The following is a 55,789-nucleotide window of genomic DNA, read 5'->3' on the forward strand; positions in this document are numbered from 1 at the left end:
GCACGTCCCCCGGGGCTGGCTCTGCATGAGCAGGTGTCTTGCACTTCAGCGCACGTGCACTGTGCGAAATCGGCACATGTCAAGCAAACAGGGTCGAACGCATTTGGCCACCCTTCGGCCTCGTGAAGGGTCAAGCACCTAATTCAGTCCATCAGAACCGGCCGCTTGGCACGCTCCGAAGACTCGGCAACCGGCGCAACCTTGCCGGAACGGTGGTGGAGCCAGTTCGCCACCGCCAGAAGCGCCACGAGTGCGAAAGTGCTCAGGAGCTGGGGACGGGAATCCTCGCCGATGAAGCCCACCGTGAAGATCGCCGCGAGGATGAGCAGGCCAAAGCACGTGAGCCACGGGAAGCCGGGCATCCGCAGGGGAAGCGCCGTTCCCTCGCGGTCGGCGCGGAGGCGCAGCGCGAGCTGGGCGAGGAGCGCGGACGTCCATACCAGCAGGCAGGTCGAGCCCACAATGTTGAGCAGCACGGGAAGGACCTTCTCGGGGAAAGCCAGCTCCAGCACAACCGTGACAACGCCGAAGGCGACGCTGGCGAGGACCGCGATCACCGGGACCCGTGCCTTGGACACCGAGGCGAGCACGCGTGGTGCTTCGCCCCGCTCCGCGAGAGAGTACGCCATCCTCGACGCACCGTAGAGGTTGGCGTTAAGGGCGGAAAGCAGTGCTGCGACGGCCACCAGGGTGATGGCGGTGGCTGCACCGGGCATGCCGGCGGCCTCCAACACCGCGGCAAACGGGCTCTTCAACCCGGCCGAACCCACGGGAACCACCGCCGCGATAACGAAGATCGCACCGATGTAGAAGACCAGGATGCGCCACAGCACCGTCCGGACTGCTTTCTTCACGCTGCGGGCGGGCTCCGCGGTCTCGGCTGCCGCCACGGACACGATCTCGGTGCCGCCGAATGCAAAAGCCACCACGAAGAGTGCCGTGGCGATCCCGGCGAAGCCATCGGGCGCGAATCCGTCGCCGGTGAAGTTGGCCAGACCCGGCGACTGCACGCCCGGCAGCCAGCCGAAGAGCAGCGCCGCGCCCACCAGCAGGAACCCGACGATTGCTGCCACCTTGAGCAGGGCAAACCAGAACTCGAACTCACCGAAATTCTTCACACTCGTAAGGTTCACGGCGGTGAGCACCACGATGAACACGAAGGCCATCAGCCACACCGGCAGGGCCGGGAAGATGGTGGCCAGCAGGCCTGCCGCGCCGAGCGCTTCGGCCGCGATGACCACCACAAGCTGCAGCCACCAGAGCCAGCCCACCGTGGCACCGGCCACCGGCCCGTAGGCCTTGGCGGTATAGACGGAGAAAGCACCGCTGTCCGGATTGGCGGCGGCCATCTCGCCGAGGGCCCACATCACCAGGATGATGAGCGTGCCGGCCACGAGGTAGGAGATCAGCACGGCCGGGCCGGCAGCCTGGATGCCGGCGCCGGAGCCGATGAAGAGGCCCGCGCCGATGGCGCTTCCGAGCCCCATCATCGTGAGCTGGCGGGGTTTGAGTGCCGCGCCCAGTGCGCGGCCAGACGTCTTTGTCTGTTGTTCCATGGCTAGTCCTCTGGTTGTAGGTGGAACGGATGGGGGTTTCAGGTCAGTCGATTGTCGAGGCTGCGTGCGCCTCAAGGAGCCGGAGCACACGATCGTTGGACGCAGGGCTGGCAACGGTGATCCGCACGCCGTCCCCCTGGTACGCCCGGACCAGGATGCCTGCGCGGTCAAAGGCGTCCACCAGCCTCGCGCAGAGATCGTCATCCGCACGGATCCATAGGAAATTGCCCTGGCTGGCCTGCAGTTTCCAGCCCTGGGCTTCCAGCTGCGCGGCCATCCGTTCGCGCTCCTGCCTGACCGCGGTGACCCGGGCTTCCATCTCCTCTCCGGCGTCCAGGGACGCGATGGCCGCCTTCTGGGCCAGCGCGCTCACGGAGAAGGGAAGGGCGGTCCGGCGCAGTCCCTCAGCGATGCCTGGAGCCGCCACGGCGTAGCCCACGCGCAGCCCGGCAAGTCCGTACGCCTTCGAGAAGGTGCGCAGGATGCAGACGTTCGGGTACTGGCGGTAGAGCGCCAGGGAATCGGGGCCGCTGCCCGCTTCGGCGTATTCCACATACGCCTCGTCGATCACCACGAGGATGTCGGAGCGGACGGATTGCAGGAAGGCCTCGATCCGTTCGTGGCTGATCGGCACACCGGTGGGATTGTTGGGGGTGCAGAGCAGGATGACCTTGGTGCGCGCCGTGACGGCCGCGGCCATGGCACGGAGGTCGTGGCCCTCCGCGCCGTCCAGCGGGATGCGGACCGGCAGGGCTCCTGCCAGCTCAACCAGGATGGGATAGGCCTCGAAGGAGCGCCACGCGAAGATCACCTCATCGCCGGCGTCGCACAGGCCGGTGATGACCTGCTGGAGGACGCCGACGCTGCCGGGTCCCACCGCGACCTCCGCGGCAGTGACGCCGAGGTGGCGGGCAAGCCGTTCGCGGAGTTCGACGGCGGCGCTGTCAGGGTAGCGGTTCATCGTACCGGCCGCTGCGGCCACCGCAGCGGCGGCAGCGGGAAGTGGCTCGAAGTGGCTTTCGTTGCTGGCGAGGGCCGCGATGTCCGTGCGGGCGCTGCGCCGGCCCGGGACGTAGGGCGGGAGGCCGGACACAGCGCCGCGAAGCGTGGGAAGCGCGGTATCCGGTGCGGTCAGGAGTTGATCACGGGTCATGAGGAACGATCATGTTGTGACCCGGCCCACAATGCAAGATACGCTCAACCCATTGGGACTTCTGCTCAACTTCTACTGTCTGTGGTGAAAATATGACCATCCCGAACCCCCGCACCGTGGATTCGCTCGACGGCAGGATCATCCTGGCCCTCGATAAGGATCCGGAAGCCAGCGCCCTGGCACTCTCGCGGACGCTCGGCGTCGCACGGAACACGGTCCACGCCCGGCTGGCACGGCTCGAGCGCAGCGGCGCCCTCCGCTCCTTCAGCCGGAGACTGGATCCCGCCGCGCTTGGCTATGACCTGATGGCCTTCCTCTCACTGTCCATCAGCCAGACACGGACAGGTGCGGTGGAAGACGGGCTCGCCGCGATTCCGGAGGTCATCGAGGTGCACGCCACCACCGGGGACGCGGACCTCATGGCCAAGGTGGTGGCCCGCAGCACGGCCGATCTCTACCGCATCACCAACCAGATCCTGGAAATCGAGGGGATCCAGCGGACCAGCACGGCCATTTCCGTGCTGGAACTCATGCCGCCCCGCTACGACGGCCTCCTGAGCCGGCTGTCGGAGCAGGAATCCCGCCCTTCCAGCTAAGGACGGGTGATGCGCGCCACACGTGGGCATATTTTCACTTATACCCACATACTCCTGCCAAATATCCCAATCAAACTTGTCGCTATTGCCTATCTGCTGACCAGCCCACAAGCTTCCTGCATGACTTCACTTACCGTCTCCGGCCGCGTGGCGCAGGTTCTCAGCAGCTATCTCAGCGATGTCTTCGGCGTTATGGGCAACGGAAACGTCTACTTCCTGGACGCCGCGGAAAAGCTGGGCCTCCGTTTCTCCCCCGTCCGCCATGAAGGCGCCGCCATCGCAGCGGCCGACGCCTACTACCGGACGTCAGGACGTCTCGCAGCAGGCACTACCACCTACGGCCCCGGCTACACCAATGCACTCACCGCCCTCGCGGAGGCGGTCCAGGCGCAGATCCCCGTGGTGCTGGTCACCGGGGACGCTCCGAGCACTGGCGCCCGGCCGCAGGACGTGGACCAGGCGGCAATCGCCGCAGCCCTCGGCGCGGCCACCTTCACCGTCACCCGCGACGCCGCGGGCGCCATCACCCGGCAGGCGGTGGAATACGCACTCACCAAGCGGACCGCCGTCGTTATTGCCATTCCCTACGACCTCGCGGCACTCGAGGCTGCGGACGAGGAACTTCCGGCGCCGTCGGCACCAAAGGTGACGGACGACGTCGACGGCGGCCTTGGGCAGGTGGCCCGCCTGCTCGCCGGGGCGAAGCGGCCGCTGATCCTCGCCGGCCGCGGTGCGCATCTCGCCGGCGCCGACCCGGAGCTCCGGGAGCTCGCCGACCGCCTGGGCTCGCTGACCGCCGGAACCGCCCTGGCGCTCAATCTCCTTCAGGGCGAGGGATACCTCGGCGTGGCGGGCGGCTTCGGCACGGACACCGCGGCCGGGCTCATGGGTGAGGCCGATGTGGTCCTCGTGGCCGGGGCCAGCCTGAGCCCCTTCACCATGCGGTTCGGGCACCTGCTCGGCCCGGACAGCACCGTCATCCAGATCGACACCGCCCTGCAGCCGACGCACCCCCGGGTGGATACGTTCGTCAGCGCGGACGTGAAGTCTGCTGCGGGACACATCCTGAGGATGCTGGACGGCCCGGCCTCGCCGGACGCCAGCCGCGCAGAAGCCTGGCGCGCGGAAGCCCGCCGGCGCCTGGCCGAGGGGCCGGCGCACCATCCAGGCTCCGCGGAGACGCCGGACGGCAGGCTGGACCCGCGCACCCTTGCCACGGCACTGGATGCGGTGCTGCCGGAGCGCCGCACGGTGGTCCAGGACGGAGGGCACTTCGTCGGCTGGGCACCCATGTACTGGCGCATCCCGAGGCCGCAGGACCTGGTCATGGTGGGGACCGCCTACCAGGCCATCGGGCTGGGTCTTGCCAGCGCCGTCGGGGCGGCCCGCGCTGTGGAGGATAGCCGCACCCTGGTGCTGGCCTCCGGCGACGGCGGTTTCCTGATGGGCCTGTCCGACCTCGAATCGCTCATTGGTGCGGCGGCCAGCGCCGTCGTGGTGATCTACAACGATGCCGCCTACGGAGCCGAAATCCACCAGTACGGCTCCCAGGGCCTGACCGAAAAGCCCATGCTGATCCCCGAGGTGGACTTCAGCGGCATCGCCCGCGCGCTCGGCGCCGAGTCGGCGATCATCCGCTCACTGGCGGACCTTTCCGTGCTCAAGGACTGGATCGATGCCGGCGCCAGGGGAACCTTCGTGGCCGACTGCCGGATCACGTCGAGCGTCCGGGCCCCGTGGCTGAGCGAATGGATGGAGGCCTCGCAGGCCGCGAAGGCGGCGGTGGCGGTGTAGCTGCCCGGCTGGCACGAAAAAAGGAGGCCGACGACGACACCCAGTGTCGCCGTCGGCCTCCTTCTAAGCCCGCGGTGGTGCTATCCCACGCAGGGCGCTGGGGGCTCTATGCCGCCGTTGGAAGCGATACGTAGCTGCCCTCGATGACGCTGGCGGCAACAACGGGAGTGCCGTCCACTGTGACATAGCTGCCCCGGGTGACGGGGCGCAGGTTTCGGCCGCCAGCGACGGTGACATAGCTTCCCTCGACGCCGACGGGGACGCTGCCGGCGGGGAGAGTCACGTAGCTGCCGCCGCGCACTGCGGTGTCAGGGACAGTGCTAGCGGTAGCGGCCTGAAGGGTGGTTTCGGTGGTGGATGAGGAGGTTTCGGGGCGTTCGGTCAGCAAAGTCATGGGTTCTCCGTGGGGTTTCGGGATGAGTGCCATACAGGTTCTTGTGCCGCTCAAGCAGGAGGGCGGTTGCGCGTGATGTCGCTTGCCCCGCTGGCCCGGGTATGTTCACCGGTGCGGTACTCAAGGGCTACGGTGGCCTGTATCTAACTTTACGACTTATTGTGAGCTACTCAAAATAAGGTGGGAAGGCTCACGTTTTTACGCGAGGCACCTACGACTACGTCATCCCTACCTCGGCGCGGCATCACATAGCCGCCCAAGTAGGCATTTCTCCCCTGTTCGCCGTCCGATGCCGGGACTATGCTGATCCGCACATCAACGTCCACCGCCGTCAAGGAGCCGTCATGGCCGGGTTTGTGCAGATCATCGAATTCAAGACCTCCCGTATCAAGGAGATTGAAGAACTGGGCCGTCCCTCAAGAACCGTAGGGAGCGCTCCGGCCACGTTCCGCCGGATTGTTGCCACGGCGGACAGGGACCACCCGGGCACCTACTTCACCATCGTCGACTTCGAATCCTTTGAGTCGGCGATGGAGAACTCCGGCCGGCCGGAAACGTCGGAGTTCGCTGCCAAAATGGCGGAACTGTGCGACGGACCCGTGATCTTCCACAATCTGGATGTCATGTGGGAGGACACCGGAGACGGCGCGGGCAACGGCTAGCCAGCTTCAGCAGGCCGCCTGACGGGGCGCGGGCGCAACCTTCCCGGAACGGTGGCGAACCCAGTTCGCCACGGGTGTAAGGGTCCTGCTGAAACAACCTAGCCTTGGAACATCGGATACAAAGCCTCATCTGCTGTTCCCAGGCTCCTGTGTCCGGTTAATCCTTGAAAACCACCCCGGAAAGGCATGCACCCATGCGGATACTCGTCCTCGGAGCCGGAGCCACAGGCGGGGCGTTCGGTACGCTCCTGCAGGAAGCGGGACGGGATGTCACCTATTTGGTGCGTCCGCGCAAGCAGGAGGTCCTTCGCCGCGACGGGTTACGCTTCATCTCCCCCACCGCTGACCGGACGCACCCGGTAAAAACCATCACCGCCCCGGACGGGTCAGAGGCCTTCGATCTGATCCTCGTCACGGTCAAAGCCACCGCGTTCGAGGGCGTACTCGGCGAGATTGGCGCTTTCGTCGGGCCTGGAACGAGCATCATTCCCATCCTCAACGGCATGGCCCATGTGGACCGGCTTGAGCAGTTGTACCCGGGCCAGGTGCTCGGCGGCCTGGCCCGGATCGTCGCCACTCTTGAGGGCGATGTGGTCCGCCAGCAGATGCCCCTCACTTCCCTCACGGTGGGCGGGCTCAACGGAAATCCTGTCCCTACGGATGTTTCCGAAGCTCTGGACGTGCCCGGCGTCGACTTCTCGGTAGTGGACGACGTGGCCGGCGCCCTGTGGGAGAAATGGGTATTCATCGCGGCCGCAGGAATCGTCAACTGCCTGTTCCGGGCGCCGGTTGGACGGATCATCGACGCCGGCGGGCGGTCCAGGATCCTGGAGGCCATCAGTGAAACCGAAGCGGCGGCGGCGGCGGCAGGACATCCCGTTTCCGACGCCGGTCATGCACAGGCGGTCGGTATCCTGACTGAACCGGGATCGGCGTTCACTTCCTCCCTGTACCGGGACCTCAGCGCAGGGCTCCCATCGGAAGCCGAGCACATCCTCGGCGACCTTGCCGCCAGAGCCCGCAGCTTCAACGTCCCTACGCCTCTGTTGGAGCTCACCCTCATCCAGGTCAGGGCCGGCCTTCCAACCTGAACCACTCCGGCGCGGCCAGCACGCGGCGGAGTCAGCGACCGGAGCGGGCGAGCTGATCAACCGGCGACGCCGTGCTCGTCTCGCTGCACCGGAGGACCGGACAAGACTGCCGCATCACATCGAGCGTCCAGGCCCCGTGGCTGAGCGAGTGGATGGAGGCCTCGCAGGCGGCGAAGGCGGCGGTGGCGGGCTAGTTGCGCACCTGCAAGTCCACCCACACGAGACGGTGGTCGCTACTCGGGAACGGATAGACGCCGGTCAGCCGTGAGAGAGCGTCTGCCTGGGTCGGCCAGAAAACACCGGATCCGAGCACCGTGGTCCTGCGTGAGGGCAACACGTAGTCAGCCCGCAGGTTTCCCGGCGCGGTGTCGGCGAAGTCAGCGGTGTCATAGCGAGGGTCACCTTCATGGGTGGCGTTGGCTCCGCCCTGCAGGGCCGCCGCCTCCACGGCACCATCAGACGCTGGCTGAGGGTCGATGATCTGCTTGGAATCGAGGAGTTGGTTGATCGCGGCATCCACGGAGTCGCCGTCGAACGGGTCCGCGTTCTGGTCACCGACGATGACGAACGGTTCGCTCGGCAGGAGCCCGCGCTTTTTACCCTCGTCGTCCACGATGTACGATGAATTGCCCGGGGTGACGTAGTCAGCCCAGAACCGGATCTCATCGTGGTTGCGGCGACCGTTCCGGTCCTCAGCACCGTCAAAGGTTGGCGGTGTCGGGTGCGAGGCGAGCACGTGCACCGTTTCGCGGCCGACCTTCACCGGGACATCCCAGTGCGACTTGCTCGACAGGCGCACCACCTCGAGCTCCTCCGGGGAAAACCAGTCGGCCGGTTCGGGCGTCGCCGCGTTGTCCGGCAAAAGCGCCCCTGGCATGTCTTTCCACAAGAAGTTCTGGAACGTCCTCACGTTCTCCGTGTCGATGGGGTACTTCGACAGGATGGCCATGCCGTATTGACCCTCGAATGCACCGAATCCGAAGGCGTCGTCGCCGCCGGCGACTTGGCCGTTGTTATTGAGGTCGAATCCGCTGGGGATCCCGGTGTTCGACGGCGCTACGTAGGCGTACGGGTAGTCGACCGGATTAGCCCCGCCCTGCCCGATCGCCAGGTAGTTGTCGCGGAACAGATCAGCGGCACGCATCCCGGGCACGTAGTCGAACTCATTCAGCAGGATGACGTCGGGGTTCGCACGCTGGATGACCTCGGCAACAGTGCGCGCCTGCTGGTCGTCCGGAGTGCTCAGATCGGCCTCGAGTTCGCCGGCGCTGGCCCGGTTGAGCGACAGGTTGTACGTGGCAACCCGCAGGTCCACCGTGTGGTCCCTTTTGGGCTCGGCTTTGGGATCGGCGGCGGCCGGAACCCCGCCGAAACCAACGGCGAGTCCGCCAAGAACAGCAGCGGTGACGGCAGCGGTGAATGGGCGTCTCGTGGACATGGGACTCCTTGGCAACGGAAATGTGGCGGTAGGAACGACGGCGCGTTCAACCTATGCCTCGAAGGTGACCACGAGAAGTACCTCAGGCGAACGGAAATGGCATGGAGCTGATTCAACCGCGCTCATGGAGTAGATTGGCGCCGGCGCCATAGTAAACGCACAGGTCCACCACCTAACATGTCCCACATGAAGGCTGCCCGGGACGCCCGCTCTGCCGCCGTGGTGATCAACGCCGGATCACGCCGCGGGGCGGCACACGAACTTGCCGTAGACACGATGCGCAAGGCAGGCGTGCCGATATCCTCTGTCCACCCTGTGCTGTCGGGGGCAGACCTGGCCGGGACGCTCGACCGGGTGCTGGCGGACGGGCACGACCTGGTGGTTGTCGGCGGCGGCGACGGGACTGTGTCCTACGCCGCCGGTCGCGTTGCCGGCACCGACGTTATGCTCGGCGTTCTTCCACTGGGCACCGCCAACGACTTCGCCCGCACGCTGGAGATACCCAACAAGCTTGCCGAGGCCTGCGCCACCATCGCAGACGGGAAAGTAGTGGACATCGACCTCGGCCGGGCCAACGGTGAGCCCTTCCTCAATGTCGCGTCCGTGGGCCTGTCGGTGGCTGTCACCGAAGCACTCAGCCCCCGCCTGAAGCGGTACATCGGGCCATTGGCGTACAGCATCGCCACGCTAACGGCTTATGCCCGGCACAAGGCGTTCCGGGCCCGTCTCGAGTTCCCCGACGGGGACCACGAGCCGATGGAACTCGACAGCCTGCTTCAGGTGGCCGTCGGCAACGGCCGGCATTACGGCGGCGGCAACACGGTCTCCCCCACGGCAGGGATCGACGACCACACCCTCGACATCTACGCGATCCTGGCGGGGCCACTCCGGGAGCATGTGAGTATCGCGCGGTTGCTCAAGGACGGAAGCTTCATCAAACACGACCGGGTGTACCACCTGACCACCAGACGTGTCCGGCTGGTCACCGACCAGCCGCTGCCGGTGAACCTCGACGGCGAGATTGCGACCGCCACGCCCACCGACTTCACCGTCCAGCGCAACGCCGTCCACGTCGTGGTGCCCCAGAGCAGCAACAGCGCGCTGTTCGACGGACCGGGCGCCGCGAACTGGCCGTCCGTTTGAAAGCTCACTAGCTTCAAGAAAGTCGTCTACAACGCTGAGCAACAGCAAGACCGTGCTGTTGCTCAGCAACTGGACGGTTACAGGGATAGACAACGCCGGGGCACAGCAGGCAGTCGAAAAGACAGTAGTAGTTCACGTAACGAAGTAGTGGCCGCTCGTCCCCAAGGTCCCACCGTGCAGTGCCTTGGGGCTTGGTACTCTCGGCGATGCACCAGGACGCCGGCTCGACGTCGAGCGCAATTATTGGGGGACGAATGATGTCAGCTATCAGGGGTTTTTGGGCGCCGGGTCGGCGGTGATGGCCGTGTTTTTTCCCCAGGGGTTGTCGAGGTCGCAGGTGACTAGGACGACCCTGCCCGGTACGCGGTTCCAGATTGGGGCGGTGTTCAATGTCGCCTTGTCGTAGGTCTCGACGGCGGTGACGATGTAGTCGAGCGTGCCGGTTTGCGTGCTGAGGGTGAGGCCATCCCCGGGGTTTGCGTTCGTGCCGATCCGGTTGAAGGGTGCGTCTTCGCCGATCCAGCGGTGGCCGACGATGTATGTGGTGTCAGTGGATCCGGTCCCGGGTTTGCCGTAGTTGGTGAGCCAATACCCGTCTTTGGTTTCCGGCGGTTCCACTTTCCCGCTGGCGAGGTCTTGGGGACTGGGGGTCAGGGCCAGGACGGCGACATCCGCGTCCGCGCCGGGGTAGATCAGCCGCAGCGGTGCGGCCGCTGGAGGCCACGTTTGGGTGGGGGTGGACGGTGGAATGGCCAGTGATGAAGGCGTACTTGCCGCGTTGAGTGGGCTCTGCATTGTGGTCTGCGTGAGCGGATGGGGCGCGACCGTGGGTTGCTGGGAGGCCATGCCGGCAGCTGTAAGGCCCAGGATGGGCAGCGCCGTTGCCGCGGCCATAAATAGGAGCGTGGAGCGCCAGGGGTTGCGGCGGCCGGGCGGCAGTGTCGACGGGGCTGTGTTCATGAACGTCGTGTGCTGCGTTTTCGGAGCGGTAAGAAGCCGAAGAGCACCGCTCCGATGAGACCTGCGGTCAGGCTGAAGGCCACCATCCAAGCGCATGCGGGCTCACGTTGGGCGGCGGTCTGGATGTTCAAGCCGCGGGCAGCAGTGCCGCCAGAGACGGGCAGCGACGCGGCAGATGCCGTGCTGCTATCCGTCGTGCTGCCGTTAACAGACGGCGGAGACGGAGTGGCAGGCGTGGCCGTGCTGGTTGCCTCCACCACCGTGAAAGGCAGTTGAAGAGGTCTCGCGCGTACGTCATGTGAAAGCACGAGGAGATAATTCATCGCACCGATGGGGGCCACAACGGGCACAGCGGTGGCGAGATTGAAAGTTCCGTCCTCCGCGACGGTTGCCGGAGCGAACGCGATGTAATTGTCGAAGTATCCGCTTACGGTCATACCCGGGGGGTAGCCGGTCCCGTTCACGGTATAGGCGTCGCCGGGGGCCGCGATGTAAGTGGAGAGCGTGACGGCGACATGCCAGAACTCAAGTTGATTCGGCGGGGTCCGCGTTCCTGTCACCGTCACAACGTGCATGCCCAATGCGGCACCGGGGGGAACTGGGGCGTTCAAAACGAACCTCCCGTCTTTTTCCACCGTGACTTGTTTCAGCATCACGGCGTCGCGACCGAAGGTCGCGGTCACGGTTTCACCCGCGATGTACCCGGTGCCATACACGCCCACGGCCAACTCATCAACTGTTGAAAAAGAGGGAGCCACCGTGGCTGGCGTGACAGTGAACGGTAGCGTCTGGACGGTGGTGACGTCCCCTGTCAACGTGACGGCCTGCGTGGCCACCGGGGCGTTGAAAGGCACAGTGGTGGGGATGGTGAAGGTGCCGTCTCCGGCAACCCGGACCGATCCGATCTCGATGCTGCCCAGCAGTGCCGTAACGTTTTCACCCGCGGAGTAGCCGCGCCCGAAAATCATGAGCCAGGACCCACGGACTCCCGAGCTTGCCGAGAGCGAAGCGCTCGGAGGGGTGGCGAGGACAGTGAACGAGACCGTAGTGGGCCCCGGGGACAATGGGGCCATGACGGTGATGGAATGCGAGCCCGGTGCGGTACCGGCGGGCACGGTAACGGGCGCGGAAAGCGTGCCGTCCGAAGCGACCGAACCATAACCCAAAAGCGCACTTGGCCCGGAGCTGCCGAAGTCCAGGTACACGTTGAACGAGTCGCCCGGGACGTAGCCGGACCCGGAAACCGTGACCGAGGATTCAGCGTATACCGAGCTGGCGCTGAGGGTGATGGTCGGGGCTGCAGACACCAACGCCGGGTGGGACATGAGCCGTGCGGGAGTACCCGGCGTCGAAGCGTCGGCCGCCGCGGCGCCGGCACTGGAGCCCGCTACCAGCAGGGCAGTACCGGCTGCCGCTGCAAGCCAGGCCCTGGTACCTGTCCTCTTTTTCATGCTTCCCCCATGCGCCAGGGATTTCGCTCTTCCATAATTCCCCCTGAAAAGCAACGAACGGCGACGTGGCCAGCATTGGCCTGCCTGATGCTAGCACTAAGTCTTCGTAGAAATCGGGTAAATTTAACCGAGGAATTGTTCGGCCCGCAGAGCCCGGTTCCAGCCCCCTCCTCCTTGAATGGAACAACTCCCCCATGTCCTCCGCGACTTCCGCGCCGGCGTCCCAGCGTTTCCCGCTGGCCGCCATGATGGTCCTGGCCACCATCGCCTTCACCGCCATCACCACCGAACTGCTTCCTTCCGGCCTGCTCCCCCAGATCAGCACCGGCCTGAACGTCTCCGAACCGGTGGCGGGCTACCTCGCCGCCGCCTACGCCGCCGTCATCGTGGTCACTGTGGTGCCCGCCGCACGTCTGCTCGGCAAAGTCCCAAAGCGTCCCCTGCTCGTGGCGCTCGTGCTGACGTTCGCGCTCAGCAACGCCATGGTGGGCCTCGCGCCCGACTTCACCTCCGCCATGATCGCCCGGCTGGTGGGCGGCCTGGCCCACGGACTGCTCTGGACCACCATGGCCCCCTACGTCGCGCGTGTGGTCCCGGCTGCCAAGGTGGGCAAGGCCCTGGCCATCGTCTTCAGCGGCAACAGCCTGGGCCTGGCCATCGGCGCCCCGATCGGCACCGCACTTGGCGGCTTCCTCGGCTGGCGCGCGTCGTTTCTGGCCCTCGCCGGCTTCAGCCTGGTCCTCGCCGTCCTCGGGTTCTTTCTGCTGCCGTCCGTCCGGCACGTCGCCGGCGAGGCCCGCCCCTCCCTCCGCGCGGCCATCGCCCAGCCCGGCGTGAAGCCCGTGGCCATCGCCTGGCCGCTGCTGGTCCTGGCCCACTTCGCGCTCTTCACCTACATCGCCCCGTACATCCGCGACGCCGGCCTGCCCGACTACGCCATCACCCTCTCCCTCACCGTCCTGGGCGTCTCGGGCCTGCTGGGCATCTGGATCGCCGGACTCACCGTCGACTCGCACCCGCGCCGTTCGCTCCTGATTACGACGGCGGCGATCGCCGTCTCGATGCTGCTGTTGCCGTTTGTGGGCGGCAGCCTCGCCTTCGCCCTGGTGCTGATGTCGGTGTGGGGCGCCGGTCTGGGTGCCATCGGCATCTACAACCAGTCGGCCATCCTCCGTGCCGGCCGCGAGAACAAGGACGCCGCCAACGGGCTCACGGTCCTGACCATCCAGCTGGGCATCACCATCGGCGCCCTCTACGGCTCCGCCGCCCTGGTGGTGGCCGGACCGCTGCTGGTCCCGGCCGCCGCGGCCCTCCCTGTCATCGCCGCACTGGTGATCGCCTCGGCCGGAAAGACGGCGGCGTACCCGCCCGGCCCGCGCGAGTCGGTGTGGAAGAACCCGCGGCCCATCGAGGAGCGGGCAGGCGCGCGCTAACTCGATCTGACGACGCCGCTTGCTATACCTAGAACTGCTATGCTCCAATGCCTTACAGTTCTAGGTATAGGAGGTGCCATGCGCATCGATAAGGACCTGGTCGCCGCGTCGGCAACCCCGCTCGTGCTGGGGATACTGACGGAGGGCGATCTGTACGGCTACGCGATCCTCAAGCGCGTGAGTGAGCTGTCGGGCGGGGGCATGCAGTGGACCGACGGCATGCTCTATCCGCTGCTTCACCGGCTGGAACGGCTCGGCTACGTTTCGTCGTTGTGGGGCACCTCCGAGGCCGGGCGCCGGCGCAAGCACTACGCGATCACGCCGGCCGGCCGGGATGCACTCGCCGACAGGCAGGAGCAGTGGTCCGTCGTCGCCTCGGCACTGCGCCAGGTGTGGCAGACGGCCCAGCAGCCGCCCGCCACCGCCGCGGGATGGGCATGATGGAGCCGCACGCGGAACTGGAGGCCCAGATCGAACAGTGGCGCGGATATGTCCAGCGCCGCCAGGCGATCTCCGCCGCCGACATCGATGAGCTGGAGGACCACCTGCGCGGGCAGATCGCCGACCGCCAAGCGACCGGGCTCGATGACGAGGAAGCGTTCCTCGTCGCGATCAAGCGCCTGGGCAACCTGGACGCCGTCTCGCGCGAGTTTGCCCGCGAGCACTCTGACCGGCTCTGGAAGCAGCTCGTGCTCGTCCCGGAAAGCTCCGACGACGGCGGGGCGCCACCGTGGCGCGAGCTGGCGGTGGTTCTCGCGTTCGCCGTCGGGGCGGGCATTGCGGTCAAGGCCGGACTGGCCTGGCTCGACGACGGCGCAGCCCAGGCGCGCAACCTCGGATTGTTGGTCTTCCCGTTCCTCGCCGGCTATTTCGTTTGGACCCGCCGGCTCACGCCGCGCGTGGCGGCGATGCTGCTCGTCCCCTTCGCCGCGCTGGCGGTCGTTGTCAACGTCTACCCCTTCGCCTCCGGCGGTTCCACCGAGCTTCTCGCCATCCTGCACGCCCCCATCGCCCTGTGGCTGCTGGCCGGGGTGGCGTATGCCGGAGGGAGGTGGCGTTCCGACAGCCGGCGAATGGACTTCGCCCGGTTCACCGGTGAGCTCGCGATCTACTACACGCTCCTGGCGCTGGGCGGCGCCGTCCTGGTGGGGCTCACGTTCGCGGCCCTGCAGGTTGTCGGCGTCGACTTGGAACCCATCCTGGCGGAATGGATCCTGCCTTTCGCCATGCCGGGGGCACTTATCGTCGCCGCGTGGCTCGTCGAGGCCAAGCAGAACGTCGTCGAGAACATCGCCCCCGTCCTCACCCGGGTGTTCACGCCCCTGACGGTCATCATGCTGCTGACCCTCCTGGGCGTATTCGCGGCTGCCGGCGGACTCACCGACGTCAACCGGGACCTGCTTATCCTCATGGACGCGATCCTCGTGCTGGTCCTGTGCCTGCTGCTCTACTCAATTTCCGCCCGCGATCCGCTCGCACCGCCCAGGCTGCCGGATGCGCTGCAGCTAGTGCTTGTCGTCGCGGCCCTCGCAGTTGACGCCGTGATGCTGACCGCGATGCTGACCCGCATTGCCGAATTCGGTTTCAGCCCCAACAAGGTCGCAGCCCTCGGTCTGAACCTCCTGCTGCTGGTGCACCTTGTCCGGGCGGCCTGGCTCGCCCTCGGATTCCTGCGCAGGCGGCGCGCCTTTGCACAGCTCGAGCGCTGGCAGACGCGGTACCTGCCGGTCTACGGGGCCTGGGCCGCGATCGTGGTTGTGATCTTCCCGCCGCTCTTCGGCTTCGTCTGATTCACAGCCCAAGAGCAGCACGAGCGCATTGTTCGATTGACCGGGCGCCGCGAGCGGGCCGCCTGGTGGCTAGGAGGCCGGGCCCTCGTCACGTTTCGTCGGCCGATAGCCGGCAAGTTCGGCGCGGATGTCGCCCTCCTCGTGCCCGCCCTTCTTCTTGCCGAATGGCAGCGCGTTGAGCAGCGGATGCACGATCGCCATCACCACGAGGCCCCAAGCGAGTCCGACGACGGCCGAGCACAACGTATTGACGAGCCAGGCAAGGAAGCCGCCCACCACCGCAATCCCCTCGAAGGGGTGCTCGAGGATATGGACCAGGTCATAGGGCGCGTGCCAGCCGAGGTCGTGTGCTCCCTGCAGCATGATGTGGCCGCCCACCCACAGCATGGCGATTGTCCCCACGAAGGTGATCGCGGCCAGCACGGCGGGCATCCCCTTGACGAGCAGCTCGCCGATGCGCTTGGAGCCAGCGGAATCTTTAGCGGCCAGGTGCATCCCAATGTCGTCCATCTTGACAATGAGTGCGACGGCACCATAGACGGCCACCGTGATCACCAGGGCAACGACCATCAGGATAATCGCCCGGGACAACAAGGAGTCCTGGGCCACCTCATTCATCGAGATAACCATGATCTCGCAGGAGAGGATGAAGTCGGTGGTGATGGCGCCCTTGATGACCTTGGCCTCGGCCTCCGGACCGCGTTCAACCGCCGGCGCATCTTCCTCCGCGGTGTGGTGGCCGCGGAGCTTGTGCCAAACCTTCTCGGCGCCCTCGTAGCAAAGATAGGTGCCGCCCAGCATGAGGATGAACGGGATGGCCCACGGGACGAAGGCGCTGACGAGCAGCAGGGCCGGCAGGATGATCAGCAGCTTGTTCCGGAGCGAGCCCCAGAAGATCTTCTTGATCATCGGCAGTTCGCGGGACGGGTCCGCCCCGGACACGTACTGCGGGGTGACGGCGGCGTCGTCGATGACCACGCCGGCAGCCTTGACCCCCGCCTTGGCGGCTCCAGCCGCGACGTCGTCCACCGAGGCGGCCGCTATGCGGGCCAGGGCTGCGACGTCGTCCAGCAGGGCGACGAGACCGCCGCTCACAGATCGGCCCCGTACTGCCCGAGGGCGGACGGCTGAGTGTGGATACCTAGGTCAAGGCGCGAGATTGGCATGCTCCGAGTCTATTGCGGCGGACAGCCGGCCGAACAACCCCGCGTAACCTCCGCTCCGCGTTTAGCCCGGGGGCGGCAGCTATTCGAAGCTGCAGCTAAGCGCCCTTCCGCTTCCACGCCACCGCCAACCCCAGCACCACCGCGCCCAGCCCCAGCATCACCAGGACCATCAGTCCCCAGTTCTCCTGGTTCACGCCTGGCCCGTACAGCACACCGATCAGCACTGTCGCCGTGATGGCCCCCAGGTAGCGGCAGGTCTGGAAGATGCCGGCTGCCACTCCCCTCTCCTCCGGCTGGGCGGACACGTACAGGCCCTGGTTCGACGCCGTGCTCACCACTCCGTACGGCACACCCATCAACGCGGTCAGCAGAAACACCAAAGGCGGCCACAGGGACAACGTCAACGACCCCAGGCCAGCCGAGGCAACCAGCAGGATCAGCGCACCGGCGATCAACACCGAACGCACACCGAACCGCTCAATCAGCCGTACCGTCACCGGGGTGACCAGCACGGACATCGCCGCCAGGGGCAGCATCAGCAAGCCCACCAGCCCGGCGTCGTAGTGTCCCGCCTCCTGGAGCAGCTGCGGCAGGCCGAAGAACGCGAAGTAGTAGACGCCGCTGAAGACGACGAACACGAGATACACCAGCAGCAGCGGCCGGTTCCGGCCGAGCAGCCGCAGGTCCAGGAACGGCGGGCGGAAGCGCAGCTCCCGCCACGCGAACAGCGCGGCAATGAAGGTCGCCGCGCCCAGGAGCCACCAGCGGTATCCCGGCATCACGTTCAGCAGCGCCATCATCGCGAGCATTAGCGAGGCGACAAAGGCCAGGATGCCGGGGATGTCGGAGTCGCGGATCAGGGTGGAGAGCTTCCCGGTTTCGCGTCCGGCATCGGCCGGCGCCGCCCGATGCACCACAATCAGCGCCAGCAGCGCGAGCGGCACGTTGACGGCGAACAGCGCCTGCCAGCCCAGCAGGCTCACCAACAAACCGCCGACCACGGGTCCCACCGCGGCCGCTGACGTGTTCGCCATCTGGATCCGGCCCAGCGGGCGGGTGGACGGCAGCTTCGCCAGCCGGCTCAGTTCGGTGACCATCACGACGGCGGACGGGTACGCCGTCGCGGTCCCCACGGCCATGAGCGCGCGGGCCACACAGACCAGGGCGAAGTTGGGCGCGAACGGCGCCAGCGCGCACGTCATGGCCACCAGTGCCATCCCGAACGTGAACAGGCGGCGGGGCCCGAAGCGGTCCGCGAGCCTGCCCATCAGCGGCTGTCCGGCCGCGGACGCGAGGTAGAACGAGGTGATCACCCAGGTGACGGTGGCGACGTCGAGCGCGAAATCCTCCCGTAGGACCACCAGCGCGACGGCGATCATGGACGAGTTCAGCGGGTTCAGGGAGGTGCCGAGGCTAAGCGCGGCGATCGCGAGGCCGGGACGGGGTTTGTTCGTCACGTCCCCAAGTCTGGTGCATCGTTGCCTTGGGTCACGAACCTACTCGGAGGCGCGTGGCGAGTCGAGCTCGCCGGCAATCTTCTCCTCCAGGGCCGCCAGCGTCGCTTCGGGCAGGACGATCAACCCATCCAGCTCGCGCCGGGCGCGCCTGTAGGCCGTCTGCCGCTCCGCCGGGGTGGCGGCATTGTCCGAGGCGATGTTGAGCAGCTTCCTGGCCGTGGCCAGCCGCTGGCGTTCGGGCCCCGTGAAATTGCTGTCTTTGATCCGCTTGGCTTCCCGCTCCGCGACGTCGAACGCCAGCTCGAAGCTGTGCACGGCCGCCCGGTACTCCGCCAGCCGGGCCGCCGTCGAAATCTCCTCCGGCTCGGCCGGCCGCAAACCGTCGGCCTCCCGCTTGGCCCGTAGGAAGGCCACCGTGAGGGGTTCGCGCACATCTGTCATGACCGGGAAATCGATGAGTTTCCCCACGTCAAGCTCATAGTCCAGCCACCGCCGGTTTACGGCGTCGTGCGCTGCCACCAGCGAGAGGACCGCAGCCTGGCTGGCCTGTTCGGCCTGCACCGCCTGGTTCTTGAGTTTGTAGAGCTCCACCCGGCGGCGGTGGCGGCGTTCGCTGGCCTTGGACCACTGCCGGGCCCACCCGCCCATCACTGCGCTCAGCGGAAAGACAAGCCACCAGTAGTGGGCGACAAAATCGAAGAAGGGATCCACAGATTCATCGTCCCACCTGAGCGCGCCCACTGAAACGCATTTCCCGGGTCACGTGTTGGTGGGAACGGCATCCAAACCCGTTGACATGTGACTAAATGGTCACCTATTCTTAAGTCGTGGACGCCGTATTCAAGGCCCTCGCCGACCCCACCCGCCGGGACCTGCTCGATGAGCTCTTCCGGGAAGACGGGCAGACCCTGCACGCGCTTGAAGCCCGTTTCGAGATGACCCGCTACGGGGTCATGAAGCACCTCAAGCTACTGGAGGAAGCCGGCCTGGTGGTCACCCGCCGTCGGGGCCGCGAGAAACTCCATTTCCTCAATCCGGTGCCCATCCGGCTGGTCCACGACCGCTGGGTCAGCAAATATGCACAACCATGGGCCGCTGCCCTCAGCGACCTCAAAACCAGATTGGAAAGTCCCATGGAAAAGATCTTCGAAATCTACATCAAGACCACTCCGGAACGGCTCTGGGAAGCCATTACGGACAGCGATATCCGCAGCAAGTACCAGTTCGGCAACAGCATCAAATCGGACTGGACCACGGGCAGCCGCTTCGAGATGGGCAACCCGAAGGCCGACGGAGCGCTCCTGGGCGAGGGTGAAAACATCGAAGTCGATCCCCCGCGCCGCCTGGTCCAGACAATGCGTGCCCTGTGGGGCGAAGACGTGAAGGCCGAAGGCACCTCCCGCATTACCTGGGAGATCGAACCGGTGGGCGATTCCTGCCACCTCACAGTCACCCACGACCAGCTCCGCGAAGGTGCCAACGACCAGCTCTACGGCGGCTGGCCGATGATCCTCTCCGGCCTGAAGACCTGGCTGGAAACCGGCGAAAAGCTCACCACCCCCGGCTCACTCATGTACACCTGAGGCGACCGTCGGCGCCCAACCCGGGCGCCGCCGTCGTACTCCCCCGCGCTACTTTTCAGGTCCCGCGTGCGCCGCCCTAGCGGCCTCATAGCCGGCGCCGAAGGGCAGCGTGGCCATGTCCAGCATGGGGTTATCGTCCTGGGTTGCCACCAGTTCGCGGGCAGCCTTCTCCGAATCCACGCTGGGCATCGACCCTGGCAGGTGCCTCCGGGCGGATTCCGGCAGGAAGTAAATGGTGACCGCAGCGATTGCCGAGGTGGCCATGAGGTAGTACGCGGGCATCATGTCGTCGCCCGTCACCTGGATCAGGCTCGCAATAATGAACGGGGTGGTGCCGCCGAAAATCGCCACGGCGAAGTTGTAGGCGATGCCCATGGCCCCGTAGCGGTGGGCCGTGGGGAACAGTGCCGGCAGCGCCGAGGCGAGATTGGCAACGTAGAACGTGACAGGGAAGGCGACCAGAGCAAGGCCGGTGAGCGTGGCCGGGATGCTTCCGATATCGATCAGAATGAACGCGGGCAGCGACAGAACCACCGTGCTGATGGCACCGATCCACAGCACGGGGCGACGGCCGATCCGGTCCGAGAGATGACCGGTCAGCGGGATGCACAGGGACATGGCCACCAGGACCGGGATAGTCAGGAGAGTCCCGTTGATCTCGTCGTACCCCTTGTTGGTGGTCAGGTACGTGGGCATGTAGGACGTCAGGGCGTAGCCCACCGTATTGGCAGCGGCCACGAGGATCATGGCCAGCACTATCCTCTGCCAGTAGGCCTTGAAGATTCCCACCGGGCCCATGGGGCCGAGCACCTCACCGGTTTCGGGATGCCTGGCCACTTCGGCCTCTGCCTCGAGGGTTGCCTGGAACGCGGGCGATTCCTCAATTTTCATCCGGAAGTAGATCGCGATGATGCCGAGGGGCCCGGCGATCAGGAACGGAATGCGCCAGCCCCAGGCCTCCATCTCGGCCGGGCCCAGGGTCAGCTGGAGGTAGGACACCAGCCCGGCACCTATGGCAAAGCCCAGATAGCTGCCCATGTCCAGGAAGCTGGCGAAGAAGCCGCGGCGGTGGTCCGGGGAGTGCTCACTGACGAACGTAGTGGCGCCTGCGTACTCGCCACCGGTGGAGAAGCCCTGCACCAGCTTGGTGATCACCAGCAGCACGGCAGCCCAGATGCCCAGCACCGAGTACCCCGGGAGGAGACCGACGGCGAACGTCGCCGCAGCCATGAGCATCAAGGTCATGGCCAGGACCTTCTGGCGGCCGATCTTGTCGCCAAGCCAGCCGAAAAAGACGCCACCCAGGGGGCGGGCGATAAACGTGGCTCCGAAGGTTCCCAGCAGGAACAGGTTCTGCACGGCTTTGTCGGCTTCCGGCAGGAACACCGGCCCCATGGTGGTGATCAGATAACCGAACACACCGACGTCGTACCATTCCATCGTGTTGCCGACGATGGTCCCGCCGAGTGCTTTCCTGAGGGTCCGGTGGTTAACGACATTGACGTCTGAAACGCGGAGACGGCGTTTCTTGAGGGGTTGCTGGGTCATGGCCGCCCCACCTCCAGATTGAGGGGGCGTATCAGCTGGCATACAGACACTTTGGTTCCTCCGATGGAGGTCACACGCCACCGACGGATGGCGCCGTCTTTGGCGCTGGACTCACCGCGATGGCGAAGCCCAGGTGTCCGGCAATCGTGTCGGGCTGTCGAGAAGAGTCGAAGGTCCGATCGTGGGGAATGAACGCTGGGTTCAGCCCTGTCCCAATGGGTCATGTCGGCTCAATTTTGGTGCTCCGACCATTTTTGCACCGCCGCCCCCTCACATCAATCAAATTCAGTGAGAAACCCGTTCATCAGGGGGCTGTTCCGGGCGCGTGACTACCGGGGAACAAGCCGCCACAGGGACGTGACCTCGGCCGTGCGCGCCTCGAACAGAGGATCGTCGCGGTCCGATGCCTTCGGATGCGATGGCTTGGTGTCGAGCCGTTCCATCACCTTCAGCCCAGCCGCGTTGATGGCGGCCAGCAGATCGTCACGCGAGCGCAGGCCAAGGTGCTCGGCCAGGTCGGAGAGGACAAGCCAGCCCTCACCGCCCGGCTCCAGATGGTCGGAGAGTTCGTTCAGGAAGCGGAACAGCATCCTGCTCCCGGGGTCGTAGACGGCGCTGTCCAGGGTGGAATGCGGCGTGGCCGGGATCCACGGCGGGTTGCACACAACGAGCGGCGCCCGTCCGGGCGGGAACATGTCGGTCAGGACGGCCTCAGCACGGTCCTGGACACCGAGGTTCCGGAAATTCTCACCGGCACAGGCGATGGCCCGCGGTTCATTGTCCGTCCCGATCACGCGGTGGACGCCACGGCGCGCGAGGACGGCAGCGAGCACCCCGGTGCCGGTTCCGACGTCGAACGCCAGCGTGTCGGAGGGCAGCGTCGCGGCGGCCACGAGATCCACATATTCACTCCGGGTGGGGAAGAACGTGCCATAGTGCGGGTGGATGCGGCCCTGCAGGGCATCGACGTAGACGCCATTCCGTCGCCACTCGTGGGCGCCAATTGCCCCGACAAGCTCATGCAGGGACACAACGGAAGATTCGCCGATATCGCCGTACGCTTCAGCGGCGGCCTCCCGGATATCCGGTGCGCGGCGCAGCGGCACCACCGGGCCCGGATCAAGAGGAATCAGCAGTAGGCCGAGAATGCGCGCACGATGCGAGCGGGACTGGCGATGCCGATAGAACTTTTCGGCCGGAGTTCCTGCGATCTTCTTTCCGGCGCCTACCCGCCGGTCCATGGCGTTGAGGATCTGCCGCGCGTTGTGGAAGTCACCGTGCCAGAGCATCGCGATCCCCTGTGACGCCATCCGGTTCGCCTCATCGGCCGTGAGGGAGTCGGTGACCACTTCGACGCGCGCCGGCGCCGGTCTGCCGTTCGCCGAACGCCATCGCGCGGTCATGCTGACACCAGCCTCGACCCAGGTGACGAGGGCGGGCTCATCCACCGCAGCTGTGCGCGACGGCTTGACGGCCGACGTCGGGATTCCCACGGGAGCTGGCGTGTCGGTAGTGATATAGATCCATTCCAAGAGTCCGGGGGGCCGATCGGCGACTGACGATTGTGGCGGTGATTCCACGGCGTGGAAGGCGACGGCCCAAGATTCCGGACCGTCATCCGGCCGCGAACCGAGCTTGGTTGATGGCTGCTGGAACCATTCACCCTGCATTGTCAGGATACAGGTGGGCCATGGTCGCCACCCGCCGCCCGACCCGGGCACGTGAGGCGACCGCCGGCGCCCAACTCGGGCGACGCCGTCGTACTCCCCCACGCCAAGACACGGATGCATTGTTTTCCACCTGGCCAGGCCATACGGTGAAGGGACGGTCAGCCGAAGTGCAGGTGCGGGCATGCGAGCTATTTCCTGGTCAGCGCGCTGTCTCCTGTTGTGCTTGCTGACCGTGGGGGTCCTCGGCGGCGCCACCACACCGGCACCGGCACCGGCCGGCCCGCCGGCCACAGGACCCGCGAGCCCCGAGCAGACCTACGACGCGCTGGACACCTTCCTCCGGGAGCAACTGGACACCCTCGGGATTCCGGGCGCAGCCATCGCCGTCGTCCGGGACGGCGTCCAGGTGCACTCCGCCGCATTCGGCCGGGCCGACGACTCCGGGCGGACCATGACCGCCCGGACGCCGGTGCTGCTGGCCTCCACCAGCAAGTCCCTCACGGCCATCGCGGTTATGCAGCAGGTGGAGGCCGGCCGGCTGCGGCTGGATGAGCCGGTGCAGACCTACCTGCCTTGGTTCAGGCTGAACGACAGCCGCTCGCATGCCATCACGGTCCGTCACCTGCTCCACCAGGCCAGCGGCATGTCGTCCAAGGACACGGCCTTCGAAGCCTCAGACGCGCAGGGCCCGGACGCTCTCGAAGAAGGGGTTCGGGCCTTGGCCGGCTCCGCGCTGGCCGGTGAACCGGGCGAGGCCTTCCACTACGCCAGCGCCAACTTCAACATCCTGGGCCTCCTGGTGCAGACAGTCTCCGGCCAGCCCTTCGGCGAGTACCTGGAGCAGCATGTCTTCGGGCCGCTGCAGATGGCCCACAGCCATCCCACCCAGGCTGCGGCGCGCGCGGACAATGCGGCCGCCGGCTACTCGCTGTGGTTCGGCTCGTTCTGGCGCCAGACCGACGTGCCCGCACCCACCACCGGAATGCCGTCGTCCACGCTTTACGCGTCAGCCGAGGACCTCGGCCACCAGCTGATCGCACTGCTCGACGGCGGACGGTACCGCGATGCCCAAATCCTCCGGCCCGAGAGCGTGGCGGCGATGTTCGAGCCTCTCGTGCAGGTGGACGGGTCCAAGGGGTACGCCATGGGGTGGTTCACCCGGCCGCTCGTGGAGTCCGTCGATCCCGCAGCACAGCCCGTCCCCGAGCAGGACTTGCCGCTGCTCCTGGAGCATCAGGGGGAATGGGGCAACAGCCACACCTACCTGGCGATGGTTCCGGAGTCCGGCCTTGGCGTCGCCCTGGTCATCAACGGCAATGACACCGCCGCCCCGTCACGGCTGAAGGCCATCGACACCAACGTCCTGCGGATCCTCCACGGGCGGTCTCCCGTGCCCGCGGTTGTCTTCGAGGACTGGCTGCAGCGTTACAGCTGGGCCGTGTCGCTGGCCCTGCTGCTGGCGGAGCTGTTGAGCCTGTGGCTGGCGCTGCGGTTCCTGCTCCGGCGGCGTGCCGCGCCCCGGAAGCGCTGGGTTCCGTTGGCGTGGGGAGTTGCTGCTCTCGCCTTGGACGGGTTCGCCCTCTGGCTGTGCCTCGTCTACGCCCCGGCCCGCTTCGATACCCACCTGTTCGTCATCGTCCGCCAGTTTCCCGACGTTGGCATTTTTCTGGTGCCGGTCCTTTTCCTGACCATCGCCTGGCCGATCCCGCGGACGGTGTGGCTGCTCGCAACACTGTGGGTGGGGTCCCGCCCGCAACTGGCCCGTTCAGACTCCGGCTGGCGCGGCGTGGCCTAGAGTGCAGCGTTCGCCGTCAGCGGGGCGCTGTCGTGGGCCACATTGACGGTGACCCGGCCCCGAAACGGCTCAAACCGCGGCGTGCCCATGTCAAAGTGCCCCAGTTCGGCTACTCGTGCAGCTACGGGGAAGTCCAGCGCGGTGATGCGGCTGAACATGCTCAGCACTCCCTGGCCTGGATCAGCCCTACAGCCGACAGCCGCGGACACCTTCCAGAGGAAAGGTATCCGCGGCATTAATCGTCCGATTCGCTTACTTATCGCACCCGATTCCGTCGCGGTCTCTGTCGAGGTGCGTCCCATATCCCGGCGTTCCGGCATAGATCGGCGCCGCACCTGCTGCGCGTGCCGCAGTGCAGTTTGCGTAGTACACGGCTGCAGGCGCCTTGACTGCCGGGGCTGGTGCAGGTGCGGGTGCGGGGACTACTGGAGCTGGCTTCGCTGCCTGCGCCGCTGCCTGATCTGCCGCAGCCTTGTCCGCCACAACCTTTGCTGCAGCAGCCGCCTCTGCTGCCACTTTGTCGGCGGCGGCCTTATCTGCCGCGGCCTTTTCCGCCGCAGCTTTCTCAAGGTTCTTGACGCCGAGGTGAACGGTGGAGCCCTTTGCCACCTGGGCGCCTTCCGTGGGGTCTTGGGACGTCACCTCCCAGTTCTTCTCTATGATGATCGACTTGCCGTCGACCGTGTCCGCAGCCTCGACCTTGAACCCGAGATCTTCCAGTTGATCTGTGGCTTTGTCTAGGGTCAGGCTCAGCACCCCTGGAACAGTGACAGTCTCAACAGCCACTGCGTCAGCGCTTGAAATTGCTGAAGCCTGCTTGCCACTGCATCCAGTCAGGATGAGGCCGGTAAGCACAATTAATGTCAGTGTCTTCTTCATTTTTCCCCCTCGGAAAATTTATGAAACGGTGGAGTGATTGGGCGTGGCTAGCTCTCACAAGCCACGCCATCGGAATCGCGGTCTAGCCCCGCCCGGTAGCCGGCCTGTCCGGCATAGATCGGCGCGGCGCCGGCTGCTTTGGCAGCCGCGCAGTTGGCGTAGTAAGTGGCGGCCGGCGCCGCAGGAGCCGGTGCAGGTGCCGGCACAACCGGCACAACCGACACGGGAGCAACCGGAGCAGGGGCAGGCGCCACTGCCACCGGGGCAGGCGCAGGAGCAACCGGAGCAGCTGCCACCGCCGGTGCAGGGGCCGGCGCCGCGGCGACTGGCGCCTGCTCGTTTGTTGGTGCGAGCTGGCCGGAGCAGTCGGCAAGGATCCTGGCCATCGCGTCGTGCTCCGCCTGGGTGACCCACAGGCTGTACGTTGCCTTCACCGAAATCTGCCGGGCCACGTATTCGCACCGGAAGCCTTTGTTCGGCGGCAACCACGTGGCGGCGTCGCCGTCGCCCTTTTTCATGTTGGTGGGACCGTCCGTGGACTGGAGGTTCAGGGGGTCATTGGCGAAGGCCGTCCGCTGCTCCGTGGTTAGCTGCTGCGCGCCTTTCTGCCAAGCGTCGCTGAGTGCAACAACGTGGTCGATCTGGACGGCGCTGCTGGTGGCACTCCCCCGCAGGAAGCTGATGGTGCTACCCGTGTAGGGGTCCGCCAGCGTTCCGGACTGAACCTTGCAGGGCACGCTGTTGGTGTACGCGATCCCTGTTAGGTCGCGTTTGAGCATGTCGTTACGGGTGTCGCAGCCATTGCGGTCAACGTCCATCCACGCCTGCCCGAACAGCGCGCGGTCATATCCGGTCTTGGGCGCCCGGCCCTTGACGGGAAGGGCCGCCAGCAGGTCGATCGCCTTGGTAGCAAACGCCGGCTGCGTCTTCGGAGCCGTTGCGCTGACGCCGTTCGCCAGGGCGAAAGCCGTCTCAGGATCGAGCGGGGCGCCCGTCGCCTGCGCAGTTGGAGCGGACGACGGCGTCGGCGAACCTGCGGAAGAGGCGCTCGCTGTGGCGGTTGCTGGTGAGGCATTCCATTCTGAGGAGGCTGCCTGAAGGTCATCCGCACTCGTCCGCGGCAACGCGGCGGCACCGCCGATGAAGAGAGCAAAGGAAACCCCCAGTGCGATGGCCCCTGCCTTCCGCTTGGCCGGGAGCCACGCCCAGGAACGGCGTCCAGTCGCCATGACATACAGGCCAGTGATGGCTGCCGAGATGGCCAGGACAACCAGGGCGCCCCCGAACCCGCCGCTGAAGGCACCAATAATCATGAAGAGGGCTGTGATGCCGCCGACGACGAACGTCGAAGCGCGTGGCCTGCGGGGCGGATTAGGTCCGGGCGCAGGAGCAGATGGTGCTGACCCGAAAAGGGTCTGATCGTTCGACATTCTTTTCCCCAATACGGCCGGGTGCTTAGCCTGACCCATTCCTTGAAACTTCACGTAAATGCCGAGCCTATTTCTTGGGGAGCTGGGGAAACCGAAACTTCGACGAACCTCGCACAACGTTGATTGAGTCTTGAGCCGATCTTGATCGGAGCTCTGCCGCGCAGGATCATTTCTGACGCATTAGCTGAAAACCGGGACATAAATCTCGAAGGTGATAGGTGCTGCCCAAGCCGCGCACCGCCGTCGTAAATTATCGATGGCGCGTGGATTTCCACCTCTTATCGCTATTTCGAACTCACTGCAGTACTTTGGGCCTACGCCGTGCGAATAGGGTGCTGTTGGGCACCGTTATTCCGGCCGCCAACTCTCGGAAACTTCGATTTGCGCATAAGGCTGGGGGTTCCTGGACTGACCCAACCCCGGGCGCGCGAGCGCACAGACCAGAGAGCAAAACTCATGAAAACTGCAACCATTCCCCGCTCCCGTCAAAGCCCCCGGACCCGGTGGCTTGTACCCGCCGCCCTGATCTTCCTCAGCCTCGTCCCGGTCATCGCCGGGGCCGTGCGCCTGACCGATCTCTCGGGAGGTCAGATCACGCCGGATAACGCGCGGTTCTTCGATTCGCCCGTCCCCGTACTGATCCATATCCCCACCGTCACCTTGTACTTGGTGCTGGGGGCGTTTCAGTTCGTACCCTCACTTCGCCGGGGCAAGCGCGGCCGGGCAAGCTGGCACAAAATTGCCGGACGCATTCTTGCCCCCACCGGCCTGCTTGCCGCCCTGTCCGGTTTGTGGATGGCAGTCTTCTATGACCTCCCGCCCCTGGACGGGCCGCTCCTGCTCGTCCTACGGCTGGTCTTCGGGTCTGCCATGGTGGCGTTCATCATCCTGGGATTCATCGCGGTGCGGCGACGGAACTACGTCCGGCACAGTGAGTGGATGTCCCGGGCGTACGCCATCGGCATCGCCCAGGGAACCATTGTTGTGGTGACCATTCCCTGGATCCTCCTGGTGGGACCGGTTGACGAACTGACCCGGGCCCTAGTGATAGGCGCATCATGGGTCCTCAGCCTGGCGGTGGCCGAATACTTCATCTACCGGCGCGCCCAAGCACCCACACGAACGCCCCGCCCTTCCGTCCGGCTGGCTTAGGCACGGCCGGAAGCTGACCGTAGTCGGAAGCGGAAAAATTAGTAAGTGCGCTTACGGATTGGGATCTAAACTTAATCATGGACACGATCCCGGCGGTTTTCCTCGTCATCGCGGCAGCGTTCGCCTGGCTGGGCGTGACTCTAGTCGTTATTCTCCGGTCTCGGCACCGTAGGAGTGCATCGAGGCCGGTACATTCGGCGCATCCCACGGACCAGGCTCACGTCCGTACCGGCATCCGCTGGCGCCGCCTCCGCCGGATCGCGGACCAGAACACTGGAACTTCGGCGAGACAACGTGGCCTGAAAGTCAGGAAGGTCCGCCGGTAAAGGCTTCCACCGATAACCGCGGAGGCGACCTTAGGCACCCGGCCCAAGCGCCGCCGTCGTACTTCTACGCTCCTCTTCCACCGCGTCAGGACACGCGGCGGAATTCCCCCGGCCGGAGCTGGACGTGGATGGGCAGCACCAGCTGGATGTGGGTGTCGCCGATGGGCTTGTCGAGCAGCTCGTTGATGGAGGTCTGCCCTTCCAACTCGCTGTGCTGGTTTTTGCCCATGTATCGAGCTTATGTGCGCCACGGCGGGAGTGAATCCTAAGACACGCGGCATCCCCGCTGAAGACTCGTCCCGTACCGCGGAGAGGTGCGGTACGGACATCACCTAACTCGAAGTAAGCGGCCGAGATGTCGCGTTTCCGCAGCTAGGCTATGCGTGTGTCTGCAGCCATGAGATCGGACCTCCAGTTCGGCGTAATCGTTCATGCCGGCCGTTTCGCCGCCATCATGCTGGCCCTTTGGGTGGCCCCCGCCCTGGGGATTGGTGGCTGGTACATGGGCCTTTTTGCCAACATCATTTGTTGCGCCTACGCAGTGGCTCTGGTCAGTTATTACCGGCTGTGGCGCGTCATCGGCGTGCGCGTACTGTGGCGCGGCCGAACGGCGGCCTTGCTGCTGCTGGTCCCCCTGGCTGAAGCCCTGATGTGGATCCTCCCCCGGGGATTGGTAGAGCAACCTCCCGGCTGGGGGCTGTGGGCATTTACGCTGCTGCTGGTGGGTTTCAACGAAGAGCTGATCAGCCGCGGAGTGGTTTTGAACAGGCTGCGCCGTAGCTTCAGGGCGTACCCTGCGGTGATCCTGACCGCTGCATTATTTGGGTTGCAGCATCTGTCCGCTTTCGCCACGACTGGACGCGACACCTGGGACATCCTGTCCAATGTCGCCGTCTCGGCCTGTTACGGTTTCGCGCTGGCGGCATTTCAGTACCGCTTCGTGTGGATCTGGGCGCTCGTGCTCATCCATGGCTTGGCGGATTTCACGGCCATCCTTGCTCGTGACCAACATGGCGACGCTGTTGTGGCCATGACCCTTATTGTCTTTATCGGCTTCGGTGGTGCCGTGCTGCATTTTCGCCCCGTAGAGGCGACGATCCCTACTAATACGTCAGACGGAGAGCGTGTCAGTTCGGACTACCCCCATCTCGGGTAGTCGGTTCCAGCTGGGTGAATGCAGTCTGCGTTTTCCGGTCGGGACGGAAGTCAGGGCTGGGCGGTTGGAACGAGCTTGTACGCGAAGCGGGCGTCCAGGCCACCGCCCGGGCTCATTCTCAGGTCCGCTCCCTCAGTGGGCAGCAGCACTGGCGCGGTGAACACCTGCCCGTTGCACGGGACCTGCACGGGGGCCAGAACTTCAGCACCTGCCCAGGTGGCCGCCGACAGCTCGGCCCCGGGTGGTCCGTGGCAGACGAAGCGCACTTCGTACTTGCCCGGTTCGGCGTTCATTGTTCCCGTGGTGGTTGTGTTCGCCTTGCTGGCCCCGCTCAACTCGCCGGGCAAATGCGGTTGCAGCTGCTGCCTTGACCACTCTGAGAAGTCCGCCATTTCCGAAGCCCTGCGGTCCGTGTTGGGCTGCACCGTGACCCCCGTTGCCGAAGGCCTGCCCGTCGGCGGAACCGCGCTGATGGTGATGGGTCCGCCGGGGTGCCTGTGGAATCGCTCCAGCGTGGAGTCGCACTCAAAGTCCGATGCCTCCGGTATGCCGTCAGCCTTCACCATGGTGAGCTTTGCCCCGTAAACCCCGGCGCAGGCACCCGTGACGACGTAGTCTCCGGGCGCCAGAACAAGGAAAAGCTTCCCGGCTGGCTCTGCTGCCGACGGCATCCCGGGATCCGACGCGGGGGTCCCGAGCACACGCACCACTTCATCGGCGTTTTCCTCAAAAGACCGGGGCTGCGGTGTTGATGCCTCGGCGGTCGATTGGGCCGGAAGCTCATCCGGGCCGCTGTACTCACACCCCGCAAGCGCCATGACGAGAGCGGCCACAACGAACAAGACGCGTCCGCGCCGAGCCGGCATCCCCCCATGAGCTGACATGCCCCGAGTCTATGGCCTCTTGTCTGCGGCAGTGCCAATATGTGGAGAACCAAGTTCGCTGCAGGAGCCCCAGCCGGGCAGTAAGGACGCGCCGTCATGACCTACGTCAACAGTTTGGCCGATGTGGGAGCAGCCGACATCGCCATGGCCGGCGGCAAGGCCGTGGGACTGGGCGGCCTCCTTCAGGCCGGGCTGCCAGTCCCCCCGGGGTTCGTGCTCAACACCGCCGCCTATTCGCACTTTGTGGAGGCCAACCAACTCGAGGCCCGCATCCAGGAACTGGCCACCCTGTCGCCGCAGGCCTCACCCCAGGACTATGCGGACGCCTCGGAGCGGATCCAAACCCTGTTCACGGCCGGCACTTTGCCGGCTGACATTGCAGCGGAACTCGGCGCCGCCTACGGGCGTCTCAGTGACGCGCGTCTCGACGACGGCGGGGAAACAGCCGTCGCGGTGCGTTCCTCCGCCACGTCCGAGGACCTCGCCGAGGCCAGCTTCGCCGGGCAACAGGAAACCTACCTGAACGTCCGCGGGGCCGAGGCGCTGTCCGCGGCCGTGATCGATTGCTGGGCTTCCCTGTGGACGGCGCGTGCCATGGCCTACCGGGCCCGTGCAGGCATCGGACCGGACTCTGTGCGCCTCGCGGTGGTGGTCCAGCGGATGGTCGAGGCCGAGGCCGCCGGGGTCATGTTTACCGCCAATCCGGCCAACGGGCGGCGCGACCAGATCGCCATCAGTGCCGCGTGGGGCCTTGGCGAGTCCGTGGTCAGCGGAACGGTCACCACGGATGACGTCGTTGTCGACGCCGGGACGGGCGCCGTGCTGTCGCGCCAGACCGCAGACAAGACGGTTATGACTGTCTACGCCGAGCACGGCACGCGCGAGCAGCCGGTGGCGGCAGCCCGCCGTCGTGCGCCCGTACTGGACGACCGGGCCGCAGCCGTGCTCGCCGGCTACGGAACGCGGAGTGCGGATCATTTCGGGGCACCGCAGGACATCGAGTGGGCGCGCGCCGGCAACGGATTCTTCGTCCTGCAATCCAGGCCCATCACCGCGCTGCCCGAACCGGCGGCCGACACCCCGGACACCTGGCCCGTGCCCTATCCGAAGGGTCTCTACTTCCGCGCGAGCATCGTGGAACAGCTGCCCGACCCTCTCTCGCCGCTGTTTGCCGATCTCATAGACGGCTCGGTGTCCCGCTCGTTGAGAGCCTTGATGAACGAGGCCGTGGGCACGAACGTCATCCGCGAGGACGACGTGGGACTGCCCACCATCAACGGCTACGCGTATTACTACTACCGCACCTCGGGGATGTGGCGGGTGATGGGCAAGGCGCTGACGGCGGTACGCGCACTGGCCCGCGGCAAGGCGCACATGGGCGTGGCCGGCTGGCGCGAATTTTCGCATCCCCGCTACGAACGGGTGATCAAAGACTGGCAGGCGAAGCCCGCCGCGGAGCTCTCCGGTGCGGAACTGCTGGACGGTGTTCAGGCGCTGCTGGACGCCGGCACCGTGTACTACACAGCCGTGCAGTCAGTCATTCCGCTCGCCGCCACCAGCGAAATCTCCTTCAGTGCGTATTACGACAAGTTCGTCCGGCGCGAGGGGGATCCCCCCGCCCTGACGTTCATTCTCGGTTACGACAGCGAACCCATCCGGGCGGAGAAGTCGCTGTACGATCTCGCGGCCTGGGCCCGCAGTGTCCCCGGGCTCGCCGCGGCGATCCTGCATGAACCGACGACGGCGTTGGCCGAGTCCCAGCGCACGGGATTCCCACCCGCCGGGTTCAGTGAGCCGTTGTGGCAATTGTGGCGTCCTCGCTTCCAGGACCACCTCGGCCGGTTCGGCCATGCGGTCTACAATCTGGACTTCGCCAGCCCGGTGCCGGCCGACGATCCGTCAGCGCTGCTGGACGCGGTGAAGTTCTACCTGCGCGGGCAGGGCGCTGACCCCCATGAGCGGCAGCGGCTGTCTGCCAACCGCCGGGAGGACGAAACCAGCCGGATCAGCACCCGGCTCGGGCCGCGCCGCCGGGCCGCGTTCCTCCGTTTGCTCCGGTGGGCACAGAACACCGCGCCGATCCGCGAGGATGCGCTGGCCGACGTCGGCCTCGCGTGGCCGCTGCTGCGGCGGATGCTGCTGGAACTAGGACGGCGGCTGGTGGACTCCGCTGTCATCGCCGAGCCCGCCGACGTGTTCTGGCTGCGTCACCAGGAGCTGCGCAGCGCCGTCGAGTTCGGCCTGGCCGCGCCGGGAGCCCCGGCGGCCGTGGCCATTACCGGAGCCGACCGGCCCGTCCGCGCCGCCGCCGTCGAGGAGCGCAAGATGCTGTGGCGGGGCCAGGTGAAGGCCGCTGCCCCGCAACTGCTCCCGGAGAGCCGGTGGATGGAAAAGGCCTTCGGGTCCATGATGCCCGCGGGCTCGCAGCACCAACGCGGCGACATCATCAAGGGCACCGGCGCGAGCTCGGGCCGGGTCACCGCCCCGGCCCGCGTCCTGCGGGGGCCACAGGATTTCGCCCAGATGGAGCCCGGAGAGGTCCTGGTGGCCCGCATCACCACTCCCGCCTGGACCTCGCTGTTCGCGATGGCCTCCGCCGTGGTGACCGACGTCGGCGGCCCGTTGAGCCACAGCTCCATCGTGGCCCGGGAGTACGGCATCCCGGCCGTGCTCGGCACCGGAGTGGCCACCCAGCGGCTTACCAGCGGCCTGCAGATCCGCGTGGATGGCGACGCCGGCACCGTCACGATCGAGCATCCGAGCCCTACACGGGAGCCGTGACCGGGTGGCATGATGGGCGCATGAGCCGAGTCACGTGTGATCTGACCATCTCCCTCGACGGCTTCGTCGCCGGTCCGAACCAAAGCCCTGCGGAGCCGCTGGGCGAGAACGGCGAACTCCTGCACCGGTGGATGTTTGAGGAACCCGAGGCCAACGCGGCCGCGATCGAAGGCATCCTCGAAGCCGGCGCCTACATCATGGGCCGGAACATGTTCGCAGGTCCCGGGGCGTGGGATGAGGACTGGCGGGGATGGTGGGGTGAGGAGCCGCCCTATCACGCACCGGTTTTCGTTCTCACCCATCAGCCACGCAAGCCCCTGCAGATGCAGGGCGGCACCACGTTCAATTTCGTGACCGACGGGATCGAATCGGCGCTGGCCCAGGCGCGGGAGGCCGCGGGCAGCAAGGACGTGGCCATTGCCGGCGGAGCAAAGACCGCCCAGCAATTCCTGTCGGCTGGCCTGATCGACGAGCTGCGGCTCCACACCGCGCCAATGCTCCTGGGAGCGGGCGAACGGCTGCTCGACGGCGTCGCGAACCTCACGCTGGAGCCGACGGAAGTGAGCGGCACCGGTCTCGTGACGCACGTGCGGTACCGGGTCATCCACTAAAACGGGCTGAGTGGTGTGGGAACCGGCTCAGTACACAATTGCGTGAATACATCCTTGGATGTACTTTTTTGGTATGGAAACGCTCGCTCATGCACCGGTATTGGCACGGTTCGGTTACGCAGTCTCGGACCCAACGCGGGCCCGGATTCTGTTGGCCCTGGCTGACGCGCCGGCCTATCCTTCCGATCTTGCCGACACCCTGGAAGTTTCGCGGCAGAGCATGTCCAACCACCTGACGTGCCTGCGCGGCTGCGGCCTGGTGGTCGCCGTCCCTGACGGGCGGCGAAGCCGGTACGAGCTGGCGGATGCCCGGTTGGGCCACGCAGTCAGGGATCTGATCGGCGTGGTGCTCGCTGTGGATCCGGCCTGCTGCGCGCCGGACGGAACGTGCCTGGCATGACGGCGTTACTAAACCCGCTGGCGCCGGAGCGCCGTGCGGTCCTGACCCGTCGGATCCGGCTGTTCGCCGCGGCGACGATCACCTACAACCTCGTTGAAGCGGTCGTAGCCCTCTGGGCCGGCGGTGTCGCGGACTCCTCGGCGTTGATCGGGTTCGGGCTGGACTCAGTCATCGAGGTGGCCTCCGCCTTGGCGCTGTCCTGGCAGTTCTCAGCCAAGGACCCGGAACGTCGAGAGCATCTGACCCTGCGGATCATCGCGGTGTCCTTCTTCGCCCTCGCCGCGTTCGTCACGGTCGATGCCGTCCGGGCCCTTACGGGTGGCGGGGAAGCACAGCACTCAACGCCGGGGATCGTTATCGCTGCCCTGAGTCTGGCCATCATGCCCGTTTTGTCCTGGCTCCAGCGCCGCGCGGGGCGCGAGCTGGGCTCCCGGACCGCGGTGGCCGACTCAAAGCAGACGCTTCTGTGCACGTATCTATCTGCCGTCTTGCTGGTCGGGCTTGTCCTGAACAGCACTCTGGGCTGGTGGTGGGCCGACGCCGGGGCCGCACTGGTCATCGCCGCCATCGCCGTCCGGGAAGGCACCAATGCCTGGCGCGGAGACGTGTGTTGCGTCGTCAGTCATGCCGGCCAGGGCGTAGCTGCGGCAAGCGACCCCGACGAATGCTGCGGCATCAGTGCCGTCGACACGTGCTGCCCAGAAGGAGATGGCTTCCCTATTGGTATGTCTAGTCAGGCCGATAGGTCTTGCGCCTAAAGTCCGATTCCGAGTTTCGCCAGCGTAGCTAGAGGATGCTGGCGAGTTCCTCCGGGACGAACAGGTGGACGCTTTCACCGTCGTGACCGGAAATGGGCTGCACGGTAGTGCCGTCCCACCAGTACAGCAGCGGGCTGAGCGCGGACGGGTGCTGGGACTGAATGATTCCCGTGACGTTTATCATCGCGGAAATGTCCGTGATGCTCGTGGCCTCGGTGACCAGATGAAGGCAAAGGATGTTGGTGGCCGGGATGCTCAGCAACGCCCCGAGCGGTCCGGCCTTGTAGCCGAGCAGTTCAACCAGCCTGTCCGGGTAGGCCAGCCATGATGCCTGGTAGACCGATTCTGTTTCAAAGATCAGGAAGGATCCTTCGTCGAGGCTCATGTCTGCTGGCTGACCTGGCCCCTGGGCGATTAGATTCTTCAGCGCAGCGTCCCAGACGATATCTGCCCAGCCGGCGGCTTCGATCTGGGGTGCGCCCAAGTAGGTGACGGACCCCGGGGAGTCCAGCGCCACTAGGAGGGAGACCATGGCAACGTCTCGGGCGTAGGCGTAACGGGAGGGATCATTCTGTTGTGAACGGGCCAGAGTTTCAGGGGAGACGACTTTGGGGTAGACCCGGTTCAGCAGTTCCTCTGCTGTTACGTTGGAACCGCCAGCGTCACCGCTGATGACTGCGCTGAAGTGCTGCTCGACCATGCCCTTCCAATCCCGTTCGGGCAGCGCCGCGGCCTTCCGTGCCACGGCAAAAAGTCCGTACTTGCGGTCTTCTGTCACGGAAAGGTGATCCCCTTCCGCTGCCGCGGCGACACCCAGCCGGCCAAGTACTTTTTCCTGGAGAACAGTCCCATGCAAGCGTCTCGTTTCACGAAGGGTGTGAGTGGTTCGTCTTCCGCGCTGTCAGTGCGGAGTCTGGTTGAGCAACGTTGAGGCAAATCATGCAGGGCGGATCCACCACTTGGTAACCCACGCCCTGCGGACCTGGCGATAGGGTGGAGCCATTCCACGACGAAAGGTAAATCGATGGGTGACACTATCCTGTCGCTCGGTCTGCATCCGAGCGCCGTCGACCTCAGCCGCCACCCGGAGATCACCCAGGAGATGCTGTCGACCCGGATCGCGGCGGGCGAGGAGGCAATGCGCGAGGCGGGGTTCGACATCGTGCCGTGCCAGGTTTCAGCCGACCTTGACGAGGCCGAAAAGATGGTCCGCGAATGCCTTGCCGTGCGACCGGTCCAGGTGGCGATGATCGGCGCGGGTGTGCGCATGGCCGGGGAGCACACCCTGCTGTTCGAGCGCGTCGTCAACCTGCTTAACGAGCTAGTCCCCGGCATCGTGTTCTGCTTCAACACCTCTCCGGAGACCACCATCGACGCACTGCGCCGAAGGGCGCGCCCCAGCAACTGACGCGCCCCGGCAGCAACTGAGACGACCGGAAACCCCGTCGAGGCTTTGTTTACGCCGCCGGGCCCAGCGTTGCCCCGGGTACGAATTCACCGGTGAATTTTTCGTGCCGGACCTCGGTCCCGCCCCGGTTGCTCATGAGGCTCTCAAGGACGTCGACCCCGCGCGCCGCGACTTGCTCCACCGGGATGCGCAGCGTCGCCAGTCCGATCAGGTCCAGGCCCGGGATGATGCCGTCGCAGCCCGTCACCGATACGTCGCCGGGGACATCCAGGCCGGCGGTGCGGGCCGCCCGGAGGAAGATCATGGCCCGGTTGTCGTTGGGGAACATGGCGGCTGTTGCCCCACCGTCGCGGACAAGGTCCAGGATCCGGGCGATGCCAGCCTCCGGCTGGCCGAAGGCGTCGGTCTCGACCCTGTGGACCGTCAGCCCGCGGCCTTCCAGATGGACCGCCATGGACCGGCCCCGGCGGTTCTCCGCGGTGGAGACCGACACCGTCGGAATCAGCACTGCCACGGACCTGTGCCCGGCCGAGGCCACCTTGTCTGCGAGCATGGCCCCGTGGACGTCCTCGTTGTAAGACACTCCGTGGATCCGGGGATGGTCCTCCACCCTGCCCACCGATACCACCGGCACGCTGTCCAGGAACGGTTCCAGGTCGGCCGCCTTGATGACACCGGTGGAGACCAGCAGCCCGCCGACCCGCAGTCCGAGCATGCGGCGCAGGGCAGCGAGTTCGTCCTCCGCCCCCTCTTTCCAGTGCGGCACGGCCGTGATGAGCTCCAGCCCGTGGCCGCTCACCGCTTCCTGCACCAGGGAATGCAGCCGGCCGTACGCCGGATTCCGCGGATCGCGAAGGAGCAGGCCCACCAGGTCGGAGCTGCGCTTGGAGAGCCCCTGCGCCATGGCATTGGGAACATAGCCGAGTTCGCGCACGGCCCTGAATACCTTGTCCCGCGTCGCGGCGGCGACCGGCGGGTTGCCCACCAGGACACGGGAGACTGTTGCCCGGGACACGTTGGCGGCGCGCGCCACATCTTCCATCCGGATCTTCAGTCCCTCGCGCGGTACCACCGCGTCCCCCCGGGACTGATCCCCCGCCGTCGTCCGTGTCCTCGGCATCCTCGGCTCCCCTTACCCTTGCTCGTTCGATCCGGTCCTCACTCTATTGCTTCCCCGCCCCGGCCAGTGCCAGCGGCGCCTGCTGCCGGTTTCGGTAGGGAACCAGCAGGCCCGGCCAGTCCGTCTGGATGATGCCGGCCCCTACCGCCATCAGCTTGCCCCAGCCGTCGTCGGGCGATCCCAGCACGGAAACCTCGTCATCCCAGCCCGCGAAGAGCGGCACCCTGTTGCTGAGGTTGATCGCGTTCAGCAGCGCGAAGAGACCCTGCCCGTGCAGCCAGTCGAGGTAGCCGGCGTCGGCGAATTCATGGTCCGGCGACGGGGCCAGCAGCTCCATGCCCACGGTGTTGATTCCGTCAGCGGCCAGCACCTGCAGCACCTCCTCGTGGGACCTGACGATCGGCGCGTACGGATACTTCACCGGATGCGCGGCGAGCACGTCCAGCAGCTCCGCATCGACCGGCGACTTGAACAGCAGCCGGCCCGGCTCCGCGCGCCGGTCCAGGAACGGCAGCAGCCGCGGCCACGAGGCCCATGAACGGTCCACATTGAACAGCGTCTTCGGGTGGGACCGGAGCACGTCGTCCAGCCGCGCCACCCCATAGGGGGCGCCCGGGTGGGTGCACCACTGGTAGCTCAGGGCCAGGATCTGCGCCGTGGACAGCGTCCGGATGTTCTGGGCGATGCCGAAGTGCATCGGCTCGTAGCCGTCGTGGAACAGGAAGAAGTCACCGTCCGTGGATTCGACGACGTCGATCTCCACCATGTCCGCGCCCTGGGCCAACGCGGCGGTGATGGCTGGCTCGGTGTTCTCCGCGATGATGCCCAGCCCGGTGCCGCGGTGCACCGCGATCAGTGGCCGCCGCCTGGCGAAGGCCGCGTTAAGGGGCTCGTTGATCGGGGCGTAGATGCTCTGTCCAAACATGGTTGTTCCTTTAGTTTTGTGTCGTGACGGGTTCGACGGCGGTGCTCGCCGGCTGTGCGGCCGCCGCCCGTTTCCGGCGGCGTCCGGCAGAGCGGCGCCCCGCGGAGGGGCGGCCGTAGACCAACCACATGGTGGTCGCGGTGATCAGCATGAGCAGCACCGTGTAGACGAATGTCAGCGCCGTGCCGTCATTGAGCGTGTCCTCACCGGTGGCGTTCTTGATGACGATGCCCAGCGGCTGGTAGAGCGGGTGCGAGACGAAGACGGCGGTGTCGTAGTCGTCCAACAGGCTGTTGAAGTTCAGCGCCGCGATGGCTGCCGCGGTCGGTAGCACCACGGGCAGCAGCACCAGGCGGAAGGTTGTCAGCGGCCCGGCTCCCAGGATCGCCGCCGCCTCTCCGAGCTGGTCCGGCACGCCGGTGAAGGCCGCCTTAAGCATCCGCAGCGTGAACGGGATCTTGAGGATCACGTAAGTGATGCCCAACAGCGCCACAGTGCCGGTCAGCACGACGTTTCCCATGATCCAGCTGGCGTGGTCGTACGCGATGATCAGCCCCAGGGCAATCAGCGTCGAAGGCAGGATCCACGGGATGTGCAGCACGAATTCGATGCACGCGGTCACCTTGTTCCGGTGCTTCTGCAGCAGGCGCGCCACAAACAGCATGCCTGCCACCACCGTGATAGCCGCGAATGCGCCGTAACCGAGGGACACCAGGAACGGCCAGAACGCCTTGTAGTCGCTGAACACCAGTGCGTAATTCTTCAGGGTGAAGCTCTCCAACGTCAGGGTTCCCGAGCTGATCGCCGAGGCGCTGGTGAAGGAGAAAACCACGATCAGCAGCGGCGGCACCACATAGACGGCCAGCAGGGCGTAGGCGGCGGCGTGGACGGCCGCGTTGGCCCAGCGGTTCCCGATCTTCTGCTTCTTCATGGCCGTGGGGACCTTGGACACCGCGAAGTACGTGCCGCCCTTCTCCATCCGGTTCAGGACGGCCAGCAGCACCATGGTGGATACGCCGAGCACGATGGCCAGCGTGGCGGCCAGGTCCCGGGACGACGGGGAGTTGGCGAAGGTCAGGATCATGGGTGTGATGGTCTGGAAACCCGTGCCGCCGAGCACCTGCGGCGCTGCCAGCGCGCCCAGTCCGCCCAGGAACGTCAGGGTGGTGATGGCGTAGAGCATGGGCCGGATGGTGGGCAGCACGATGGTCAGCAGGACCCGCCAGGTGGAGGCGCCCATCATTTTGGCCGCCTCGACGGTCTGGAAGTCCACCCGGGCCAGCGCGTTGGTCATAAACAGCAGGTGGTTGCCGGTGCCGGCAACGGTCATCACGAACACCACGGCGGCCATGCCGGTGAACCAGGCCCGGTCCATGTCCGGGAACGCGCCAGCGAGCAGGTTGGTGATGAAGCCGTGCTCTCCGTAGATGATCTTGTAGCCGGCCACCTGGACGATCCCGCCGTAGATCAGCGTGGTGGCGTAGCCCAGGTAGAGGATGCGGGCGCCCTTGATGTCGAAGTACCGGGTCGCGAGCACAATGAAGACGCCCACCAGGTTGACCGTCACGGAGAGCACCATGGCCAGCAGGAAGCTGTTTTGCAGCGAGTCCATGGCCCGCCGAGAGGATCCCAGCCGCTCGAAGGCACGGAAGGACGGCTCGCCGGCGGGCATAAAGACTTCGCCGAACAGCCGCAGGTTCGGCCAGACGAGGAAGGCCGCGGAGAACCACAGCAGCACGGCACCGACCACGAGGAACAGGGGCGAGCGCAGCATCTTGCGTACGGACGTGTTCATCGGGCCGCCCCTGCGGGCATCGGCGCCTGCAGCGCCTGTTCCGACAGCGTCGGCGCCGGTTCCTGCGCGTTGGCGGCCGGGTATTGCAGCACGTCTGCCGGTTCGATGCTGACATCCACCCTGTCGCCGGGGGCGAAGCCGGGGTGCCCGGATTCCTGGATGATCCCCTTGACCACTCCCCCGTCGCGCACGCCCAGCTCCACCCGGTAGCTGCTGTAGACCCCGTGGTACTGCCGCGAGCGCACGGTGCCGGGCAGCGTGAGCCGGGCGCCGCCGTCGTACGCGTTTCCTGCCGGGGCGTGCAGCCCCACCTTCTCCACCCTGAGGTACGACGCCGATGCAGGGTTGAGCGGGGCGGTTCCCCTGGTGCCGCGCGGGTGGGCGGAGAGCGCGGCAACCGTTCCTGCGGCGAGCCGGTTAACATCGCCGATGAAGTTGCAGACGAATTCCGTGGCGGAGCGCATGTAGACCTCCTGCGGGGTTCCCACCTGCTCGATCCGGCCCTTGTTCATCACCGCGATCCGGGTGCTCATGGTCAACGCCTCGTCCTGGTCATGGGTGACGTAAACGGTGGTGATGCCGAACTGCTCCTGCAGTTCCTTGAGCTGGCCGCGCAACTGGTGGCGGAGCTTGGCATCGAGGTTGGAGAGCGGCTCGTCGAGCAGCAGGATCTTGGGGCGCAGCACCAGGGCGCGGGCGATCGCGACGCGCTGCTGCTGGCCGCCGGAAAGTTCGGTCACGCCCTTGCCCAGCTGGACGCTGTCGAGTTCCACTGCGTTGGCGATCTCGTCCACGCGGCGCGCGGTTTCGGCCTTCGACACGCCTGAGACCTTGAGGCCGAAGGCGATGTTCTCCCGGACGGTCATGGTGGGAAAAAGGGCATAGTTCTGGAAGACCATGCCGATCTGGCGGCGCTGGCTGGGCAGGTGGGTGACCCGGGCGCCGTCGACATAAACATCGCCGGCGGTGGGATCGATAAAGCCTGCCAGGGTGCGCAGGGCCGTGGACTTGCCGCAGCCCGAGGGGCCGAGCAGGGTGAAAAACTCGCCCTCCTCGATGGTCAGGTTGAACCCCGGGAGCGCGTGGAAGTCGTCAAAAACGACGTCGATGTTCTTATAGGTGATCATGGCGGTGGTCCTTCGCTCGGGTGCCCGGATTCCTCCGGGCACCCGAGGGCGGGAACTTCCTACTTTCGGTACTCGAGTTCGATTTTTTCGACCCAGGCGTCGATGTTTTGTGCCACGAGGGCCCAGTCGATGTCCTGCGGAGTGAAGGCTTCGGTCTGTTCGATGGCCTGCTTGTTGGCATCAGCGAGGGCCTGGGTGTTGGTCGGGGCAGTGAAGAACTCGTTGGACCAGGCGGCCTGCACCTTGGCGCTGCCGAACCAGTCGATGAAGTCCTGCGCGGCCTCTGCCTGGTCGGTACCCTTGACCATTGCCACGTGCTGGACGGAGAACGGCACGCCGACCTCCGGCTGGACGGCCTTGGTGGCGACGCCGTACTCGGCTTCGCGGCTGTTCTTGCCGGCGAGCCACATCTGGCCGGCGTCGACAGTACCGGCCTTCATCCGCGCGTAGAGGTCTTCACCCTTGACCGCGGTGCTGCCGTGCTCGAAGTAGGCGGCCATCTGGTCCCAGCCTTCCTGGCTGATGCCCAGCTCGCCGCTCGGATCAGCGTAGCGGGCCAGGATGCCTGAGTAGACCATCTGGGTGGTGGCACCGGTGGAGGCCCCGGGCACCTCGTACCGCCCCTTGAACTCGTCCTTGGTCCAGAGATCGGTCCAGTCCCGCGGGGCCGCATCGGCGGACGGGTACGCACCCTCGTTGTAGACCAGCATGATGGGCTCGCGGACAATCGGCCAGAAGGTCTTGTCCTCTTCGTCGCCCATCGCGGCGTCCACGTCGCCGGACCAGGCCGGGGTGTACGGCTCGAGCACATCTTGCGCTTTGAGCTTCTCGAAGTACACGTTGTTCATGCCGAAGGTCACGTCCGCGATGGGGTTGTTCTTCTCGGCGGTCAGGCGGTTCATCACGTCGCCGCCACCGAGGTCCACCAGCTCCAGGTCAAAGCCTGCTTGGGCGGCCTGGGCCGTCAGCCATGCGCCGCGCCCGTCGGAGACGGAGTTGCTGTAGACCACCAGGGTGGCGTTGCTGTCCGCGTTCGCGGCGGAATCCCCGGCGCCGGGCGCGCAGGCGGTCAGCAGGATCGATCCCGCGATCAGGGCGGATGCCGCCGTGAGGATGCGGTGTTTGGCGAAGGGTGGGACTTTCATTGCTTGCTCCGGTTTCTGCGCTTGTCGGGTGTATCCAAAGTCTGAATGTACGCGCGATCATTCTTGGGCGGGCTTTTCTCCGCACCGTTTGATTTGTGGGATGCACTCGAATGATCGCGCGTTCATAACGAGTGTGAAGGCAGTACTCAACCGCATGGCCAATCTCCGGTGAACCGAAAGTGAACACGTCCCCGAATGCACTGTTGCGTCGGTCACCTTGTTCGTCCTCACCCATCACCCACGCGAGGCACTGGACCTGCAGGGCGGCAAAACGGCAACGTCGCGGCCAAGTCCCAACCTCCGGTTACGGGAAACGGGTACTGAACACCGGCCTCACGTTGCAGCGAGTCAGGACCGGCGAGGCTTCCCGGCGGAGGTCCGCACCATGCGGATCTCGCGCACGCCGTCCTCCACATTCACGGTCCCGTCCGCCACGAACCCGTGCTTGCGGTAGAACGCCTGCGCCCGAGGATTTGGATCGGCCACCCAGAGCGCTGCCGAATCGTCAGGTCCGACGACGGTATCCAGGAGGGCGGCCCCGATGCCTGTCCCATGCTCAGCCGCCACGACGTACAACACGTAGAGGTGTGTGCCCCACTGCGACCCGGAGCTCTGCGAGGGCCCCGCCATCGCGATCCCGATCACTTCGCCGTCGCGCTCGGCCACCGCCACGCGGTTCGCGCGGTAGCGCTCATCGCTGAGCATGGCAGTCCAGAACCGTTCCCGGGCGGCGGGTAACCCGGGGTCGTCGAGGACGTGGTCCGCCATGACGCCGCCGTACGTCTCACGCCACGCCCGCACATTCACGCGCGCCATCTCGGCAGCGTCCTCGACACGCGCGTAACGAACCCTCACCGGGGTATCCATAGCGAAACTCTACCGAGAGCGGCTCGCGGCGTAGCCTGATTCTATGGACTCCGAAGTCCGCCACCTCACTCTCCGCACCGGCATCTCGGTGCCGTGCCTCATCCACGGCGACGCTGACGCAAAGCCGGTGCTGCTGCTGCACGCGTGGGGCGAATCCCGCGGCAGCTTTGACCGCCTGATACCCCTGCTGACCGGCCTCCGGGTCTACGCGCCGGACCTGCGCGGGCAGGGCGGGGCGGACAAGCCGGAGGGCGGCTATTCCCTGGCGGAACAGGCTGAGGACGCCGCAGCGATCCTGGACGCCCTCAACGTGCCGAGCGCCGCCGTCGTCGGCTCCTCAAGCGGAGGCTACGTTGCCCAGCAGCTCGCCATTTCCCATCCCCAAAAGGTCGCGGCGCTGGTGCTGGTGGGCGCTCCTCTGAGCCTCTACGGGCGGACCGCCTTCGCCGACGAAGTGGACAGCCTGATCGATCCCCTCGACGAGGACTGGGTACGGGCTTCCCTGTCCTGGTTTCCCCTCCTGCACGAAGTTCCGCAGTGGTTCATCGAGGACCGCGTACGCGACGGTCTCAGGATGCCCGCCCGCGCCTGGAAAGCCATCCTGAACGGACTCTGCGAGGCCACGCCACCCACGGAATCGGGAACCATCCACGCCCCCACACTGATCCTGTGGGGCGGGCAGGACAGCCTGCTGCCACGCGGCGACCAGGAAACCCTGGCCGCCCGGATCCCCGGCTCAGTGCTGAAGGCCTATCCCGATGTGGGACATATGGTGCTGTGGGAGTGCCCGGATCAGGTGGCAGAAGATACGACGGCGTTCCTCGCCTCCCTCTTTGACGCCCGCAAGCCATCGGACGTACTGTGACGGCCCGCTCTGCAAGCTCGCCAGCCAGGCGGTTGAAGGAGGTTTACGACAACCTCCCGCTGCCGCTGCCTACGTGGCCGCGCTGGCCCTGGATCTCCTCCTTGACCGGGTCCGTCCAATGCCGCTACCCGGCTCCCGCTCCCTCCACCGGATAGCGGGGGCGGCACTGCTGCTCGCCGGCGTCGGCCTGAATCTTTGGGCGCTGGCTGAACGGCGACGCCGCTCGGCGGGCCCCTTCGCGCTGGAGCGGCCGGTGGAGCTGGTCATCACCGGCCCGTATGCAATCACCCGCCATCCGATGTATGTCGGCTGGTGGCTCATCCAACTGGGCGCGGGAACCTTGGCCGGATCATCCTGGGTCCTCGCGACGCTGCCGGCCGAATTGCTTGTGGAACACCGCTTTGTCCTCGGCGAAGAGGCCATGCTGGCCGAGCTCTTTGGACGGTCCCACCGTGATTACGCGAAAACGGTTCCGCGCTACCTCGGGTTCCCGATGAGGCACAGTCCGCCAGATGCATTGCCCGCAAACTCGTGCTGACCTGAATGTGACAGGTGCTGTCCAGAGCGGGTTGTCATGTCTGAATGGGGAGTTCGGACCATTTCGGGAAATCATGAATCTGTTTTCACGAAAGACTGCAAAGTGCCGGGGCATTGCTGGCGCGGCGGGCTCGCTATTTAGCGGCAAGAGAACTCTTCAACGGGCATCGCGGGCGGCACTTCCTTAGTTCCGGCGGTGCCGGTGATGACTTTCGTAGCTTTGGAACACTTCTGAGGAGGTTTGGCCGGTGTGTCCGAATTTTCCGCGGAGGACCTCGGCCAGGTCATCCAAGGCCGCGTGCATCATCCGTCCGGCGAATTGCAGGTCGATGTTCGTGCTTGCCTGCGCTTCTGAGGCCAGTTGGTGCGCATACGCGACGGTGGCCGGCAGTGATCCTCTCTGCTGTGCTTCGTGGAAGTAGTACGTTTCGTTGAACGCCAGCAGGTCCATGCTGACCGTGGCTACACTTCTGGCGAATGATTCGAGCAAGGCAGCGGCATGTCCGGGTTCCAACGTCGACATGCCTTGCGGCCCGGCGGCCTGCCTGAACAGGTTCAGCTCGTGGGCAAGGGCGCGCCGCCGGCTGAGGGCGGGGTACGTCTGAAGAATCCAGGAGACCGTGGCCGTAAGCAACCCGAAGCCTGTGACGGCCTGCGCAGCGACGACGAACCGAAGTAATGGCGCCGCCGGAACTATCTCACCGAAGCCGACCGTGGAGAGGCTGACCATCGAGATATACATGGCCTCGGCAAGGTCCCCTCCATGGAGGACGCCCTCTGCGTAGACGAACCCGTCCGGTAAATGCGGTACATACACCAGCGCCCATCCCATGATGGACAAGGACGCCCAGGCGCCGATCACCGCCGCCATGGCGGCGGGTGCAGCGACGGTGGAGGCCCGGCCGGCGAATCGTCGGGACAGGAGCCACAGTGCACGCATGATGAGCCTGCACACGGGTCCCGTGCCGTGAGGATAGAGGAGCGTATGAAAGACATCTGCGGCCATCAGCAGAATCAGTCCCGCACCGATGACCGTCACCACAACGTCCGCAAAGTCCATGCTTCACCTTAGGCGTTGGGGTAGCTGCGCCGGAGTACCCGGGGCCCGGCAGGGATTGGATGCGACGGCGGGCACCCTTCAACTATTGAAAAGGGTGCGCCATGAAGGCACGCGGCCGGTGCCGCCTCTGCGGTCGGCATCACGGGTCGGCATCACGCGGTGAGGTCACGGCGCCGGAGCAGGTAGGCAGCGATCCCTGCCCCGGCGAGGGCGATGACGGTCATGGTCAGGGCAGGCGCGGGGTTGAAGGCTTCGACTGGCATCGCCGCGGAGTGACGGAAAGGGCTCGCGTCCTGCAGCCAGGCCGGCAGGCGCAGAAGTTCACCGAACTGGCCCAGGACAAGGCCGGCGGCCAGCATGCCCCAACCCAGTGGAATACTCACTCTGGGTGCCGCTGCCAAGAGGACCGCGGTTGCCGCGACGAAGACGACGGCGGCCGGGACGTGCGCCAAAGCGGCGCCGACCAGCAGGCCTGGCGGGCCGTTTTCCGCGCCGGCCAGGGCAAGACCGATGGTGGCTGCGGTCCCGGCGACGACGGCCACGACTACTGTCGAGGAGGCGGCAAGGACCAGGTTCGCGCCAAGCCACCGGGCCTTCGTTCTGGGTGCGGCAAGGAGAAGTTCGGCCCGGCCCTCGGCCTCTTCTGCACGGAGCCGCAGCACCGCCTGGATGCCGGCGGCTGCGGCGAGGACACCGGCGATGCCCAGCAAGGCTGCGGTGAAGACATCGATCATCCCTGCCCGGGCGCCCGGGACGAGCCGGTTGATCAGCTGCCGCAGGGAGTCATTGCCGCCGATCACGTCGCTGACCGCGGGCCCGAGGCCCCCAGCGATGCCTCCCAGGAGGGCTGCGGCGACGGACCAGCCGATCAGGGTGGGCAGCTGCTGGCGCCAGGCAAGGCCAAGGAACGAAGCACCCCCGGCCCCGGCGCGTTCCGGGCCCGCGCGTTCGGGCAGCAGGCTGGCACCCAGATCCCTGCGGCTCCTGAGTACCATGACCGCGCCGGCCAGGACGGCTGCGGCCGCGCACAGAGCCAGCACAAGGTTCGCCGCCCCGCCAAGGATCAGGTTGCCGTCAAAGACGTGGCGCGCCGGACCGGTACGGACCCGATCAGCTCTGCCCGTCCGAGCTCTTCATCGGCGCGGGTATGCCGGATGACCAGAAACGTGCTCATTAATCCTGCGAGCACGGCGGTGAAGGCGTAGCCGTGGAAGAACACCAACGCTCCGATACTGGTGCCGTCGGGCAGTCCGCGGATGAACCGGAACGCCGGACTCACCGCGGACATTCCGATGATCGCAGCCCGCTCGGACTCGTCTGCGAATTCCGTGGCGACCGCCCCTGCGATGGCAGACCCCAGAAAAGCGATGCCCAGAATCCATGCTGGCAGCACGATCCGATCCCTGCGCGCGTGAATCAACAGCAAAGTCATGACTCCAGACATCAGCGCACCTGCCCGTTGGAATCGCTGTAGTGGCTCAGGAACAGGGACTCCAACGACGGCGGCGAGACGATCAGTCCGCTGATCCCGGACGCGGCGACCACTTGCAAAACCGGGGCAAGGTCCGCTGGGTCCACATCAAACTCGACCACGTCCCCGTCGGTCCGAACCCCCTGGACGCCGGGCAGGGCTGCCAGCAGACCGGGATCAGCCCCCTCGATGCGGAAATGGGTGAGTTTCAGATGCCTCAGCTCAGCAAGGGTCCCCGATTCCACGGCCCTGCCCGAACGGATGATCGTCACCCGGCCGCACAGCTGCTCGACTTCGCTGAGGATATGGCTGGAGAGCAGGACTGCGGCGCCGTCCGCGCTGACGCGCCGGACCTGCCGGCGGAACACCGAATCCATCACCGGGTCCAGGCCGGCGCTGGGCTCATCGAGCAGATAGAGGCGGGCCGGGCGGGCGAACGCCGCGATCAGTGCCACCTTCTGCCGGTTTCCCTTGGAATACGTACGGGCCTTGCGCCGCGGGTCGAATTCGAACTCGTCGATCAGTTCCCGGCGCAGCCGCTCATCGGATCCGCCGCGCAGTCCGGTGAGCAGGTCAATGACTTCCCCGCCGGAGAGGTTCGGCCAAAGGCTCACGTCCCCGGGAACGTAGGCAACGTCCCGGTGGACCCCGACCGGGTCCCGCCAGGGATCCAGCCCGAACACACGCGCGGTTCCCGATGTCGGCCGGATCAGCCCGAGCAGCACCCGGAGGGTTGTAGATTTTCCCGCGCCGTTGGGACCAAGAAACCCGTGGACCTCGCCCGGACCAACGCGCAGATCAAGGTTGTCCAGTGCCCGGGTCCTGCCGAAAGTCTTCACGAGCAGGGTGGCGTCAATGACCGGTTCCGCTGCTGATGTCATGGTGGGTTCCGTTTCCTCAGTCCAGCGATAACGACCGAGGCGGCTGCCATGGCGTTCCGGGGCACAGCTTCCCGCGGGCCGACCAGGCTTCCCGGCTCTCCGATCCACAGCGTACGTCCGGCCAACCCGCCAGGGAAGAGCTACCGGTGCAGGCCCCGTCACGGCTGTGCGTTGAGCCGTTGGATGAACTCGTCCGCTTGGGCCTGGTTCCGGGCCATTTTGGCCCGCTGGTGGACGGCCTACTCCAAGAAATCCGAGAACGTCCGCGCGAGGGTCAAGGCCAGCGCATGTCAGTGCCCGTCAGGTCGACTTCACGGCACGCTGGGTGTCAGGGACGGATGCCGTCGGATGCTTCCACATGCTGTACGCCATGGGCAGCATGGCCACGAGAGCGGCGACACCGTGGACGTAGAACTGGACGGCGGACAGCGGGACAACACGCGACAGGGCCATGACAAGCAGCGCCACGACGACGACCCAGGTAAGCCAAAGGCTCAGCAGTCCGCTACGCGAGACGCTGATGGCAAAGCCGACCATCCCGACAGCAAATGTGACCGCCGCGGCGATCAGCAGCGGGATGAACCAGGGGAGCAGGGCAACTTGAGCCGCCCCGACGTCTCCGCCCGTTTCACTCGCGGCGAGCGGTGCGAACTCCATTGCCGGCAGCATCGCGTAGAGCGTGCTGCCGATGACGACGAAGGGCAGCGCGGCGGCGCTCCAGCGGTCTTCGCCTAGCTCGTGCAGGTGGCTTCTGATCGCGAGGAATGCCACGGCCAGGACTGCTGAAGCGACTCCCGTCGCCAAGTGCACAACCCCCCAGCGCGTAGGGTCGGCGGTGACCTCCGCAACCAACGCATCAATGTTCGGCTGTGGACCAGGCAGGTACGGGTGGTAACTGAGAGCGGCGAGCAGGATCACTGGCGCGATCGCCACGACGCCTGCGCGAAGCAAATGCTGGGCCTGGATAGACATGAGATGCCTCCTGCAGCAGGTACCACGCCGGGCTCCCTCTCACCGGAGTCGCGGTTCTGGAAACTCAGTATATGCCCGTGAGTCATGGGAGCGATGCGGGCGCCACTCGCCGGTTCCTTGAGGGTGCACCACATCGCCGGTTCCGGATTTCGACGGCCTTCCGGTGATGGCTGGCCTCACCTGGAGTGGCGAATATAGTAAGTTGCCTTATGATTTTGGTATATACATTGCCGCAGCGCCGGAAGGAACGGGTATGGTGGCGGAATCGCCGAGCTCCATCAGAATTGACGTGGTTGGCGGACGTTACCGGCTGTGCGAAGTGATCGGCCGCGGCGGCATGTCGTCCGTCTACCGTGCAGGGGATGAGAATCTGGGTCGGGACGTGGCCTTGAAGCTCTTCGCGCCCCAGGCCCCAGATGCGGACGAGTTGAAACGCCAGGAAGCTGAAATCAGGCTGCTGGCGACGCTGAACCATCCCAGCCTCGTGACATTGTTCGATGTCGGCGTCGACGCACGCATCCCGTGTGAGCCCCGGCCGTTCCTGACGATGGAACTGGTCGAGGGACAGGATCTGCGCAGCCGGATCAGGCACAGTGAAGTCCCCTTGGACGAGCTCGCCGTCATAGGAGCCGGCATCGCTGACGCACTGGCTTATGTCCACGGCCTCGGCATCCTCCACCGCGACATCAAGCCGGGCAACATCCTCTTGGTGCAGACCCGACCCGGGGAGCCACTGCGGGCCAAGCTCGCAGACTTTGGCATAGCACGAATCGCCGACTCAACACGCCTGACCGTTACTGGAGCAATGGTGGGCACCGCGGCGTACCTCAGCCCCGAACAGGCCATGGGCTCCCCGCTCACCCCTGCCACAGACATCTATTCGCTGGGGCTGGTCCTGCTCGAATGCATCAAGCAGACAATGGAGTACCCCGGCAGCGCTGTGGAATCTGCCGTGGCAAGGCTGCACCGCGCGCCCAAAATTCCCGCTGATCTCCCAGCCGAGTGGGCCAACCTTATCCGCTCGATGACGGCAATCGAGCCGCTGGAACGCCCGACAGCTGCGGACATCGAGACGGCGCTGCGGCAAGCCCTTGTCTCGCCGACATCCACTCCCGGCGAACTTGCACCGGAAACCACGCGTGTGCTGCCGGCCATGCCGTTCAGGACGCCGTCCGTCACAGCAGAATCGCCCTCCCCTGATCTGCAGGCCAGGCCAACCAACGAAGGCCCCGACGGCGGGTATTCCGCCACCGCCGTCCAGTCCAGGCTGGTGCCTGGTGCCGATCAGCCCAGCAGCCCCCGGGGAACGCGCCGACGGAAGTCATTCCGCGCGGGAAAGAAGGTGCGGCTCTGGGTAGTGGCCATCCCGGTCGTTCTCGCGCTGGCGGGCGGGGCCGCGGCACTGACAGCGGGCCAGGCGCCAGAGTCCACATCCGGCGTCGTGCCTTACCCTGCGGTGAGCGGCACGCTGGGTGACCACCTTCAGGAACTTCAGAAGAGTGTGGAACCATGACCCGCTTCCATTTCACGGGCCAACGCAGCGGAGCACGGGGAGCTGGCCTTGCCGCCGCCCTGGCGCTGGCCGCCTCGCTCGCTGGCTGCGGCCCGGCCGATACCGGCCTGCAGCGCGACACCGCCCACCAACTCCAGGAACTCGTGCTCGGCGTGAGCCAGGCAGCGGCCGCAAACGATCACACGGCCGCGCTCAAGACCTTGGACAGCCTGGAAGCGGACGTGGCGACTGCAGCCGGCAGCGGCCAGGTTTCCGAGGAACGGCGCCAGAGCATCATGACCGGCATCACCGCCGTCAGGTCCGACCTCAATGCCGCCGCAGAATCAGCCGCCGCGGCAGCGAACGCAGCTGAAGAAGCAGCGGTTGCCGCGGCAGAAGTGGAGAAAGCCAAGGCCGACGCGGAAGCCGCGCAGGCCGCCCAGGAAAACACTGCCCCCGTCGCGCCGGCCGCAACACCGGCACCAGTCCCGGTACCGGAACAGGGAAAAGGCGCCGAGGGGAAAGGCAAAAACAAGAACGGCTGACCGGCGAAGGGCACCGGGCCGGCCCGGGATCGCCTTGCGGATCGTTCCAAGGAGAAGACGGCGACTACGCTCGTGTGATGCCTGTTCTTATCACTCCTCCTGGCTGGAAGGATCCACGGAATTTGGCGGCGCCCACCGGGACGGTGGAGGCCCGGAGGACCGGTCCTTGGAAGAACTCAAAGATGCCCGGCCGTTCCGCCGCTTTGTCGATGCCCTCGTCAACGATGCCCTGCCGAAGAGCCCGCGCAAGCCGGGGTACGTGCCCTGCACCTACTTATGGATTGTGGAGGGTGATACGTTCCTTGGCTCCCTGGCCATCAGGCACGAGCTGAACGATTTCCTCCTCAACGAGGGCGGGCACATCGGCTACAGCGTGGGGCCTTCTGCTAGGCGTCGCGGCCACGCCGCTGCCGCTTTGGCCGACGCCCTGCCGATGTCCCGGAGACTGGGAATCGCCCGGGTTCTTCTCACCTGCGATGAGAATAACGCTGGCTCCGGGCGACTATCGAAAAGAACGGCGGCGTCTGCGAGGATACGCGCAACGGCAACGACGCTACTGGATCAACACCGTCTGACCGGTTGACAGCCTGCATCCGGCACCAGAGGGTGGACATTGCCGAAACATCCGTGGGAGGCCACGATACGGGCGCGGTCTGCATCGATTCTCCCGCTGGATCCGGCAAGCGTCAGCACTGCAGTGCCGCATGGATTCGCTGGTTCGATCAGGATCTCATCGGGACTTTCATGATGTTTCGCCACGATCCCATCATCCACTCACCCGACTCGAACACAAATGGCTGCAGGCGCTCGTGCTGTTGCAAGTCCCCCGCCACGGCCGACATTTCAATCCGATTCTGCAGAACCGTCGCGTTGGCCCGCTGCTGTCGAGCTACTTCCGCGCGCACATCCTGGGTGGGATGAGGAACGGCGGGGTGAGGAGCCGCCTTATCACGCACCCGTATTCGTCCTCGCCCATCATGCACGTGAGCCCCTCGAGATGCAGGGCGGCACCACGTTCAACTTCGTGACCGATGGGATCGAATCGGCGCTGGCCCAGGCCCGGAAGGTCGCCGGCAGCAAGGACGTGGCCATTGCCGGCGGAGCGACGACCGTCCAGCAATACCTATCGGCGGGGCTGATCGACGAGCTGCGGCTCCACATCTCGCCCATCCTCCTGGGTGCGGGCGAACGGCTGCTCGACGGCGTCGCGAACCTCAAGCTTGAACCGACGGAAATGAGCGGTACCCGCCTCGTTACCCATGCGCTACCGGGTAATCCGCTGAAAAGCTGACGCTTGATCGGCGGACACCGCTGGAGCGGACGTAACGGTACCCGCATGCGGGCTGCCGCTAGACGCGCGTTGCGAAGGACTCCACCTTGGCTGGATCCCGCTCGACGACGTCGCCCAGCACGCCGTCAATCCGGTCCAGAGTCTCCTGGCCCAGCGCGAGGTCAGCGGCCTTGACAGTGGCGTCGAGCTGCTCAGGTCGGCTGGCACCGACAATCGCCGCGGAAACGTTGGGGTTCGCCAACACCCAAGCCACGGCCAGGGTAGCCAGCGGCACACCGAGATCCGCGGCAATCGGCTTGAGCTTCTCCACGCGCTCCAGCACCTCGGGTTGCATGAACTTGTGCTCAGTCTTCAGCCCGCCGTCGTCGGCGGTGAAACGGCTGCCGGCCGGTACGGTGGAGGCACCGTACTTGCCGCTCAGCACGCCTTGGGCCAGCGGCGACCAGCACACCTGGGTGATCCCGAGCTCTTCGCAGACCGGCACCACTTCAGGTTCGATCACGCGCCACAGCATGTTGTACTGCGGCTGGCTGGAGACGAACTGGATGCCCAGTTCGGCCGCCAACGCGGCGCCCGCGCGGATCTCCGCCACGGTCCATTCCGAGACGCCGATGTAGTGGGCCTTCCCGGCACGGACGATATCCGCAAAGGCACCCATCGTCTCCTCGAGCGGGGTCTCGTAGTCATAGCGGTGCGCCTGGTAGACGTCCACGTAGTCCATCTGCAAGCGGCGCAGCGAACCGTTGATGGATTCCATGACGTGCTTGCGGGACAGGCCACGGTCGTTCTTCCCGGTGCCGGTTGGGAAGAACGCCTTGGTCATGACCTCGATGCCCTCGCGGCGCACACCCTTGAGTGCTTCGCCGAGCATCGTTTCGGCCTTGGTGCCTGCGTAGGCGTCGGCGGTGTCGAAAGTGGTGATGCCAAGGTCCAGGGCCTTGCGCACGCATGCCGTGGCAACATCCTGGTCCACGGTTTCGCCGTGGGTGGCCCAGTTGCCCAGCGCGATCGAGCTGACGTACATGCCGCTGTTGCCGAGTTTGCGATACTGCATAAAGTTTCCTTTCAGAGTTTGCCGGGGTGTCCGGCGGAATACTGAGAATCCGGGGAGGTAGGTGTTGTGCGCAGGGCGCGGGGCGGTGCGGTGGTCTCCCGTACCACTAGGCGTGCCGGACGGGCAAGGTTGGCCGCTTGCCCTCCATGCATGACCTCCAGGAGGATCCGGGCGACGTCCTGTCCTTGTTCGGCCACCTCGTGGTCCATCGTTGTCAGGCCCACGACGTCGCAGAGCTCGTGGTTATCGAATCCGACCACAGAGAAATCCCGGGGAACTTCCAGGCCTGCCTGGCGGAGGACCTTAAGGACCCCGAAGGCCATCTCATCGGAGGCTACAAAAGCCGCGGTCGGAGCGCGTCCAGCGACAAGCAGCCGGGACATGGCCGCCGCGCCCCCAGCGACACTGTTCTCATCGAATTGTTCAAGGGCGTCGTCCAGGGTCAGTCCGGCCTCGGCCAGAGCCTCCCGGTATCCCACCAGCCGCTCCAAGGGCGGCACACCGCCCAAATTGCTGCCCTCCTCATCACGGATGCCGATGAACGCTATCTGCTCATGGCCTAGGTTCAACAGGTGCCTCACAGCAGCCCGCCCGGCCCCGACGTTGTTCACAGACACCGATCCGGCACCCTGCGCTTGAGCCCCAAGCAAAGCCACCGCCTGCCCCTGGGAGGCGAGCGAATCCAGCTCCTCCCTGCTCGGCTGCAGGGCCATGATGATGACCCCGTCCGTACGGCCATGCAAATGCACGGTGCCGAAGAACCTCTGACGCTGTCCGGCAGTGGCGAGCTCGTAGAGGAGTACATCGAATCCGGCCTCCCGGAGCGTGTGCGTGGCCTCGCCAATGACCTTTCCGAAAAACCACTTGGCCAGCACCGGTACCACGATGCCCACGGTCATCGTCCGGCCTGTCGCAAGACGCGACGCAGCCGGGGATGCCGAATACCCTAGCTCATCGGCCGCCTTCTGCACGCGCTTGCGAGTTGCCGTCGAAACACCCGGAACGGAACGCAGCGCACGGGAGACTGTTGATACGGAGACCCCAGCACGTTCCGCCACTGATTCAACGCTTGCTACCATGCAACCTATGCTAGACAAGCATTCCGCAATAACGCAAGCGCTTGCAATGCGTTCAGCGCGTCGCTGACTCCAATGCCGACGCCGGGGACTCATACCCGGGCTGACCGGCTTCAGGGTCTACGCGCCGGACCTCCGTGGGCAGGGCGAGGCGGACAAAACTGGAGGGCGGGTATTCCCTGGCCGAACAGGCCGGCGACGCCGCAGCGATCCTGGACGCCCTCAACGTGCCGAGGGCCGCCGTCGTCGGCTCCTCCAGCGGCGGCTACATCGCCCAGCAGCTCGCCATTTCCCATCCACAAAAGGTTGCCGCGCTGGTGTTGGTGGGCTGTCCCCTGAGCCTCCACGGGCGGGCCCCTTCGCCGACGAATTGGACCGCCTGACGGACCCCCTCGACGAGGACTGGGTCCGGGATTCCCTGTCCTGGTTTACCCTGCTGCACGAAGCTCCGCAGTGGTTCGTTGAGGAAGCGGGAACCATCAACGCGCCCACGCTGATCCTGTGGGCGCAGGACGGCTTGCTGTCACGCAGCGACCAGGAACCCTAGCCACCCGGATCCCCGGCTCAGGGCTGAAGGTGTACCCCGGAGTGGCACATCTGGTGCTGTGGGAGTGCCCGGAACAAGTGGCGGAAGATACGACGGCGTTCCTCAGCTTGCTCGGTTGAGGTCAGGCACCAAACCAGCGGCCGCCGTCGTTATTCCCGACGGCGGCCGCCCGGCAGGCGCTCAGCTGAGGTATCCGTTCGGGTTGAGGACGTACTTGGTGGCCGCTCCGGCGTCGAACTCGGCATAGCCCCTGGGCGCATCCTCCAGGGTGATCGCCTTCGCGTTCACGTTCTTGGCGATGCTCACCTTTTCATGCAGGATGGCCATCATCAGTTGCCGGTTGTACTTCATCACCGGGCATTGTCCGGTGGTGAAGCTGAGCGACTTGGCCCAGCCGGTGCCCAGGCTCAGGCTCAGCGCACCCTTCTTGGCAGCTTCGTCTACGCCTCCCGGATCGCCGGTGACGTACAGCCCGGGAATGCCCAGCGCACCGCCGGCCGCGGTGACTTCCATCAGCGAGTTCAGCACCGTGGCAGGTGCCTCCTTGGCGTCAT

The 55,789-nt window shown here is 65.9% G+C and carries 55 protein-coding genes and 1 pseudogene (1 of these 56 running past the window's edge); 25 read left to right on the plus strand and 31 right to left on the minus strand.

The window, feature by feature from the left end; all coding sequences use genetic code 11:
* Positions 1-143: 143 nt before the first annotated feature.
* Both ACX80V_RS18010 and hisC read right to left on the minus strand, forming a co-directional pair.
* The gene (locus tag ACX80V_RS18010) at positions 144-1,556 is read right to left on the minus strand and encodes an amino acid permease (RefSeq protein ID WP_485844294.1); all 1,413 of its coding nucleotides are present in this window, start codon (positions 1,554-1,556) and stop codon (positions 144-146) included.
* A 43-nt stretch (positions 1,557-1,599) separates the two neighbouring features.
* Entirely contained in the window at positions 1,600-2,709 is a 1,110-nt protein-coding gene (gene hisC / locus ACX80V_RS18015; RefSeq protein WP_485844295.1) for a histidinol-phosphate transaminase, read from the minus strand.
* 92 nt (positions 2,710-2,801) lie between these two features.
* Here hisC and ACX80V_RS18020 point away from each other — a divergent pair, with 92 nt between their 5' ends.
* Both ACX80V_RS18020 and ACX80V_RS18025 read left to right on the plus strand, forming a co-directional pair.
* Positions 2,802-3,305 (plus strand): Lrp/AsnC family transcriptional regulator, encoded by a 504-nt coding sequence (locus ACX80V_RS18020; protein WP_252563665.1) that lies wholly within the window; start codon positions 2,802-2,804, stop codon positions 3,303-3,305.
* Between the two features lie 120 nt (positions 3,306-3,425).
* Positions 3,426-5,099, plus strand: a complete 1,674-nt coding sequence (locus ACX80V_RS18025; RefSeq protein WP_485844296.1) for a thiamine pyrophosphate-binding protein — start codon at positions 3,426-3,428, stop codon at positions 5,097-5,099.
* Positions 5,100-5,205: 106 nt separating this feature from the next.
* On the opposite strand, the gene ACX80V_RS18030 is transcribed toward ACX80V_RS18025, so the two are convergent.
* Complete coding sequence (locus tag ACX80V_RS18030) at positions 5,206-5,493, minus strand: hypothetical protein (RefSeq protein WP_485844297.1); 288 nt, start codon at positions 5,491-5,493, stop codon at positions 5,206-5,208.
* A gap of 344 nt (positions 5,494-5,837) precedes the next feature.
* Between ACX80V_RS18030 and ACX80V_RS18035 the strand changes: the two genes are divergently transcribed.
* Together ACX80V_RS18035 and ACX80V_RS18040 are read left to right on the plus strand one after the other, a co-directional pair.
* Positions 5,838-6,155 (plus strand): hypothetical protein, encoded by a 318-nt coding sequence (locus tag ACX80V_RS18035; RefSeq protein ID WP_485844298.1) that lies wholly within the window; start codon positions 5,838-5,840, stop codon positions 6,153-6,155.
* Between the two features lie 194 nt (positions 6,156-6,349).
* A complete protein-coding gene (locus ACX80V_RS18040; protein WP_485844299.1) occupies positions 6,350-7,246 on the plus strand; it encodes a ketopantoate reductase family protein in 897 nt (298 codons plus the stop codon).
* Between the two features lie 190 nt (positions 7,247-7,436).
* Here the strand turns inward: ACX80V_RS18040 and ACX80V_RS18045 are convergent, their stop codons facing one another.
* Positions 7,437-8,684, minus strand: coding sequence for an endonuclease/exonuclease/phosphatase family protein (locus ACX80V_RS18045; RefSeq protein WP_485844300.1), 1,248 nt, complete (start codon positions 8,682-8,684; stop codon positions 7,437-7,439).
* A 186-nt stretch (positions 8,685-8,870) separates the two neighbouring features.
* Between ACX80V_RS18045 and ACX80V_RS18050 the strand changes: the two genes are divergently transcribed.
* Entirely contained in the window at positions 8,871-9,827 is a 957-nt protein-coding gene (locus ACX80V_RS18050; protein ID WP_485844301.1) for a lipid kinase, read from the plus strand.
* A 267-nt stretch (positions 9,828-10,094) separates the two neighbouring features.
* On the opposite strand, the gene ACX80V_RS18055 is transcribed toward ACX80V_RS18050, so the two are convergent.
* Positions 10,095-10,787: a class F sortase gene (locus ACX80V_RS18055; RefSeq protein ID WP_485844302.1), complete on the minus strand. Its 693-nt coding sequence runs from the start codon at positions 10,785-10,787 to the stop codon at positions 10,095-10,097.
* A complete protein-coding gene (locus tag ACX80V_RS18060; protein ID WP_485844303.1) occupies positions 10,784-12,238 on the minus strand; it encodes a hypothetical protein in 1,455 nt (484 codons plus the stop codon). The genes ACX80V_RS18055 and ACX80V_RS18060 overlap by 4 nt, the downstream gene beginning before the upstream one ends.
* A gap of 194 nt (positions 12,239-12,432) precedes the next feature.
* Here ACX80V_RS18060 and ACX80V_RS18065 point away from each other — a divergent pair, with 194 nt between their 5' ends.
* The 3 genes from ACX80V_RS18065 to ACX80V_RS18075 all read left to right on the plus strand — a co-directional run bounded on the left by ACX80V_RS18065 (position 12,433) and on the right by ACX80V_RS18075 (position 15,461).
* The gene (locus ACX80V_RS18065) at positions 12,433-13,671 is read left to right on the plus strand and encodes an MFS transporter (protein WP_485844304.1); all 1,239 of its coding nucleotides are present in this window, start codon (positions 12,433-12,435) and stop codon (positions 13,669-13,671) included.
* A gap of 78 nt (positions 13,672-13,749) precedes the next feature.
* Complete coding sequence (locus ACX80V_RS18070; RefSeq protein ID WP_485844305.1) at positions 13,750-14,112, plus strand: PadR family transcriptional regulator; 363 nt, start codon at positions 13,750-13,752, stop codon at positions 14,110-14,112.
* A complete protein-coding gene (locus ACX80V_RS18075) occupies positions 14,109-15,461 on the plus strand; it encodes a permease prefix domain 1-containing protein (RefSeq protein ID WP_485844306.1) in 1,353 nt (450 codons plus the stop codon). The genes ACX80V_RS18070 and ACX80V_RS18075 overlap by 4 nt, the downstream gene beginning before the upstream one ends.
* A 69-nt stretch (positions 15,462-15,530) precedes the next feature.
* Here the strand turns inward: ACX80V_RS18075 and ACX80V_RS18080 are convergent, their stop codons facing one another.
* The 3 genes from ACX80V_RS18080 to ACX80V_RS18090 all read right to left on the minus strand — a co-directional run bounded on the left by ACX80V_RS18080 (position 15,531) and on the right by ACX80V_RS18090 (position 18,795).
* A complete protein-coding gene (locus tag ACX80V_RS18080) occupies positions 15,531-16,556 on the minus strand; it encodes a DUF808 domain-containing protein (RefSeq protein WP_485844307.1) in 1,026 nt (341 codons plus the stop codon).
* 166 nt (positions 16,557-16,722) lie between these two features.
* Positions 16,723-18,084: an MFS transporter gene (locus ACX80V_RS18085; RefSeq protein WP_485844308.1), complete on the minus strand. Its 1,362-nt coding sequence runs from the start codon at positions 18,082-18,084 to the stop codon at positions 16,723-16,725.
* Positions 18,085-18,123: 39 nt separating this feature from the next.
* Complete coding sequence (locus ACX80V_RS18090; protein WP_485844355.1) at positions 18,124-18,795, minus strand: P-loop NTPase family protein; 672 nt, start codon at positions 18,793-18,795, stop codon at positions 18,124-18,126.
* A 116-nt stretch (positions 18,796-18,911) separates the two neighbouring features.
* Here ACX80V_RS18090 and ACX80V_RS18095 point away from each other — a divergent pair, with 116 nt between their 5' ends.
* The gene (locus tag ACX80V_RS18095; RefSeq protein WP_485844309.1) at positions 18,912-19,667 is read left to right on the plus strand and encodes an ArsR/SmtB family transcription factor; all 756 of its coding nucleotides are present in this window, start codon (positions 18,912-18,914) and stop codon (positions 19,665-19,667) included.
* 48 nt (positions 19,668-19,715) lie between these two features.
* Here ACX80V_RS18095 and ACX80V_RS18100 read toward each other — a convergent pair whose 3' ends face one another.
* Both ACX80V_RS18100 and ACX80V_RS18105 read right to left on the minus strand, forming a co-directional pair.
* Complete coding sequence (locus tag ACX80V_RS18100) at positions 19,716-21,215, minus strand: MFS transporter (protein ID WP_485844310.1); 1,500 nt, start codon at positions 21,213-21,215, stop codon at positions 19,716-19,718.
* Positions 21,216-21,544: 329 nt separating this feature from the next.
* Positions 21,545-22,708, minus strand: coding sequence for a methyltransferase (locus ACX80V_RS18105; RefSeq protein WP_485844311.1), 1,164 nt, complete (start codon positions 22,706-22,708; stop codon positions 21,545-21,547).
* Between the two features lie 358 nt (positions 22,709-23,066).
* Between ACX80V_RS18105 and ACX80V_RS18110 the strand changes: the two genes are divergently transcribed.
* Complete coding sequence (locus tag ACX80V_RS18110) at positions 23,067-24,680, plus strand: serine hydrolase domain-containing protein (RefSeq protein ID WP_485844312.1); 1,614 nt, start codon at positions 23,067-23,069, stop codon at positions 24,678-24,680.
* On the opposite strand, the gene ACX80V_RS18115 is transcribed toward ACX80V_RS18110, so the two are convergent.
* The 3 genes from ACX80V_RS18115 to ACX80V_RS18125 all read right to left on the minus strand — a co-directional run bounded on the left by ACX80V_RS18115 (position 24,677) and on the right by ACX80V_RS18125 (position 26,989).
* Entirely contained in the window at positions 24,677-24,838 is a 162-nt protein-coding gene (locus ACX80V_RS18115; RefSeq protein ID WP_485844313.1) for a hypothetical protein, read from the minus strand. The genes ACX80V_RS18110 and ACX80V_RS18115 overlap by 4 nt on opposite strands.
* Before the next feature lie 94 nt (positions 24,839-24,932).
* Positions 24,933-25,466, minus strand: coding sequence for an excalibur calcium-binding domain-containing protein (locus ACX80V_RS18120; protein WP_485844314.1), 534 nt, complete (start codon positions 25,464-25,466; stop codon positions 24,933-24,935).
* Between the two features lie 140 nt (positions 25,467-25,606).
* Positions 25,607-26,989, minus strand: coding sequence for a GmrSD restriction endonuclease domain-containing protein (locus tag ACX80V_RS18125; RefSeq protein ID WP_485844315.1), 1,383 nt, complete (start codon positions 26,987-26,989; stop codon positions 25,607-25,609).
* 456 nt (positions 26,990-27,445) lie between these two features.
* Between ACX80V_RS18125 and ACX80V_RS18130 the strand changes: the two genes are divergently transcribed.
* On the plus strand, positions 27,446-28,141 hold the full coding sequence (locus ACX80V_RS18130; RefSeq protein WP_485844316.1) for a DUF2306 domain-containing protein: 696 nt from the start codon (positions 27,446-27,448) through the stop codon (positions 28,139-28,141).
* 411 nt (positions 28,142-28,552) lie between these two features.
* Here the strand turns inward: ACX80V_RS18130 and ACX80V_RS18135 are convergent, their stop codons facing one another.
* Complete coding sequence (locus tag ACX80V_RS18135) at positions 28,553-28,696, minus strand: hypothetical protein (RefSeq protein WP_156380336.1); 144 nt, start codon at positions 28,694-28,696, stop codon at positions 28,553-28,555.
* 156 nt (positions 28,697-28,852) lie between these two features.
* On the opposite strand from ACX80V_RS18135, the gene ACX80V_RS18140 reads away from it, so the two are divergent.
* Entirely contained in the window at positions 28,853-29,623 is a 771-nt protein-coding gene (locus ACX80V_RS18140) for a CPBP family intramembrane glutamic endopeptidase (protein WP_485844317.1), read from the plus strand.
* Between the two features lie 50 nt (positions 29,624-29,673).
* On the opposite strand, the gene ACX80V_RS18145 is transcribed toward ACX80V_RS18140, so the two are convergent.
* Complete coding sequence (locus ACX80V_RS18145; protein ID WP_485844318.1) at positions 29,674-30,507, minus strand: hypothetical protein; 834 nt, start codon at positions 30,505-30,507, stop codon at positions 29,674-29,676.
* A 96-nt stretch (positions 30,508-30,603) separates the two neighbouring features.
* On the opposite strand from ACX80V_RS18145, the gene ACX80V_RS18150 reads away from it, so the two are divergent.
* From ACX80V_RS18150 to ACX80V_RS18165, 4 genes are all read left to right on the plus strand, one after another.
* Entirely contained in the window at positions 30,604-33,288 is a 2,685-nt protein-coding gene (locus ACX80V_RS18150) for a PEP/pyruvate-binding domain-containing protein (RefSeq protein WP_485844319.1), read from the plus strand.
* A gap of 20 nt (positions 33,289-33,308) precedes the next feature.
* Positions 33,309-33,899 (plus strand): dihydrofolate reductase family protein, encoded by a 591-nt coding sequence (locus ACX80V_RS18155; RefSeq protein WP_485844320.1) that lies wholly within the window; start codon positions 33,309-33,311, stop codon positions 33,897-33,899.
* Positions 33,900-33,972: 73 nt separating this feature from the next.
* The gene (locus tag ACX80V_RS18160; protein WP_058929841.1) at positions 33,973-34,299 is read left to right on the plus strand and encodes an ArsR/SmtB family transcription factor; all 327 of its coding nucleotides are present in this window, start codon (positions 33,973-33,975) and stop codon (positions 34,297-34,299) included.
* Complete coding sequence (locus ACX80V_RS18165; RefSeq protein WP_485844321.1) at positions 34,296-35,057, plus strand: cation diffusion facilitator family transporter; 762 nt, start codon at positions 34,296-34,298, stop codon at positions 35,055-35,057. Before ACX80V_RS18160 ends, ACX80V_RS18165 begins: the two co-directional genes overlap by 4 nt.
* Before the next feature lie 28 nt (positions 35,058-35,085).
* Here ACX80V_RS18165 and ACX80V_RS18170 read toward each other — a convergent pair whose 3' ends face one another.
* The gene (locus ACX80V_RS18170; protein WP_485844322.1) at positions 35,086-35,835 is read right to left on the minus strand and encodes a DUF1444 domain-containing protein; all 750 of its coding nucleotides are present in this window, start codon (positions 35,833-35,835) and stop codon (positions 35,086-35,088) included.
* Positions 35,836-36,081: 246 nt separating this feature from the next.
* On the opposite strand from ACX80V_RS18170, the gene ACX80V_RS18175 reads away from it, so the two are divergent.
* Entirely contained in the window at positions 36,082-36,465 is a 384-nt protein-coding gene (locus ACX80V_RS18175) for a hypothetical protein (RefSeq protein ID WP_485844323.1), read from the plus strand.
* A gap of 49 nt (positions 36,466-36,514) precedes the next feature.
* Here the strand turns inward: ACX80V_RS18175 and ACX80V_RS18180 are convergent, their stop codons facing one another.
* From ACX80V_RS18180 to ACX80V_RS18205, 6 genes are all read right to left on the minus strand, one after another.
* Positions 36,515-37,585, minus strand: coding sequence for a LacI family DNA-binding transcriptional regulator (locus tag ACX80V_RS18180; RefSeq protein WP_485844324.1), 1,071 nt, complete (start codon positions 37,583-37,585; stop codon positions 36,515-36,517).
* Positions 37,586-37,628: 43 nt separating this feature from the next.
* A complete protein-coding gene (locus tag ACX80V_RS18185; RefSeq protein ID WP_485844325.1) occupies positions 37,629-38,510 on the minus strand; it encodes a glycerophosphodiester phosphodiesterase family protein in 882 nt (293 codons plus the stop codon).
* 10 nt (positions 38,511-38,520) lie between these two features.
* Positions 38,521-40,305 (minus strand): ABC transporter permease, encoded by a 1,785-nt coding sequence (locus ACX80V_RS18190; RefSeq protein ID WP_485844326.1) that lies wholly within the window; start codon positions 40,303-40,305, stop codon positions 38,521-38,523.
* Positions 40,302-41,432: an ABC transporter ATP-binding protein gene (locus tag ACX80V_RS18195; protein WP_485844327.1), complete on the minus strand. Its 1,131-nt coding sequence runs from the start codon at positions 41,430-41,432 to the stop codon at positions 40,302-40,304. The genes ACX80V_RS18190 and ACX80V_RS18195 overlap by 4 nt, the downstream gene beginning before the upstream one ends.
* A 59-nt stretch (positions 41,433-41,491) precedes the next feature.
* On the minus strand, positions 41,492-42,577 hold the full coding sequence (locus tag ACX80V_RS18200; protein WP_485844328.1) for an extracellular solute-binding protein: 1,086 nt from the start codon (positions 42,575-42,577) through the stop codon (positions 41,492-41,494).
* 348 nt (positions 42,578-42,925) lie between these two features.
* On the minus strand, positions 42,926-43,444 hold the full coding sequence (locus tag ACX80V_RS18205; protein WP_485844329.1) for a GNAT family N-acetyltransferase: 519 nt from the start codon (positions 43,442-43,444) through the stop codon (positions 42,926-42,928).
* Between the two features lie 43 nt (positions 43,445-43,487).
* Between ACX80V_RS18205 and ACX80V_RS18210 the strand changes: the two genes are divergently transcribed.
* Together ACX80V_RS18210 and ACX80V_RS18215 are read left to right on the plus strand one after the other, a co-directional pair.
* Complete coding sequence (locus ACX80V_RS18210; protein WP_485844330.1) at positions 43,488-44,309, plus strand: alpha/beta fold hydrolase; 822 nt, start codon at positions 43,488-43,490, stop codon at positions 44,307-44,309.
* A 118-nt stretch (positions 44,310-44,427) separates the two neighbouring features.
* Positions 44,428-44,847, plus strand: coding sequence for a methyltransferase family protein (locus ACX80V_RS18215; RefSeq protein WP_485844331.1), 420 nt, complete (start codon positions 44,428-44,430; stop codon positions 44,845-44,847).
* 183 nt (positions 44,848-45,030) lie between these two features.
* Here ACX80V_RS18215 and ACX80V_RS18220 read toward each other — a convergent pair whose 3' ends face one another.
* From ACX80V_RS18220 to ACX80V_RS18240, 5 genes are all read right to left on the minus strand, one after another.
* On the minus strand, positions 45,031-45,906 hold the full coding sequence (locus ACX80V_RS18220; protein WP_485844332.1) for a potassium channel family protein: 876 nt from the start codon (positions 45,904-45,906) through the stop codon (positions 45,031-45,033).
* A gap of 152 nt (positions 45,907-46,058) precedes the next feature.
* On the minus strand, positions 46,059-46,901 hold the full coding sequence (locus ACX80V_RS18225) for an efflux permease Rv1217c-related protein (protein WP_485844333.1): 843 nt from the start codon (positions 46,899-46,901) through the stop codon (positions 46,059-46,061).
* A 68-nt stretch (positions 46,902-46,969) separates the two neighbouring features.
* A complete protein-coding gene (locus ACX80V_RS18230) occupies positions 46,970-47,299 on the minus strand; it encodes a hypothetical protein (RefSeq protein ID WP_485844334.1) in 330 nt (109 codons plus the stop codon).
* A 50-nt stretch (positions 47,300-47,349) separates the two neighbouring features.
* Positions 47,350-48,258: an ABC transporter ATP-binding protein gene (locus ACX80V_RS18235; protein ID WP_485844335.1), complete on the minus strand. Its 909-nt coding sequence runs from the start codon at positions 48,256-48,258 to the stop codon at positions 47,350-47,352.
* 300 nt (positions 48,259-48,558) lie between these two features.
* Entirely contained in the window at positions 48,559-49,230 is a 672-nt protein-coding gene (locus ACX80V_RS18240; protein ID WP_485844336.1) for a hypothetical protein, read from the minus strand.
* A 253-nt stretch (positions 49,231-49,483) separates the two neighbouring features.
* Between ACX80V_RS18240 and ACX80V_RS18245 the strand changes: the two genes are divergently transcribed.
* The 4 genes and pseudogenes from ACX80V_RS18245 to ACX80V_RS18260 form a co-directional block, all read left to right on the plus strand.
* Entirely contained in the window at positions 49,484-50,743 is a 1,260-nt protein-coding gene (locus ACX80V_RS18245) for a serine/threonine-protein kinase (RefSeq protein ID WP_485844337.1), read from the plus strand.
* Positions 50,740-51,267: a hypothetical protein gene (locus tag ACX80V_RS18250; RefSeq protein WP_485844338.1), complete on the plus strand. Its 528-nt coding sequence runs from the start codon at positions 50,740-50,742 to the stop codon at positions 51,265-51,267. The genes ACX80V_RS18245 and ACX80V_RS18250 overlap by 4 nt, the downstream gene beginning before the upstream one ends.
* A 166-nt stretch (positions 51,268-51,433) precedes the next feature.
* Positions 51,434-51,850, plus strand: a complete 417-nt coding sequence (locus tag ACX80V_RS18255) for a GNAT family N-acetyltransferase (protein WP_485844339.1) — start codon at positions 51,434-51,436, stop codon at positions 51,848-51,850.
* A 318-nt stretch (positions 51,851-52,168) separates the two neighbouring features.
* Positions 52,169-52,550, plus strand: a pseudogene (locus ACX80V_RS18260) (dihydrofolate reductase family protein); the annotation flags it as partial.
* Between the two features lie 66 nt (positions 52,551-52,616).
* Here the strand turns inward: ACX80V_RS18260 and ACX80V_RS18265 are convergent.
* Positions 52,617-53,612: an aldo/keto reductase family protein gene (locus ACX80V_RS18265; protein ID WP_485844340.1), complete on the minus strand. Its 996-nt coding sequence runs from the start codon at positions 53,610-53,612 to the stop codon at positions 52,617-52,619.
* Positions 53,613-53,623: 11 nt separating this feature from the next.
* Entirely contained in the window at positions 53,624-54,691 is a 1,068-nt protein-coding gene (locus tag ACX80V_RS18270; protein ID WP_485844341.1) for a LacI family DNA-binding transcriptional regulator, read from the minus strand.
* Positions 54,692-54,825: 134 nt separating this feature from the next.
* Here ACX80V_RS18270 and ACX80V_RS18275 point away from each other — a divergent pair, with 134 nt between their 5' ends.
* Together ACX80V_RS18275 and ACX80V_RS18280 are read left to right on the plus strand one after the other, a co-directional pair.
* Complete coding sequence (locus ACX80V_RS18275; protein ID WP_485844342.1) at positions 54,826-55,071, plus strand: alpha/beta fold hydrolase; 246 nt, start codon at positions 54,826-54,828, stop codon at positions 55,069-55,071.
* Positions 55,059-55,235, plus strand: a complete 177-nt coding sequence (locus ACX80V_RS18280) for a hypothetical protein (RefSeq protein WP_485844343.1) — start codon at positions 55,059-55,061, stop codon at positions 55,233-55,235. The genes ACX80V_RS18275 and ACX80V_RS18280 overlap by 13 nt, the downstream gene beginning before the upstream one ends.
* Before the next feature lie 180 nt (positions 55,236-55,415).
* Here ACX80V_RS18280 and fdhA read toward each other — a convergent pair whose 3' ends face one another.
* Positions 55,416-55,789: the 3' portion of a formaldehyde dehydrogenase, glutathione-independent gene (gene fdhA, locus ACX80V_RS18285; protein ID WP_485844344.1), read on the minus strand. It continues 838 nt past the right edge of the window; the window shows 374 of its 1,212 coding nt (coding positions 839-1,212); its start codon lies off the right edge, out of view — the gene reads right to left on this strand; its stop codon occupies positions 55,416-55,418.

The organism is Pseudarthrobacter arbutini (genome assembly GCF_054510915.1).

What these genes read in the sequence shown, in the direction of transcription:
- ACX80V_RS18010 (WP_485844294.1), bottom strand. Translation starts at nt 1,556, where the DNA reads ATGGAACAACAGACAAAGACGTCTGGCCGCGCACTGGGCGCGGCACTC.
- hisC (WP_485844295.1), bottom strand. Translation starts at nt 2,709, where the DNA reads ATGACCCGTGATCAACTCCTGACCGCACCGGATACCGCGCTTCCCACG.
- ACX80V_RS18020 (WP_252563665.1), top strand. Translation starts at nt 2,802, where the DNA reads ATGACCATCCCGAACCCCCGCACCGTGGATTCGCTCGACGGCAGGATC.
- ACX80V_RS18025 (WP_485844296.1), top strand. Translation starts at nt 3,426, where the DNA reads ATGACTTCACTTACCGTCTCCGGCCGCGTGGCGCAGGTTCTCAGCAGC.
- ACX80V_RS18030 (WP_485844297.1), bottom strand. Translation starts at nt 5,493, where the DNA reads ATGACTTTGCTGACCGAACGCCCCGAAACCTCCTCATCCACCACCGAA.
- ACX80V_RS18035 (WP_485844298.1), top strand. Translation starts at nt 5,838, where the DNA reads ATGGCCGGGTTTGTGCAGATCATCGAATTCAAGACCTCCCGTATCAAG.
- ACX80V_RS18040 (WP_485844299.1), top strand. Translation starts at nt 6,350, where the DNA reads ATGCGGATACTCGTCCTCGGAGCCGGAGCCACAGGCGGGGCGTTCGGT.
- ACX80V_RS18045 (WP_485844300.1), bottom strand. Translation starts at nt 8,684, where the DNA reads ATGTCCACGAGACGCCCATTCACCGCTGCCGTCACCGCTGCTGTTCTT.
- ACX80V_RS18050 (WP_485844301.1), top strand. Translation starts at nt 8,871, where the DNA reads ATGAAGGCTGCCCGGGACGCCCGCTCTGCCGCCGTGGTGATCAACGCC.
- ACX80V_RS18055 (WP_485844302.1), bottom strand. Translation starts at nt 10,787, where the DNA reads ATGAACACAGCCCCGTCGACACTGCCGCCCGGCCGCCGCAACCCCTGG.
- ACX80V_RS18060 (WP_485844303.1), bottom strand. Translation starts at nt 12,238, where the DNA reads ATGAAAAAGAGGACAGGTACCAGGGCCTGGCTTGCAGCGGCAGCCGGT.
- ACX80V_RS18065 (WP_485844304.1), top strand. Translation starts at nt 12,433, where the DNA reads ATGTCCTCCGCGACTTCCGCGCCGGCGTCCCAGCGTTTCCCGCTGGCC.
- ACX80V_RS18070 (WP_485844305.1), top strand. Translation starts at nt 13,750, where the DNA reads ATGCGCATCGATAAGGACCTGGTCGCCGCGTCGGCAACCCCGCTCGTG.
- ACX80V_RS18075 (WP_485844306.1), top strand. Translation starts at nt 14,109, where the DNA reads ATGATGGAGCCGCACGCGGAACTGGAGGCCCAGATCGAACAGTGGCGC.
- ACX80V_RS18100 (WP_485844310.1), bottom strand. Translation starts at nt 21,215, where the DNA reads ATGACCCAGCAACCCCTCAAGAAACGCCGTCTCCGCGTTTCAGACGTC.
- ACX80V_RS18110 (WP_485844312.1), top strand. Translation starts at nt 23,067, where the DNA reads ATGCGAGCTATTTCCTGGTCAGCGCGCTGTCTCCTGTTGTGCTTGCTG.
- ACX80V_RS18115 (WP_485844313.1), bottom strand. Translation starts at nt 24,838, where the DNA reads ATGTTCAGCCGCATCACCGCGCTGGACTTCCCCGTAGCTGCACGAGTA.
- ACX80V_RS18125 (WP_485844315.1), bottom strand. Translation starts at nt 26,989, where the DNA reads ATGTCGAACGATCAGACCCTTTTCGGGTCAGCACCATCTGCTCCTGCG.
- ACX80V_RS18130 (WP_485844316.1), top strand. Translation starts at nt 27,446, where the DNA reads ATGAAAACTGCAACCATTCCCCGCTCCCGTCAAAGCCCCCGGACCCGG.
- ACX80V_RS18135 (WP_156380336.1), bottom strand. Translation starts at nt 28,696, where the DNA reads ATGGGCAAAAACCAGCACAGCGAGTTGGAAGGGCAGACCTCCATCAAC.
- ACX80V_RS18145 (WP_485844318.1), bottom strand. Translation starts at nt 30,507, where the DNA reads ATGTCAGCTCATGGGGGGATGCCGGCTCGGCGCGGACGCGTCTTGTTC.
- ACX80V_RS18150 (WP_485844319.1), top strand. Translation starts at nt 30,604, where the DNA reads ATGACCTACGTCAACAGTTTGGCCGATGTGGGAGCAGCCGACATCGCC.
- ACX80V_RS18155 (WP_485844320.1), top strand. Translation starts at nt 33,309, where the DNA reads ATGAGCCGAGTCACGTGTGATCTGACCATCTCCCTCGACGGCTTCGTC.
- ACX80V_RS18160 (WP_058929841.1), top strand. Translation starts at nt 33,973, where the DNA reads ATGGAAACGCTCGCTCATGCACCGGTATTGGCACGGTTCGGTTACGCA.
- ACX80V_RS18165 (WP_485844321.1), top strand. Translation starts at nt 34,296, where the DNA reads ATGACGGCGTTACTAAACCCGCTGGCGCCGGAGCGCCGTGCGGTCCTG.
- ACX80V_RS18175 (WP_485844323.1), top strand. Translation starts at nt 36,082, where the DNA reads ATGGGTGACACTATCCTGTCGCTCGGTCTGCATCCGAGCGCCGTCGAC.
- ACX80V_RS18180 (WP_485844324.1), bottom strand. Translation starts at nt 37,585, where the DNA reads ATGCCGAGGACACGGACGACGGCGGGGGATCAGTCCCGGGGGGACGCG.
- ACX80V_RS18185 (WP_485844325.1), bottom strand. Translation starts at nt 38,510, where the DNA reads ATGTTTGGACAGAGCATCTACGCCCCGATCAACGAGCCCCTTAACGCG.
- ACX80V_RS18190 (WP_485844326.1), bottom strand. Translation starts at nt 40,305, where the DNA reads ATGAACACGTCCGTACGCAAGATGCTGCGCTCGCCCCTGTTCCTCGTG.
- ACX80V_RS18195 (WP_485844327.1), bottom strand. Translation starts at nt 41,432, where the DNA reads ATGATCACCTATAAGAACATCGACGTCGTTTTTGACGACTTCCACGCG.
- ACX80V_RS18200 (WP_485844328.1), bottom strand. Translation starts at nt 42,577, where the DNA reads ATGAAAGTCCCACCCTTCGCCAAACACCGCATCCTCACGGCGGCATCC.
- ACX80V_RS18205 (WP_485844329.1), bottom strand. Translation starts at nt 43,444, where the DNA reads ATGGATACCCCGGTGAGGGTTCGTTACGCGCGTGTCGAGGACGCTGCC.
- ACX80V_RS18210 (WP_485844330.1), top strand. Translation starts at nt 43,488, where the DNA reads ATGGACTCCGAAGTCCGCCACCTCACTCTCCGCACCGGCATCTCGGTG.
- ACX80V_RS18215 (WP_485844331.1), top strand. Translation starts at nt 44,428, where the DNA reads ATGCCGCTACCCGGCTCCCGCTCCCTCCACCGGATAGCGGGGGCGGCA.
- ACX80V_RS18220 (WP_485844332.1), bottom strand. Translation starts at nt 45,906, where the DNA reads ATGGACTTTGCGGACGTTGTGGTGACGGTCATCGGTGCGGGACTGATT.
- ACX80V_RS18225 (WP_485844333.1), bottom strand. Translation starts at nt 46,901, where the DNA reads ATGGTACTCAGGAGCCGCAGGGATCTGGGTGCCAGCCTGCTGCCCGAA.
- ACX80V_RS18235 (WP_485844335.1), bottom strand. Translation starts at nt 48,258, where the DNA reads ATGACATCAGCAGCGGAACCGGTCATTGACGCCACCCTGCTCGTGAAG.
- ACX80V_RS18240 (WP_485844336.1), bottom strand. Translation starts at nt 49,230, where the DNA reads ATGTCTATCCAGGCCCAGCATTTGCTTCGCGCAGGCGTCGTGGCGATC.
- ACX80V_RS18245 (WP_485844337.1), top strand. Translation starts at nt 49,484, where the DNA reads ATGGTGGCGGAATCGCCGAGCTCCATCAGAATTGACGTGGTTGGCGGA.
- ACX80V_RS18250 (WP_485844338.1), top strand. Translation starts at nt 50,740, where the DNA reads ATGACCCGCTTCCATTTCACGGGCCAACGCAGCGGAGCACGGGGAGCT.
- ACX80V_RS18265 (WP_485844340.1), bottom strand. Translation starts at nt 53,612, where the DNA reads ATGCAGTATCGCAAACTCGGCAACAGCGGCATGTACGTCAGCTCGATC.
- ACX80V_RS18270 (WP_485844341.1), bottom strand. Translation starts at nt 54,691, where the DNA reads ATGGTAGCAAGCGTTGAATCAGTGGCGGAACGTGCTGGGGTCTCCGTA.